Here is a 57,671-nt window from a genome sequence, read left to right as displayed (position 1 = left end):
ATAAATATCCTGACTTACATCCTTTATCTATCGAATGGCCCGTTGAGTTACTAAGAAAAAATGAATTAAAGGTCACAGTTCTCTCCGATACTTGGGAGGAAAAATTAATACAATGCGAATTAATATTGATAGACAAGACTAACATTGATAATAAATCAATGACAATAGGAATAAAAACTCAGCATGGTACTAACTTAATAACAGCAAAAATACATAAAAAAGGTGAGGTTATATTCCACTCCACAGAAAACATAAAAATAAACTTAGGTGATAGCATCATTAATATCACTGATTATTTTAATGAAAACCCACCAACAATTTTCATGTCAGACACTTCTGTAGTTGATGGAGGCCTAAGGTATTATCCCAATGAAAAATACGCTTACCTTTACGACAAAAACAATGTTGAGGATTGGGAATGGGCTGGTGTAGACATATCTATTGAATCTCAAACAGAATCAAAAATAAAAAATTCAATTCAATACTATACAATCCAAAGATTATTAAATCACTATGACATAGTATTTGATGATGATGGTGCAGGTGAAGTAGCCGACATAGTAGCAATAAAAAACATTGATAATAGAGAACTTGTAATCGATCTATTTCACTGCAAATATTGTACAAGATCCAATGGTATAGCAAAACCTGGAGCAAGGGTTGATGATGTATATCAAGTTGCGGGACAAGCAGAAAAAAGTGTCAAGTGGCTTGGTGACAAAGAGAATCTAATTTTACGTTTGATGCAACGTGAACGTAGTCGCTTAAAAAATGGCAGAACATCAAGAATAGAAAAGGGCCAGTTTGAAGATTTAGTACAATTAGCAAAAATCGCTAGATATGCATCTTTTAAATGTGGAATCTCTGTTGTTCAACCTGCAATATCAAAAAGGATAATATCTGACGATCAGTTGACAGTATTAGGTGCCACTGCAGCTTATATAGATGAAATAAGTGGTATAAAACTGAGAGTAATTACAAACATTTAGCACTGCGTTTAATATTTTAAAGTCAAACCTAAATAAAAACCGCAGCCTTGAGCTGCGGTTTTTATTTCTATTCCCCAAACACTTTTTCACTCAAGCCAAAGCCCTATTTCCCCAACCCCTTGCACTGCTCTCCCCCTGCGGCGGGATAGGCGGTGAGCGTCTCATAGAGGGCGGCGCGCAGGCTGCCGGATTGGCAGAAGTCGCAGCTGCCGCCAGCGTCGATATCGGTGATGCGAGCTCCTTGCGGCCCCTCCTTCACCAGATAGGTGCTGACAAAACGGTAGGTGCCGCTGGGGGCGTCGAGCGGGGTGCCCGGCTCGCCAAAGGTGAAGCGCACCTTGACCTCGCTGCGCTCCCGGCTGCCGGCGATGACGCGAGACGAGAGGATCTCCGAGCCCAGCAGGTTATCCCAGGCGTTGGGCAGGAAGGGGTTGCCCTCGACGAAGGGGGGCTTCTCGTCTGGGGCTCCGCGAGTGGCTATCTCCCGCGCCTTGGAGGCGGCATTGAGCAGGCAGAGCAGCTCGGGGGAGACGATGTTGGGCAACGCACCGCCCAGGTCTGCCTGATAGAGGCCGCTCGGTTTGACTTGGCGCTCCCAGTCGAGAAACTCGGCCACCTTGGCGCGTACTTGGGCCTGCATATCGGGGGCAGTGGCGGCCACAGACAGCCCGGACGCCAGCAGAGGCAGGGCCAGAAACGGCATCCAGTTCAACTTCATGACGTCATCTCCTTGTTATTCTTGAAAAACAGAGCCTCCATCGGGCCGGTTTATGCCGTATATTGGCCCTCTCCCTACCACAAAGGAACTGCCTCTTGAGACCCTATCCCGCCCTGTTGCTCTTGCTGGCAACCACTGCCGTTCAGGCCGAACAGGATTGTACTGCGCCGGTGACACAAACCGACATGAACATCTGTGCGTTTCAGGATTACTAGCGAGCCGATGCCAAGCTCAATGCCGCCTATAAAAAGCGGGTTGCCCCCCTGGAGAAGGCACAGCTGGAGAGGCTGAGAACTGCGCAACGGGCCTGGATCACCTTTCGCGATGCCCAGTGCCGTTACGAGGCCGGCGTCTATGAAGGGGGATCAATGGCGCCCATGGTCCACAGCAGTTGTCTCACCCAGTTGACCGAGGCGCGCACCAAAGACCTGAGCACACTGCCGGACCAGCCATGATCAGAGGCGCCAACCAGGTCAAGTAGGAACTGGGGGCAAGTAACAGACGGCTTGCAGGCACTCCGGTGAGTAATGATGCGAGCCCCCTCACCCTGACCCTCTCGCCAAAGGGGCGAGGGGATCAGACCGCAGGATGCCGAGGCTTCGGCAGGCCACAAACAAAAACCGCAGCCCAAGGACTGCGGTTTTTTTATTGGCTCAACCGGTTTGCCTAGGCGCCAACAAGGCCAACCGGCCTTAGGCACGGCGCCAGCTGGTTTTGCCAGCGCTGTCTTCCAGCACGATACCCATCTCGGTGAGGCGGTTACGGGCGGCATCCGCCGCGGCCCAGTTCTTGTCGGCGCGGGCCTGATTGCGCTCGGCGATCAGGCGCTCGATTTCGGCGACCTCTTCGTCCGCCTCAATACCCTTCAAGAAAGCATCCGGATCCTGTTGCAGGATGCCGAGCACGGCGCCCAGCTCCCGCAGACGGGCACCGAGGCCGGCGGCGACAGCGATGTCTTCGGCCTTCTGGCGGTTGATCTCGCGCACCAGGTCGAACAGGGCAGAGTAGGCTTCCGGGGTGTTGAAGTCATCGTCCATGGCATCTTTGAAGCGAGCCACCTGCTCGTCACCACCGGCAGCAGCGGCCAGCGGCAGATCGCGCAGAGCGGTGTACATGCGCTCCAGGGCGGCGCGGGCTTGCTTCAAGTTATCTTCCGAGTAGTTGAGCTGGCTGCGGTAGTGACCGGACATCAGGAAGTAACGGACGGTTTCGGCGTCATAGTGGGCCAGCACGTCACGGATAGTGAAGAAGTTGCCAAGGGATTTGGACATCTTCTCTTTATCCACCATCACCATGCCGCTGTGCATCCAGGTGTTGACGTAGTCGCCGCCGTGGGCGCAGCAGGACTGGGCAATCTCGTTCTCGTGGTGCGGGAACTGCAGATCGGAGCCGCCACCGTGGATGTCGAAATGGTTGCCAAGGTGCTTGGAGTTCATGGCGGAGCACTCGATGTGCCAGCCAGGGCGACCCGGGCCCCAGGGGCTGTCCCAGGTCGGCTCGCCCGGCTTGGACATCTTCCACAGCACGAAGTCGAGCGGATTGCGCTTGGCATCCACCACGTCGACCCGGGCGCCGGCCTGCAGCTGCTCCAGATCCTGGCCCGAGAGCTTGCCGTAGTCGGCGTAGGACTCGACGATGAACATCACATCGCCGTTGTCCGCCACGTAGGCGTGCCCTTTTTCCAGCAGAGTTTCAACCAGGGCGATGATCTCGCCGATGTGCTGGGTGGCGCGGGGTTCGATGTCCGGACGCACCATACCGAGGGCGTCGAAATCCTGGTGCATGTCGCCGATGAGGCGCTCGGTGAGATCGTCACAGGTCACGTGCGTTTCGGCGGCGCGCTTGATGATCTTGTCGTCCACGTCGGTGACGTTGCGCACATAGGTGAGGTCGTATCCTGCATAACGCAGGTAGCGAGCGACGACGTCGAAGGCGACGAAGGTACGGCCATGGCCGATATGACAGTGATCATAGATAGTGACGCCACACACATACATGCCCACCTTGCCCGGGTGGATAGGTTTGAATTCTTCTTTTTGACGAGTGAGTGTGTTGTATATCTTCAGCATCTTATGACCACTGCCTGTGAGTAAAATGGCCTGCCATTCTAACCGCATCCGGTATAGAAAACGAGGCAGAAAAAGCCCCCTCTCCCCCCTGCCATCTATGCCGCAGGGCCTTGATGGGCTAGAATTGCCACCACTTTATGCCATACACCTGCGGGCACTTTGCTGCCCGCGTCAAAATGAAAGGACAACTCATGGTTACTCTGCACACCAACCACGGCGACATCACCCTGACCCTGAACGCGGAAAAAGCCCCGGAGACCGTGGCCAACTTCCTGCAATACTGCCGTGACGGTCACTACGACAACACCATCTTCCACCGCGTCATCGACGGCTTCATGATCCAGGGCGGCGGCTATGCCCCGGGCTTCGAAGAGAAAGAGACCCGCGCTCCCATCAAGAACGAGGCGGCCAACGGTCTGTCCAACAAGGTCGGCACCATCGCCATGGCCCGCACCATGGAGCCGCACTCCGCCAGCGCCCAGTTCTTCATCAACGTGAACAACAACGACTTCCTGGACTTCAAGTCCGCCACCACCCAGGGCTTCGGCTACTGCGTGTTCGGTGAAGTGACCGCCGGCATGGACGTGGTCAACAAGATCAAGGGCGTGAAGACCGGCAACTACGGCCGCATGCACCAGGACGTTCCGACCGAAGACGTCGTCATCACCAAGGTGACCCTTGCCGAGTAATCCCTGCCGGCCAGGCTCTGATACCACTGCGGCCCCGGCCGCAGTTTTTCCATCTGCCGCCCCCAACTGGCGCCGCCTCGACTATCTGGCCCAGGGCAACGAACGTCAGCGCTCGGCCCACGCCCTGCTGAGCGGCGGCCTGTGGGATGAGCTTGGCCCCCTGTGCAACGATCTGGCCTTGGTGAGCACGATCGCCATCGGGCTGGATAGGCCCGGCAGCGATCTCGACATCCTCTGCCAGCATCCGGATCCGGCCTTCCTTGCCGCGACACTGGCAGCACAAGGCTGGCAGGTGCGAAGCAAGGGCGAACAGGTCTGGATCGCCGAGCAGCGACGCCACGGGCCAGATGGCCAGTGCTGGCCAGTCGAGCTCTACCTCACCCCAGATCCCCTCGAGGCGTGTCATGGCTGGCGCCACCTCAGCCTGATGGCCGCCCTGCTTGAGCGCTTTGGCGCCCCCTTCCACCGGGAGGTGCTGCGCCTGCGTTTTGATGAAGGGCTCAAGGGGGAAGCGGCCATGTGCCGCCTGCTGGGTCTGTCCGGCGACCCTTACGAGGCGTTGCTGACCCTGGAGGGCGTCAACCTTGCGGGGCTCTGCTGCCCTTCCCTCCCCCACCCGCTCGACGAGCAAGGTCACAGGCCTTGTCCGCCCCCAGGCGGGACTCTCTTACCATGATGCCCAGGAACTCATGAGCACCCTCTTTATCAGTGACATTCACCTCAGCCAAGGCAGGCCCGACATGACGGCGGCCCTGGTGCGCTTTCTGGCCGAAGACGCGCCCGGGGCCGACGCCCTCTATGTGCTGGGGGATCTGTTCGAATTCTGGATTGGGGACGACGACCCCAACCCGCTCCACCGCGAGGTGGCCGCTGCCTTTCTCGCCCTAAGCCAGCAAGGGGTGCCCCTCTATTTCATTCACGGCAACCGCGACTTCCTCTTGGGGCGCCAGTTTGCCAAGCGGGCCGGCATGACCCTGCTCGGCGACCCCTGCGTCATCGAGCTGTACGGCGAGCGGGTGCTGCTGAGCCACGGGGATCTGCTCTGCACCCGGGACGAGGGCTACCAGAAGTTTCGCCGCATCACACAACTCAAGTGGCTGCGCTGGCTCTTCCTGCGCCTGCCGCTCTCGCGCCGCCAGGCCATCGCCCACAAGATGCGCGGCCAAAGCCAGATGGAGAATGCCCACAAGAGCCAGATCATCATGGACGTGACCCCGGAGGCGGTGGACGAGATGCTGCGCCAGCACGGCTGCCGCCTGATGATCCACGGTCACACCCACAGGCCCGCCATCCACGACTTCACCCTGGATGGGCGTGCGGCGCGGCGCATCGTGCTGGGGGACTGGTTCGAGCAGGGGTCGGTGCTGGTGTGCTCCCCCGCCGGGCAGCGCCTCGACACCCGCGCGCTCGGCTGAGGCCCTCTGCCTGCCATGGTCATGAGCGAGTCTCATATGACCGTTTCTGACTCACGCCGTGCTGCCGTGGGATACAAGCAGGATCCCTGCATATACTCTGGTTCTCTGCACACAACGAGGAGATGACCATGGGATTTCTTACTTGGGTGGTACTGGGGCTGATCGTCGGCATCCTGGCCAAATGGATCATGCCGGGCAAGGATGGCGGCGGTTTCTTCATGACGGTGATCCTGGGGGTGGTCGGCGCTATGGTAGGGGGCTATGTCAGCACCCTGCTCGGGATGGGAACGGTCACCGGCTTCAACCTGCCGAGCATCATCATCGCCACCGTTGGCGCCCTGATCGTGCTGTTTGTCTACAACAAGCTGCGCAGCTGAGACGCAGCCACCCATCGATGCGAGGGCGCCACTGGCGCCCTCGCTGTTTTCAGCCCCGCTGGCGCCAGCTTGTCTCGACTACCCGATCTCATCCACTCGTTTCGTCCCTTCGGTGCCGCGCTTGCATTATTTCTAGTTGAGGCGTCTAATAAGCCCCATGCAAGCCAATGACCCCCTGCCCCGCCGCCCTCGCGGCCGCCCTGCCCAGCACGGGCACACCTATGCCGATACCCGGGATCTGTTGATCCGCCGGGGCATGGAGCTGCTGACCGAGCAGGGCATCGCCGCCACCTCCATCGAGCGGGTGTTGCAGTCGACCGGGATCCCCAAGGGCTCCTTCTATCACTACTTCGCCACCAAGCACGACTTCACTCTGGCGGTCATGGATGCCTATCACCACTACTTCTGCCGCAAGCTGACGCGCTATCTGGAGGATGAGAGCCTGCCCCCCCTGGCCCGTCTTGTTGCCTTCGTCGACAGCGCCTGCCGGGGCATGACCCGGTTTGCGTTCCAGCGGGGCTGCCTCGTGGGCAATCTGGGTCAGGAGGTGGTGCAACTGTCCCCCGAGCTGCGCCTGCGCCTTGAGCAGATCCTCCTCGACTGGGAGGCGCTGCTCGCCCGCTGCCTGAGGGACGCGGTGACGGCGGGCGAGCTGCCCCCTGATTGCGACTGCCCCGCCCTCGCCCATCAGTTCTGGATCGGCTGGGAAGGGGCCGTACTGCGCGCACGCCTGGTGGGCGATACCGAGCCCATGCTCTCTTTTCTCAATTTTTTCATGAAGTTAGCAAAGTGATTTTTTTACGAAGATTAATAGTCAGTCAGTCCAATTAATGGGAGTAGACAAGATGTTCAACGGTATTCTGATCGAGAAAGACGAGGCGGGTTATCGCGCCAGCTACCAGAGCCTCTCCGAGGAGATATTGCCTGCCGGGGATGTGACCGTGGCGGTACAGTGGTCTTCCCTCAACTACAAGGATGGCCTGGCCCTCACCGGCGCCTCCCCCGTGGTACGCCGCTTCCCTCTGATCCCCGGCATCGACTTTGCCGGTACCGTGCTGGAGAGCCAGCATCCCGACTGGCACCCCGGAGACAAGGTGGTGCTAAACGGATGGGGCGTGGGCGAGACCCACAGTGGCGGGCTGGCAGAGCGGGCACGGGTCCGGGGCGACTGGCTGGTCGCCCTGCCTGAGCGCTTCCAGCCCCGGGACGCCATGGCCATCGGCACCGCAGGGTACACCGCCATGCTCTGCGTGATGGCGTTGGAGAAACACGGCATCACCCCCGGTGACGGTGACATTCTGGTGACGGGCGCCAACGGCGGTGTGGGCAGCGTGGCGATCACCCTCCTGGCCAAGCTCGGCTATCGGGTCGTGGCCGCCACCGGGCGGCTGCACGAGGCCGACTATCTGACGTCCCTCGGCGCCGCCGAGGTGATCGATCGCGCCGAACTGGCCGCGCCGGGACGCCCGCTGGGCAAGGAACGCTGGGCCGGCGTCATCGACACCGTCGGCAGCCACACCCTGGCCAATGCCTGCGCCACTACCCGCTACGGCGGCGCCGTGGCCGCCTGCGGTCTGGCGGGAGGGATGGACTTCCCCTCCACCGTCATGCCCTTCATCCTGCGCGGCGTCACCCTCTATGGCATCGACAGCGTGATGGCACCGCGCCCGCTGCGCCAGCAGGCCTGGGCCCGACTGGCCGAGGATCTCGACCTGACCCGCCTCCATCTCCTCACCCGGGAAGTACCCCTCTCCCAGGTCGTGACCCTGGGGGATGCCTTCCTGGCAGGCCAGGTGCGCGGCCGGATCCTGGTCAATGTCCAGGGGTGATGACTGACGCGATATGAGCCGGCTCGCCTGACCAGGTCAGGCGAGCCTCTCCAGGGCATTTCGCAGCCACACGGAGCGTCACCCCCCTTCCCATCGTCCATGACAATGGACAACAGATGCGTTCAAACACTCAAGTGCAGGTTTCCCGGACAGAGGGACCGAGACATCTCTATAGGCAGCACCTTCCCGCTGCGCACCCTCCCCCATCGATGCAGACAACCGTCACTCCTCACCGACAAGCCCCTGCCCTGGATACCCGTATTCGCCGAAATGAGGTCCTGTTCGCCCACGACTGCGAACCATTGTCTTGCCCACTGACAGACCCCCGTTAAACAATCGATGCATCGAACAAATAATTCAGAATAGGAATACGTTTTATTTATCACCGCATATAAAAAGGGCGCATCACCTTGTATTAAACCTGTTTTTTGTATGGAAAAGCCCGAATCAAATGACAGGGGTGCATTACACTCAAAACGACGCTTCATACCCAGAAAGTGTGAAGGGTTCGTCAACGAAGAGATGTCGGATGATTCTATTTTCTTGGCTGGGGTGTGCTTATGTTCGACTCGAAACTTAAAAAAGAGCTGGCAGCAGAACGAGAGAGGGCCTTGAAAAGCGAGGCACTGGATCATGCCATGCACGATCATCTTCCCATGATTGAATTCACCACCGATGGTTATATTCTCGATGCCAGCCCGCTTTTTCTTCATTCCGTCGGCTACTCCCTCAATGAGATCGTGCAGCAGCATCACGCCATGTTCTGCATGAAAGAAGATACCGACTCTCCCTCCTATCGGGAATTCTGGCGAGATCTGGCAAATGGGCACAGCCAGCATGGCACCTTCCACCGGGTTGGCAAACAAGGCAAGGAAATATGGCTGGAAGCCACCTATTTCCCCGTCAGCCAGGGCGGAAAAATAATCAAGATCATCAAAATAGCGTCAGATGTGACAGTGCAACATGATCTGCTCATGACTCAAAAAGCAATATTTGAGGCGCTGGATCGCTCCCTTGCCGTCATCGAGTTTGAACCGACTGGTGTTGTTATTTCCGCCAACCGTAATTTCCTGGATACCATGGGCTATCGACTCGATGAAATTAAAGGCCATCAACATCGCATGTTTTGTGATGAGCTGTTTTATCGGGAACATCCCGATTTCTGGCAGGAGCTGGCTCAGGGGACGTTCAAATCGGGGCGCTTTCAGCGATTTGATAAAAAAGGCCATGAAGTCTGGCTGGAGGCAACCTACAACGCTGTGCGAGGCAGCCATGGCAAGGTGATCAAGGTCATCAAGTTTGCCTCCAATATCACCCCGCAGATCAGCAAAGATCAGGCCGTACAACATGTGGCCAAGGTGGCAAATGAAACATCTGTCACAACCAAATCCTCCGCCATCAAAGGAGAGGAGATGTTGACCACCGTCGTCTCCACTTCGGACAATATTGTCAGGCAGATGGAACATGCCAGCACCTTGATGAGCAAGCTCCACGCTCAATCCCAGAATATCACCGCCATCGTATCCACCATCAGCAGCATTGCAGACCAGACCAACCTGCTCGCGCTCAATGCCGCCATCGAAGCGGCGAGAGCCGGCGAACAAGGCAGGGGCTTTGCCGTCGTGGCCGATGAAGTTCGTCAACTGGCGGCAAGAACCTCCCTATCGACCAACGAAATAGCCAATGTCGTCAGCCAGAATCAGCAGCTCACCAGGCAGGTCAGCGAGCAGATCCAGTCCGCGGCAGACGGCGCCATCCACGGGCAAAAGCAGATCGATGACGTTGCAAAAGTGATGGAGGAGATAAGACACGGAGCAGAAGAGGTGTCGACCATCATCTCGGAACTCTAGATAATTCTGGGAAGCACTCAGGAGCCTGCCATCGAGCAGGCTCTTTGATGTTCACACCAGGGTGTCGTAGCTTGGCACGTGCAGATTCAAGAGATGAACCGGCTCTTCAGGTCGCTGCCATTCTGGCAGTCAATTAGCTAGAAACAAAAAGGCCACTATTGCTAGTGGCCTTAGTAACTCTTTGATTTTAATGGTGCCCGAGGCCGGAATCGAACCGGCACGACGCGAACGTCGAGGGATTTTAAATCAAAGGGCCTCGTTTGCATCTTATTGCATGAAATAGCAAGTAGATGGAGCGAGTGACACCGCTAATTCACAACGAATGGCACCACGTCATAGGGCATCGCATATCGCTTATCACAGAATTCGCAAAGATGAGGGGAATCACCCCCGTCGATACAATCTTTGCAGACCCCTTTCAGGTTCCTTCTGTAACAGTCAAAGTAAACTCAAGCGCAATGAATCCTCTTTGCGCATAAAAGAAAAATATAACATCTTGTTTTTCATAACAAAAACTACAAGGTGTAAGAATCCCATTGGGGATAGAAACTACTGTGTTACTTGCTCTACATTCTTATGGATAGACTCTTACAGGTCAGCTAACCAGTCCTCATCACATCCGCAAAAAACGCACGAAATGGAATTCTCGTCGCTCGCGGTATCTGACCACTACCTCCGGTACTTAGCCAAAGCGGCATAATTTCTACATGCGGATCCAGCTAAGCATGGGGTGATTACCATCGTGATTGACCCTATATATTGTCATCAAGCGTACCTAATTAGATGGCAATCCAAGCTTGTCAAAGAACGCACGGTTACGTTCCTTGGCCGCCTTTACTAACTGATCGAAACTAATCACTTCTATATATGCATGAGATGGCTCGTTATACCCAAAATAACCCATCCCATCAGATGTTATTCGCAAATTGGCTCTACGGCAGCGACGATGCATGGATTCAGTGAGGTCACAAAGCACATAGCAATACCCGGGGATATCCTTGTTCCCGGGTATCGGGCGACCGGATTTTGTCGTTACTTTACCCTCTCGTATTCGCTCTAAATAACCAAGCGCTTGATCAATCGGGTCTTTATCTTCACCTTCACGCATATCGTTGCGCATTGGACGTTTGATTTCGACCACGGTGATAGATGCTAAGGGAAAGCTATTTTGATCATTAACAAGCAGCGGGTTATCAAACACTCTTAGGCTGAGTAAATCTGGTTCCTTTGTCGAATCATTACCAGTAATCGGCATCGCATTCAGAGTTTTGTCGGAAGCCAAATAGTTGTGAAATGCTAAACGTTCGTCGATCAACCATAGATTACAAGAATCCAGTAAAACCTCGCTAGAATCTTTGCGCATTGGCATGATTAGCTCATGAATTATGTCTTCTCGGGCATACTTGCCATCATCCAGTCGCTCGATGGATTTTTGCAGTAGATCAATAATGACCTTTCGATGTGATACGTAATTGGCGAGGTCTGATTTTTTCAGATCTTCAGCTTTTCGCAGATACTGGCTTAGCCGTTCCTTGTATTCCTCTACATGCTCCTCATTTTGAGGTTGCATGATGCCATGACCCTCGCTTATTAACTGTCGCTCGACCTCATACCACTGAGCATGTAGATGTAACTCTAAGTCTTTGTCCGATTTTTCTGGGTCAACAATGAGCTGTTCTTCTGCTACATAGTGAGCAATAGGCCGGTATCGCGGTGCATGATAGTCAATAAAATCATCGACTCGCTTGCGACCCGCCGAGACATTTTCAGCCAAAACATCTTGCAGATATTCTTTAGTGCGTGCGAGCACTGCATCGCGAATATCTTTAAAGCTTACTTCGTTGAGCATGTCCTCTACATTTTCAGTAATATAAAAAGAGGTGCGCTCGCTGCGTACTCGCTCATCGAGGTAGCCTGAAGATACGTAACAGGTATAGGTAAATTCCCCTGATGCATCAGATATTTTGCCGTATAAGCCGGGAATTTTTCCTTGAATAGATTCTTCTTTAACTAATCGATTAGCGGCACACAAGGCTAACTGATGCTTTTTATTTACCGATGCACGAAACTTGATGTGAGTTAGGTCGAACGAATAATCGCGGAGCTTAATGGTTTCGAGAAATGCACTGGCGTGCATATGTTCTTCGAGCAAGAAATCCAGTTCGAAAATCTCACCAGCGTCTTCGACTTGTACATTGGGTGCACTGCCTGGACGAACAAAGTACCAGAGCACATGTTCAAGTAGCTGATTAGCTACTGTTAGCCCTTTGGTTGGTACCTGCTTTCGATAACTTTCATCAAATCCCACCAGTGTGATTTGAGTACCTGACTGCTTCTGGGTAGCTACTTGAACATTTTCACCGTGGACACCTGATTTATCATTAAAGCGAAATACACGTTTTTTAAGCTGGCCATCAACATCGACAAAATGGCTTTCTACTTCGACTAGATCAAACACCTTCAACCACATCAAGCGGCCGACACCTCGGCAGCCTTTGTCAATTTTATGGTCGGAATCCAGTGTTTCAAATGACTTAAAGTTGGTTTCATCAAAACCACAACCATTGTCAGTGATGGTGAAACCTAAAATAGGTGGTAGCGATTTGGCGTCGAAATCTAGACTCCCCTGCGTAGCACGATTGATGCGAAGAACAACCTGACCATTATCGCTACTACCTTTTTCTTCAATCGAGTGAATAGAGTTTACAACCGCCTCAAACACTGGCATCAGGCCGTGGCTCTTTGGTAAAAACGTATTGCGTAAGCGACCTTTGAGATTGGTTTGTAAACTCATATGCCCTCCTTAGAGCTCACCTTTAAAGGCAGAATTGAGAATTGATGCTTTGAGTTGGCACAAAGTCGCAATTTCTGCTGTTACTTCAGCTTCCAAATCACGGCTTTTACTTACTAATTGCCCAACTTTATCAACAATATTATTCTGCATGTTTTTACTTGGAACAGGGATAAGGTATTTTTCCAGCGCTTTCTTGTTTACCCCTGACTGTCCAGCAGCCCGTTGAGAAATACCAATAACATAGTTTTGTATTGACGGTGACTGAAGGAACCAGAATAGGTAGTCCTTTGTCAAAAAAGCTTCGTTAGGTACTGCTTTCATCAAGGCAACGTTATAAGCACCATCAAGCCCTCTCAGTATCTGAAACACTGGCGGCCCATAGCGACCAATCATCACATCATCTTTCGTACAAAATTTCTTCGTTGATGCACTATCTACATAGACAATATAATTGTCGCTTTTATAATCACGAATCTGAATTAGCCGAACATAGCCTTCTTTCTGAACATCAGAAAACTGTGATTTTGGCGGCTGAGATCCACCGATAAAATCAACCACCTCCGTAAGTGGCACAGAGTCGCAATCTGACAGTTTAAAAAACTCATCCAATACGCTGTCAAACAGTTGTTTGGATAAAGCTAGCTTGCTATACAAAAGCTCGATGGATGTATCGATGCGAGAGAGCAGAGCGTCAAGCTTTTCGACAATGCGTTTCTGTTCTTCGATACTCGGAATCGGGATTCGAGCCTTTTTAAGGTTTCCATCAGTAATAGCGGGATATGAAGCACCACCGACATAGGGTTCAATTTGCGCTTGCACAAAATCTGTTGTGACATAATAAAATAAATAAGAAGGTAAAACCTTTTCATTCGCTCTGAGAACACAGAATCCTGTCGATGCTACTGGTGAGCTATATTCATCCCGAACCAACGCTATATTTTTCAAGTTGGGTCGTGTTGTGGCAAATATCACGTCATTTAGCTGTATATGCTTTTTCGCTCGTGATGGAGCATCTTTTCCTAAGATTTCTTTTGGGGCTGTAATCGTAAACCGATCACGATCCACTGAGGATATGTCAATATACGTCCATAGCTGATTCGCACTTTTTAATGGGTTCAAGTTTTCCGTTTTAACAACAACATCTGCTAATTGTTGCCACTCCCACCCATCTGGCAACTGATATAAAACCTGCTCCATTGTTATCTCTCCGCCAAAAGGTCTGCAATTTCATCCAAGAGGCTAGATACCAACTTTTCTTTGATTCGGATCTGTTTGAGAACATCACTTGGTGATAAATGTTCGGCATCTTTTTGCTTGGTCGGGTTTTTTGCCGATAGATCATAGTCTTCAGCCAGCTTACTGGCAGAGATAGTCCACGAACGTTCGGTCGTTTCACGGCTGTTATACAGCTCAACAAACTCTTTTAGGTGTTCGTCGGTAATTGGTTTATTTTTAGTGAGCTTTTGCTCAGGCTCACATTCGTAGTACCACACATCACTGGTGCCGCCACTGCGCTCAAAAAACAGTACGTTGGTTTTAACGCCCGAATATGGCAAAAATACCCCAGAGGGTAGGCTTAAAATGGTATGCAGGTTAAAATTTTCCAGCAGTTCCTGTTTGACTTGTTTAAACGCACTGTTGGTTTGGAACAGCACGCCTTCTGGCACTACGATGGCTGCCTTGCCGCCACTTTTTAAGGTTTTCATAAAGTGCTGCAAAAATAGCAATTCAGTCGCATTACTCTGGATAGGAAAGTTTTGCTGAATTTGTGACTTCTCTTTTCCACCAAATGGTGGATTGGCCAGAATAATGTCGTAACGATCTTTTTCCTGAATATCACGGATATTCTGGGTTAAGGTATTACCCCGGAATAGATTAGGTGATTCGATGCCATGCAAAATCATGTTCATCATACCCATCACGTAAGCCAGTGAGGTTTTTTCAAAGCCAAAGAAGGTATCGCGCTGGATAAAGTCCCATTGCTCGGTAGAAAGCGCACTTTTTTTGGCTTTTAAGTGGTCAAAGGCTTCAACTAAAAATCCGCACGAGCCCGCGGCTGCATCGTAAATGGTTTGCCCAGCTTGTGGATCAATGACCTTGATCATAGCGCGTACAACTGGGCGCGGCGTGTAAAATTCACCCGCATAACCACCGGCATCGCCCATATTTTGCAATAAGCCTTCATAGACTAACGAGAGCTCAAACATTTCATCACTGGACTGGAAATTAAGCGTGTCGATAATATCCAGCACTTCACGCAAGGTATGGCCAGAAGCAACTTTGTTGTCTAAATACTGGAAGATAGCACCAATTTTATAGGCGAAGGATTTTGAGTCTGAACCAGAAACAGTCGAATTGGCAAAACCTTTTAAGTAAGGAAATAACTCATTATTAACGTAATCGGTTAAGTCATCACCCGTGCGAACTTTATTGATGTCTAGCTTGCCATCAGCATTTTTCGGGCATGCCCAATTTGACCAACGGTGCTCTTCGTCCAATACCGGTTGATAATATTTACCTGACAGTACTGCTTCATCTTCTTTTTCAGACTCGTAATCGTCCAAAAACTTTAAAAACAGCACCCAAGATGTTTGCTCGGTATAGTGCATGGCACCACTGATGCCATCATCGCGGCGCAGTATGTCGGTAATTCTGTCAATTTTTTGTTGTAATGACATGACTTATAGTTTTCCGATAATAAAATTGTACATATTGGTAATGTCCCCGCTGATTTCTTCTGGCGGAATCAGGTCGATATAGGCTTGGAGTTTGTTAATGTCGAGTCCTATACCCTCGGTATTGATCAGAGGATCAATAACATTTTTGGCATTCAATCGACGGATATCGTCGTTATCACCTGGATTATTTGGCTGTAAATGATTTCGCTGTGCAATATCAGGGTTGTTGATTGCAGCGAGCACGTTGTAATGCGACAGTGCTGTATGCGAAAGCAAGTAATTTTTTATTTCGCGGCGTTTCCACGCAAGTAAATAGGGTGTTACCCTCATACCTTGAGGCCAGTGAATAGTATTCAGCAAGTCACGGTACACTTGCCCGTTCACTTGAACGCCATTGGCAGCATTCCAGTCCAATGCTGCCTCATCCCGATCACAAATCATAAAAATGTGGGTTGTAATCAAAGGGGATTCGATTTTACTAAGGCCGTGTAGCCAATCAATCTTGCCTTTGCCAAAGGTTTCGTTGGCAGTAGCGTAGCTGGATGACTTTTTCATGGCATGCACAGTGGCTAGTCGGTTTACGTCTAACCCCGCACGTGATGCGAGTTTAGTAAAGATAATCCAGTCGTTATAGTCATCTAGTAAGGCAATGTTTGGCAACTTGCCACACACTTCAAATTCAACGGATTTGGCACGAGAAAGTACACTGAGTCGGCTGATCAGTTGCTTGATTTTGTTGTCTTCATTGATGCGTCCACGTTCCACGACTTTCAGGTGCTCGATGCGGTTTTCTTTTGCTGAAATGGAGTCCAATAAATGTGTAGTGGTAATAGCATTGCCTTGTATGCCGTGTAGCAACGACCATAGCTTTTCTACATTTTTGTAATGCAAGTGTGAGTCTGCTTCATCAAACAGAAATAGTGTATTCGGCGCATCAAATAGGTCTATCAACGCGTATAAAAAGAGCAACTGGTATTCACCATCGCTTAACTTGTCAAGCTCTATTCCATCTTTAAAAACGAGCTTGTAGCCTTGTTTATCAATGAAGTAATCATTGTCAGCTGCTTGGGTAAAAAAACTCACTTCAGGATCAAAAGCCGTATTTTGAGCCTGAGCATTTGCCTCACCGGCTTCTATACCTTCTTCACCTGCTTGTGCTTGTCTTGCATAATCGAACGAGACATCGATGAGTCGGCTTGCAGGTATTTCAATAATTCGCTTACGCAGTGGTTGCTCAAACTCATAGTCTCTAGAGTGAAAAGTGCTAATAAAGCTGTCTAACGAACGGAAATATGGCGTATTTCGTAGTGTATCAACTTCGCCATTTTCTTCACGCCTCAGGGCGTCCTGAACTCGTTTGACGTAGTTTTTATCAATTTTGAATGCGCATTTTAAGCAAGTAGATTGGTCATCACCTCCAAGCGCCGATTCAGTAACATAGCCTCGTTCGCGCAAAAATGAACGAACTTTGCCACTACGCTTGGTCGCCGTTGCAAGGAAAATGAGTAATTTAGACCAAGGCTTGTCAAAGTACAGGCATTCCAACCCCAACCCTCTACCCGCTTGACGTTCGCGTTTTAAGTAAATACCAAACTTTTCAGAGTAGTTCTCATTCTGCCCTGAAGAAAAGCACACCACATTTAGGTGGTGATGTGCGCGCTTGTTTAACCGTTCTTCAAATACTGACTGCAAGATGCTGGATTTACCGCTGCCATTTTCACCAATTAAAGTAGCAACCTTATTGATGTTTAAGGTTTGTGGCTGGTCGTGCAGCGGGTTAGGTGCGAGTGTTAATTCCATTTCAATTCACATGATAAAGCTGTTGTTGTAATTTTTTAAAAGCCGCCAGTAAATAGGCCGGCTTTCCACCGAATGCTGTTGAAGCGTCTTTCACTGTGCCCAACCCTGATAGCTCGATGAGAGCAGGTAAGCGTTCGCGTGATAACTCCGTGCTGCCGGTTTGCTCATAACGATTGAGTACAAAGTGCAAAAACTGCTGTGCCTTTTCTTGCTGATATTGTTTAAAGAAAGAGCTGTTAGTACGAACTTGCTCAGCGCGAGCTTTACGGGTTGCCATGGGCTGTTCAAAGGCTAAAAAAGCCAGCAGATCGAAGATATCACACTCTTCTGCTTCAAACATGCGTCGCAGTATGGCGAGTTGCTCTTTATCAAAGCCTGCTTGAACGAGTTTGCCGAGCAAGATTTCGCGCTCGTCGGGGTCTGACCATATCTGCCGCAATTCCTCAATCGATTTAAACAACCCTGGCAATTGGGTGATCAAGCGCTCAACAAATTCTTGCACCGTTAGAGGTTTGCCGTTTTCATCGATATAACGGGTTTCTACATCAATGACTTTCAGTTCACGGTGTTTGCCTAGCTTTACTTTCAATCGAGGTTTTGACTCGCACGGTTCAGGCTCTGGGCCATCTGTTCCTCCGGGTGGCTCTGGTGTGTAAGGTGGTGTTGTTGGCTCACCAATGCCACCTGGCTCTGGTACTTCAGGCTCTCCATCCCAATCTTTGTCATAAAATTTATTGGTTGCACCACGAAAATCAACAATCGTGAAATAGTCTTTGCCATCAAAAACACGGGTGCCGCGACCGATGATTTGTTTAAACTCCACCATTGAGCCGATGGTTCTGTCCAGCACTACGTTACGCACGTTGCGGGCATCTACTCCAGTGGTTAGCATTTGCGATGAGGTAATGATGGTAGGGATGTCTTTGTCGTTATCCTGAAACTTTTCCAGAAGATCGCGGCCAACTTTGCCTTCATCACTGGTTACACGCACACAGTAATGTGGGTCTTTCAGCTTTTTGTGTTTGTTGATCATGTCACGCATGGTAAGTGCATGATTTTGGTTTTCGCAAAAGACGATAGTCTTTTCTAGTGGATTGATATTGTCCAAAATAGCTTTTGCGACCAGTTCGGTACGTTCATCTACGACGATTTTTTTGTCGTAATCTGCAACCTGATAGACATCTTGCCCTGACTCACCTTCGATCACTTGGTCATCTTTGGTTAGCACCAGCTCATCTAAGTTGGTGCGTACGCGTTTGACACGATATGGCGTTAAGAAACCATCGTTGATGCCATCTTTTAATGAGTATTCAAAAGCGGGGGAGCCAAAGTAGTCGTAGGTATCCACGTTAGCTTCACGTTTTGGTGTAGCTGTTAGGCCGACATGTACCGCACTGCCAAAATGATCAAGTATGACTCGCCAAGAACCTGTCTCATTGGCACTGCCACGGTGACACTCGTCAATCATTACAAGGTCAAAAAAATCACTTGGATACGCTTTGTAATAGCCTTCAATATTCTCTCGCTCAGCAATGGCTTGGTAGATAGCAAAAAAGATATGCGCATTGGTTGGCACGACTCCGCCACGCTTGCGTACCTCCTCACCATTTATTTTGATGAGATCTTTTTCGTATGGGTTGAAAGTGTTAATGGCTTGATCGGCCAAAATATTGCGATCCGCTAAAAACAAAATTCTAGGCCTACGTGTACCCGGAGATTCTTTGTTCCAACGTGACTGGAACAATTTATGGACGATTTGAAAGGCAATAAACGTTTTACCTGTACCGGTCGCCAGCGTTAACAGCACTCGTGGCTTACCTTTACCAATAGCATCTGTGGCGGCATGGACCGCTAATTCTTGGTAATAACGCGGCTGCATTGCGCCTTCTAAATGAAAGGGCACATTACGAAGTTGCTGGCCTAGATCCGAATTAACACCCGCGTAGCGGTTTTCAAGCTCTTGTGGTGTTGGATAAAACTCGATGTAGTCGCCTTTGCCAGTTTCTAAGTCGAACTCATAGGTTTGTTTGCCATTGCTTGAATAGACAAAGCGAACGAGTAGCTTCTTGGCATAGTCGATGGCTTGTTGAAGGCCTTTGGTTGGGTGCTCAGATTTTTTTTTTGCTTCAACAACTGCAAGGTAACGATTGTCTTTGTGGAGCAGATAATCGACAAAACAACGGCGACCACGGGCTCCAGCGGCAAGCTTGCGACCATCGGTAAAGTAGTGCTCCCGAATGATGTTGCCTGGATGCCAATGTGCGGCTTTTAATGCTGGATCGATGTAGTTTGCTCTGGTATCTGCTTCTGACGACATATCGTCACTCCTTTATGCTTTTTAGCTTTGGCTATCGCTTGGCACTTTTTCCAATATGTCGTTCAATGGGCAGTTAAACAAATCGCATAATTTATCTAATGCCTCTAAATCCACCTTGAGCGCGGTTTCTTTGTACAGTAGCGTGATAGTGGTACGGCTTATGCCGGTTTCTCGCATCACGTCGCTAATGCGCATTTTTCGTTCGCCCATTAAACGGGCAAGGTGGCAGCGGATCATGCTCTCTCCACGGTCGTATACATCACATTTGCGTTTTATTGCATTGGAAAATTCAAAGCCAACGTATTGATTGGTGTTTGATTTTTAATCGTTAATGCTACGAGTAATCACTGTTGCCAACAGTATCACGATTAGGGTTTTTATCAACTTATTTGAGTTGAAGCGTAATTTTTTAGAGTGGTGAGGACAGATTATCAGTCTGAGGAAGCTAGGTTGCCGTGATCATGACAAAACGGTACGGTAGCATGGCTTGAAATTTATGCTCTATGCTACTGATATTTTTTGAGACCGCAGTAGTCAGATGCCATCCCCCCATAAGGACCTTGGTGCATAATTCCTAAGCAGAGCGGACTTTCTCCAAGCACCGGTTGTGCTCAGATGCTCTGCTGCCGAGCTGAGGACCGTCACCACTTCGTTTCGCGGCGCCCCCTCTCCCACTATGCCGCATTCTGATTGTGAGGCCACGCTAGAAGCCGTTTGAACCAACCACTTGGCAAACCGTCATGACTAGTTATGGTCGCACTTCCTGGCCCGCTCAACCGCTTCTCGCCGGTTGATAACAAAACCCCTCTACTGATGACAAAAGCCCATCGCCAATGATGGATCTTGCGAAAAACTGCCTACCAACCAATTCGTCACGCCGTGTCGCGGCCTGTTTGGATAATCCGCGACACGGTTATTTCCCTTCTGTGATGGTATGCACGAACACGACAAGATTGCTCAGCGCCTCGGTATGCTCCTCACCCGCCTGTACAGCGGTGAGAAGCTGCACCTGAGTGATCTGGCCACCGAGTACAACGTCACCGTGCGCACCCTGCAGAGGGATTTCAATCAACGCCTCAGTTATCTACCGATAGAGCATCGCAGCCAGCAATACTGGCTGGATCCTGGGTTTCTCAATCACAAGAGCGATGGAAAGCTGCGAAAGCTGGCCGAGCAGTTGGGTATCACCGACCTGTTCCCCCGCGCCAGTGAACATCGTCTGGGTCAGCTGCTGGACAGAGGCAATCCAAGCCTCTTCGCCATCAAGGGGTTCGATGGTCAATCAGCCGACTCACTCATTCACCAGATACCGGTATTAGAGCAGGCACTGACCCACCATCTGCAATGCTGGCTCATCACCAAAGACCAGCGCAAGCAACTGTTTAACCCCTATCAGCTCGTCAATTACAAGGGCACCTGGCACTTGGTCGGCGTCAGAGAGGGGCGGTTGCAAGCCTATCCGCTGAGCTCCATCGCACTGGTTGAGCTATCGCAACAGACCTTTACCCGCGATGCGCTCATTGCGCGACAAATCGATACCGACCCGACGCTCTGGCACTCCGGCATGATTGAGGTGCTGCTCAAGGCCAATGCCTCCATCGCCATCAACTTTCAGCATCGCCCGTTGCTGCCCGAGCAGGAGATTGTCAAAACCCTGGATGATGGTTCGCTGTTATTGAGCAGTCGTGTGCTCGATGCCAATCAAATTCTGCCCGTCATCAAATCCTGGATGCCGGGGCTCACCGTGATCTCGCCCGGTTTTATCCATGAGCAGATCGTCCGTGATTTACGCCATTTATTGGCCCTGATGAGTCAGGCTCCGCCCTGACCCATTTGTGACAAAGATCCCAGTTTATACATCTGGCGACAGCGCCTGACATGCCGCGACACCACCTGTCGCCGCTGTTTCACATTGTCGTCAACCATCCCGCAGTCGATATCCAAGGAGTAATGCATGAACACCATTAGCCTGCAAAAAGTGACCGACAACACTCTTTGCTCCACCAGTCCCTATGAGCAACTCTTCGATCATGTCGCCGCCCATTTGCAAGCTCAGGGCGGCACGTTAAAAACCATCGAGCGCACCCAAGGCAGGATCGAAGCCGCATGGAAATATGGCTTTAACCCTTTCGGGTTGCGCATCACCGTGAATTTCGCCTCCCAAGGTGATGAGACCATCCAGCTCACCCTCAATGGCTCGTTTGTCGATGCCATCGATACCTTCGGTGCCGCAAAGAAGAAAGCCCGAGCCATAACGGATGAGCTGTTGAAGCCTATCGATATCGCGGCATGGCCGATTAAAGAGGGGGCGGTATCCTCCCAGCAACCCTCTGCCACGACCACTCCCCCACAGGCACCGCTAAACGGCGCAAACGCCGTTGCGCACCGTGGCAAGCGCAAGGGGCTCACCGCTGTGCTCGCATTCTTGGGCGGCGGCATTGGTCTGCATAAGTTCTACACCGGGAACTGGGGCTGGGGGCTTATCTACTTAGCGCTCTGCACCACCGGCCTTCCCCTGGTCTTGTCCGTGATCGAGTTCATCCGTGTGTTGTGCCTGACACAGGAGGAGTTTGACCGTCGCTATAACTACCGCCCCATATCCGCGTTTTCATGGGTGTGGTGAGGAGCGCCTTGTATGAACATAAAAACTGCAGTCGGTTTACTGATGCTCTGCTCGACAGGGGCTCAGGCTGGCTTGCTCAGCCTGCTGGATGTGGCAACCCTCAAGGAAAGCGAGCTGGAGATGTGCCCGAACATCTCCGTCGAGAAGATGGTCAACAGCTTCTTCGAAGATCCCGAGTGGACTGGCGGGAAAGCGGCAGATGGTCGGAAGTTAGTGAATGTCAGCGGCACCATCACCTATGCCAGTCAGCCCGCACGGGCCATGGTGCAGGTCTGGATGCAAGACGATGGTTTTTCTGTGGAGGCGCTGGAGATTAACGGACGACCCCAGCCAGAGGGAATGCTGGATCTTCTGCTGGAGAAAATGTGCCAGAGCGCCAGAGGTGCTGACCATGCCGTGGATCCACAGCAGCAAGCCGTGGTGCTGCCGTTCACGGGAACCCGGTACTTCAACTTCGGGGGTGAAGGTGGGACTCAACAATCCATCACTATCGCCCCCAATGGACGCGTCACATTGAGATCCCATGGTGCGACCTCTGTCTCTGTCGATTATCAGGGCATGTATGAAAATCCCCTGCTGACCCCGGCGGGTAACTACCGCGTCCATGCCGACAAGATATATGTCACCGACGAAGGCGGAGACTTCCCCGATCCATCAGAGTGCGAGGTCATCGTGTGCGAGACAGAACTGTCTGCACCTTGATGTGCTGAGGCCGAAACACTGCGAAAATCGGACGGTACTCATAGCCTGGAATGTGGCACGGACGGCATAAACTGGGGGTCCTGTCAGTGATCCGGCACCATAGAGCAGAAAACGCAGAGGTCAGGGCCGGTCGGCACTGGCCTCTTTTTCACACAGCTTAGCTAAAACTGAGCAATCCTGACTAATGGCCGAGTCGCATCCCCTGATCCAGCTTCAATCGTCCATATGAAAAACCATCATCCTGCACAACACGCGTGAAATGCGCATTGCCGATTGTTCGTAACCATCTGATTTATTGACGAAGAAGTAATAGGTGTAACAGCGCCATTGGGGGTACACATAGTGTACTGGTCCAAGGCAGGAGCTGGAGAAGTGATGACCTGAGGGGAGGGATGATTTAGGAAGCAACGACATGGCAACCCACCGTAGTTGCTTGCTCTTCAATGCTATACCAGCACTTGAAGCGAGTTAAGGATCATGGATAATCAGGAAAAATACTATTAGAAGCTGTTATTCTCACCTTAGGATTTTTTATGCAGCACAAATGTCTAATTGATGATAACGACCCAGATATCGCATACGTTCTTGAAAATCACCCTGATTATTCCCCTGATCTCGTATTTGACGTCACTGGCGATAAAGTTACGTTAAAGAAGCAGTCCATAAAAATTTACGATGCAAGTAAAACTTCTCGCCTAGAGCAATACTACAACTTAGAGTTACTTAGTAAATATCTGCACTACCTTCATGCCGAAAGTGTTAAAAAGTCTAATGTACAGGGGGAAACCCCAAAAACCTTAATTTCTTTTTGCTTAAGCCTTTTTGGGGAAACTGACGTAAGAGAAAGTTTAACTGGAGAAACTAAACGCTTGTATGTAGCACTATTAGATGAGTTTGAAAAGTGCGACCAAATCTATAAATCAACAATGGATGCCTATTATTATCCTGAGGACAATGAACTCACTGAATACGCAACAAACCTTTCCACCCTGCTGATATCATTCTTAGATAGAGTAGACATCCCCTCGTATATTAAAGTTAATAGAATGAAAATAAAAGCGCACTTCGCCCGAGGTCTGTTTATTGAGCATGCGATTCGTGTGCTAGCTAAGATAGATGTAAACACTTCCACAGCCTACGCAATTGATAAAGCAGGGTTTATAGGAACTGTTTTTAGCATCGCAGCTTTCCAAGTTCTGGCAAAAATCGTCGACGAAGGGGAACAAGAAGACCACAGGTCTTGGATTAAATCTCCTGATGCATATGCAATTTTAAACATGAAGAACGCGCGATTCCAAGGAACAACAATAACTAACAGTGCAGTACGGAAGCTCACAAGAAACCTATACATCAAGTTAGTCATATATTATTTAGAAAGAAATTGGGATCACGTCTCCGCACTATACAGTACGCCAGGGAAGCCCTTTACATACACTATAAACAACCTATTGCTTATTTTGATAAGTATTTGTGATGATGTTTTTACTTGTAATAGTAAGACTCCAATCGACCCCTCTACTGGGCCGAAACTAGACAGTCTTACAACCCGGCATGAAAAAAGAGTGATGCTACGCACCCTTAATACGATTATCGGAAAATATGGACCACTCCTGCCTGAGCCCACAAATAATGAGAATGCCATTTAACAAAATGGCATTTCCTGAATGCATGTGATGTCAATGATGTAACCACCCCAGATGACCTAGCATCCTCCTTTTTCTGAAGGAGGATCTATGTCCATTACTAATCTGAAACTGACAAAACGAGCACTTGAGACCTTACCACCGCCAGCCAATGGCAAGCAGCAGGTATATCGTGATGCTGACGTAAGGCAGCTATACGTGTATCGGTACGCTCTATCTACGTCTTTCGTCTTCGACACAACCCATCGTTACAAACGGGTCTTCGAGACCATTGGCACCTATCCGCAGCTCTCCATACAAGAGGCCAGGGACGAGGTGCATGCGAGGCTCCATAAACTTGCCCGCAATACGTATCCCCTGGGACAAAACAAAACCCTCCAAGAGATCTTTGAAACCGCCTATCTCGACGATATGCAGTTGCATAAGCGCAATACGCAGTCAGAGCTGTCCAAGGTCAGAAAACACATCCTGCCGGAGTTTGGAAGCTGTCGTCTAAAAACACTGGATCGCCAAACCATTTTGGCCTTCCAAAGGCGACTTGCTGAACACCTCAAGCCTGCCACTGTGAACAAGATCTTGTCTGCCCTGTCAAGGATGCTGACCTTGGCCGTGGAGCACGGATACCTCTCTGTCTCACCGATGAATGGGTTACGGCAACTCAAGGAAAATAATGAACGCAAGCGGATCCTGAGCCTTGATGAACGGTCACGTTTTATCGATGCATGTTATGCCCAAAACTCGGAAGCAAGTCGGTCGCTATTACTGTCTCTCTATACAGGGATGCGAATTGGGGAGGTGTGCTCCATAGAACAAGCCCACTTGCGCCTCGATGAGGCTTACCTGATCCTGCCTACGACCAAGAATGGATTACCTCACCAAGTGGCCCTGACGTCTCATGCCATCAGGCTCATCGAAACACAGCAACTACTGGTCAACAAACAGAGGTTCCTTTTCCCCTCCTCCCAATCCTCTTCGGGGTACATGAGCTACCCACGGCATGCCTTTCAGCGGATTTGTGCTGCAGCAGGGATCAGTGACCTTTGCATTCATGATCTCCGCCGAACCTTTGCCACGGAACTGATGCTACAGACGGGTGACATTGCCATGGTTGCACAGGCCCTGAACCACTCATCACTACAGATGGCGATGCGATATCAGCAACGCACCACAACCCACTTACTCCCTCATATCAATGCCGCTCAACAGCAATGGCTCTCTGAAGACATACCACTGCCCACAGCGTGTTGCAGTTGAGTTGCGCGGAATATCACCAAGACCCATTCGCAGCCAAAATGCACAAAATTCCGCAATGCATGTGTTGTCAATGCTTTGGGGGGCCAACTTCTGAATACTGCAATCCAGTCGAACGAACGGCACAAACGAGAGGTTGCGATGGGCGATGTACATATGTTGACACGAAGCGAACTAGCTATGCGGTGGCGCGTCAGTAAAAGCACCATCGATAAGCAGATGATCATCGCCCCTGAGAAGCTCCCCCCGTTTGTAACCATCGGTCGGCAAACCCGGTTCCCACTAAGTGAAGTGGAGAAGTGGGAACGTAAACAACTGCAAAACCTAAATTAACAACCCTAACTACAGGAGGCTCTCATGAGCACAAATAACACCCAACATGCTGCTGTCTACCAAATCGTAGGTGCATTCATCAAAGTAAACGGTCGCTTCACGCACCTCGACACGATAAGCCGCGTTGTTCAAATTCAACTAAATGACCCAGAACAGCCACATGCGCTGATGGCATGGTCCGACAGTAGTCTTTTCCCGGCCATTATGCACAAAAGTCGTGACCCTGAAGAGATAGCAGAACGCTTCAAACAGGTGTCCAGCCTTGTGCTCAAGCAAAAGAAGCACAAATTCATCCACGTCGACAAGCTGTTGTTTGCTAAAGATATTATTGCCAACATTTCGTCTGTTGTTGATGAAGAGCGCGTATTGCTCAGCATCACTCCGCAGATAGTGGATGCCAAAGCGACCTGGATCACCTACGACACGGAAGAAGAGCTCGATGAGGCCCTAGCAAAGATCGAACAGCAGTTAGCTAACTAACTGACCCCATTCAACCAAGGGCCTCTAAAGAGGCCCTTTTTTATGGAAAAACAACCATGAGTATTCACAACCAACCGCCACTACAGAGCGGAACTGCAGTTGCTATAGATTGTCCCATCAACGACAGCCTCTTTGCATTCCCAGAACCGGACGCAATGACCGTCAACGAGGATTATGCACAGCCTGACATCGGTTACGAGCAATTAGAATTGGCTCGTTCTATACAGCTTGCGCTTGATCCCAGCACCTACATCCTGGACTCAAGAAACGCCGTAGATCCCATAATGCGCGGGCAGAGTGCGTCCGCCGAAGAAGATCTGTTGCTGAAAAAAGCATTGACCCGATTGCGAGCGGGGGAAACGGTCACCCTAGCAAAGGGGGAACCCATCCACATCGGTATTGATAGCGAATATGTCTACGACCCCAAGACCAAGCGCAATGTCATCCTGTCATATCAATTCCACGTGATAACTGAGTTAGGGTCCCACTCGGGAATCATCTATCCCAAATCCGGGAAAGTGAGTGATCGGTTAGAGTTTGACCCGTTCATAGCCCGCATCGTCATCATGTGTAAAGAAAAAGGGATCATCACGAAATGGCCCAAAAAGATCTATGTCTATGCCCATTTCCTTCGCGCTGACCTGGCGTCCTTTAGTGATTTCTTCCGCAAGAAAACGAAGGTCAGCGGTATCCGCAAGACCGTGACGACAATGACAGAAACCTACGGTGTAGATATCAAAGCATTGCTGGCACGCAGGGCTCAACCTGAGCCGATGATCTTGAAAGATTCACAACGCAAGAAACACATGACTCTGATTGCCTTTGTCGACACGATGCTACATACCCCCGGTGGAACAGGGTTGGCAACGGTAGGCGAGATGATCGGAATCCCCAAACTCTCCATCCCAGATGGGTATTCCATTGAACGCATGGATGAACTCTTGGCCGGGGACAAATCGGCCTTTGAAGCCTATGCGCTTCGAGATGCAGAGATTGCGGTTAAGTACGGGCTACGCTTGCATGAATTCATTAAACAGCACGGCCTCACTCGACTACCAGCGTCCCTTGGGAGTCTGAGCTGCAGTATGTTTCTAAAGTTCCTCCGAGATCAGGAATATGACCAGCACCAATTGCTCGGAACAGAAGTGGTTGAACGCTCACGGTGGAATGATAAAGAAAGTCGACTAACCTCCCAAAAGCTGCGTCAAATGATGTCGCTTGCTAGGACTTTTGAGCCATTAGCTATCGATTGTTACCACGGTGGCCGTAATGAGAGCTATTGGAATGGGCCGACGCCGGTTTCCAGCTTCTATGATTTTGACTTGAGTGGTGCCTACACCACAGCCCTCGTTGATCTGTTCCCACTAGATTATGGAAATGCTCGACTAACTAGTAACCCAGAAGATTTTCGAGGTCATGTCCTCGGGCTAGCGCGTGTCAGATTCTCCTTTCCCACTGGATTACGCTTCCCCTGCTTACCGGTCTTTGATGAGAAATATGGTTTGCTCTACCCCCTCAGTGGTGAGTCAAACTGCACTGCACCTGAAATCGAGGTTGCTCTCAACATGGGATGCCAAATCGATATCATTCAGGGGATCATTATCCCTTGGTGTGACGTGGAAGTTAGTCCGTTTGAATCTTTCGTGTCCTTTGTCCGAAAGATGCGTAAATCCTACACAAAGAAATCATGTGACGAGCTGTTGTGGAAAGAGATAGGCAATTCTGTCTATGGCAAGCTAGCACAAGGGTTACAAGGTAAAACCGCCTTCGATACAACAACCGGGTTGAGCAAGAAAATTGACCGTTCTGCCATTACTAATGCGTATTTTGCCGCTCATACAACGGGCATAGTCCGTGCGGTGTTGAGCGAGATCCTGGCCGCAATCCCGGCTAATAAAACCGTCATTAGCGCGACCACCGACGGGCTCCTTACAGATGCGACGTATGAAGAATTAGATCTGAGTGGACCGCTATGCCGTCGATTTCAGGCGCTTGGTGAACGGCTTGATGGCGACAGTTTTCGGATGCTAGAGCTCAAACACGGGGCTAACCAGCTGATTGCCATGAAAACACGTGGGCAACTGACGGCTATCCCTATGGAGGGTCAGCCGGATATCTTGGCTAAGGCCGGAGTCAAGCCTCCCTGCTCCAAAGATCAGCACCAAAACTACATGTTAGACCTCTATTTGAACCGTACACCTGGTCAAAAAGTAGATAGTGAACAGTTAGTCAGCATTTCAGAGATGTGGATCAATGAGTGTGATCTTGTCTCGATGACCAAGACCAAGACACTGAATCTTGAATTTGACTTCAAACGGAAACCTATGCAGCCATCCATGCAGAGCGTGTTAGGCAGTGAGCATATCTGCTTTGAGACGCAACCTTGGCCGACAGCCCAAGCCGCTATTGAAGAGCGCATTATCTTCGACAGCTGGCGCAAGAATCACTGTCTCAAAACACTCGAGGACTGGGGGAACTGGGAAGATTACTTAACCTGCAAGGGCTCGATGAAAAGCAACGTGATGCGTATGACGGATGAGGGTTCGCTTGGCATCCTCAAGCGGGTTTTCCTGCGTGCTTATACCCAGTCCGCCTTCGGTATGACGAAAACAATGGGCTACAGCGAGCTGGCCGAATGGCTGACGGTCAATGGCTGCCCAACCAGCGTGGATGACTGCAAGTCCGCCAAACGCGCCAAGCTGGTCGGGCAGTGTGTGCCGGTGACGACGCGCACCGTCCGCCTGATGCGGGTGATCCTGCAAGAGTGTCCAGGGATAGATCTGGGGGCGCTGTTCAAGCCCGAGGACATGCCTCAACTTCAAGGCCGGTTGAGCAACTCCAAGACCGAGATGGCGCAAATCGCGCTGGATGCGCCGAGCACGTGTGAGATAACAGACTGATTGATATAGCAATATCTGGTTGGTGTAATAAGGCGATTGGGGAAACAACTATTATGTTGCTTCCCCTTCTCTTTTTACTGGCAATGTGATGATGACGATGCGCGCCAGAACACGAATCACCAGAGCCGTTTTATACGACCAGTAGCCGGTCAGTATGACCCGTGGGCATGAATGGCAGCAACGCAAGGTAAAATAGCGGGATGGGTGATTAAAATCGCTTCTCGTGGAAATATCCTGCCGTCTGAGTACAACTGCCCCCCCGGCTTACCACAGGGTGAGAGCACACTAACCTAAAAAAAAATGAGCAGACAAAACAACATCAATCGGTATAAACGTTGCTGACTCCGCGGAGTAAAATCGAGTGCTATCTACTCTTGGCTTGTGTGTTCAATGAGCAACAATCGAGCTTATTACTTGATTTAACAAAGTGTGCTCCCTCCAGGGCTTGCCACGGCACAGTTACGCCGCCACTGCACCAGGTATCATAGACAGCAGTAATAGATGGCTGAGCACTAAATACTACTGCGCCTACAAGCAGCTCAATGAGCACAGAAGCAACGACCCGAAGCCTTACTCAACCATTCAGATTTATGATTCCTTCCCTGCGGCCTAACGGCTGACCAGTAAACAGTTTGCCACCAACTTATTTTGTTAATTTATAACTAAGGTTGAATGGCAAATCTGTTTTGAATGGTTGGTTAGGTATGGCAATCGAGATACACTCTAGCCGACTTGTGTTTCTGCAAATTTATTCTTAATATTCGCATGAAAAAATTTCCCCTTAGACTCATTCCCTTGGAATTCATACCAAAGACTTTCAGGAACATCGAAGTAATTCCAAATTACGCCGGATGAAAACTCAATTTCGAGAGTTGATGATGAATTATCATAGCCAATACTTTTTATCATAGATGAATTTACAAATTCTCTATCCATTGTTAGTCTCCTACATTCGTTGTTGACGGATTTTTGTTGCGACTGTTTTATAGTTTTCGTCAGACTGAGGGAATGAACTACTCCATGCTTCAATGAGTTTCGGGTCATCACTGGTTGGTCTAGGGGTATTTAGTTTAATCCGAACACGTGAAGGAATTCTTATCGCTTCGCCAACAACGACTGCCTCACCAATTCGAAGAGATGGCAGTAACGCCATTAAGCTATTCAAATTATCTGGTGCAGCAGAGGTAATTATTGATTGATCAGAAGAATTTGTAGACCTTAGAGCAATTATTGTACCCACTTGAGCCAGTATTGTGTCTGATATTTCAGATGGCCTCTGTGAAATAACCAATGCGCCTACTCCAAATTTCCTACCTTCTTTAAATATGCGTTCGACTGCAACCTTAGAGTAACTAGATGATTCATTTTTATTTAAATATGTGTGTGCTTCTTCATATGCCAGAAGGATAGGCCGTTGTTTACCGGTATATGCCTCGTTTCTTCCCCAAAACATACTGTCATAAATAACACGCGAAATCATTCCCACGGTTAAGTCTAGAATTTCAAAAGGAACCCCGCTTAAATCAATTATAGCAAGACGGCTATCACCTCCGATCCACTCGGCTAAAAGATTGTGAAGGTCCTTTGCTGAGTCACGAGTTTTATAGTCACCCGGATTAAACATGAAATCATAACGTGTGTCTTTTAACCTTGAGAACAGTTTCTTTTCATATGCATAAAACCCCATTCGCTTTGACTTGTATGGGGCTCCATTACCCATAGCATACGGAGTAAATGTAGCTGCGCATAACGTTTCAGGATTGCCTGGTGTCAGTATTGCTGCATTAGTTTTTGTTTGCTTATCCTCAGCTGTCTCAGAAAATGTTGCATTTAGCCACCAATTCATTTCGTGCCAAAGTAGACGTAAATCAAACGGGATCGGAGAATCTGCAGTCACAAAATTCGCATTTATATCACCCGCCTTTAGAGAGACATTCTTTTTTTTCTCTTCTGTTATCATTTCACGAAATTGTCGATACTCAGGTCGTTGATCATCGCTGGGTTTAGCGCCGACAAGAAAATATGACAGTTCATCAAAATTCATTAACCAAAAAGGTATATAGAGAGGATTAGTAGTATCATTTATTTTGAAAACCTTGGCATCAGGAAATGCAGAACTATACTCACCGTGTGGATCGATAAGAATTGTTCGTGATCCTTGGAAGTCATTTAAGATTGCTTTGAGAACGCTCACTGTGGCATTTGATTTCCCACTGCCTGTTGACCCTAAAATTGCTGAATGCCTTAGTACAAATTTGTGAAGGTTTACGTACACACTTAAATTATCAGAGGATGAATGTTTTCCAATTTCAATTGACCCATCATCCTTACTCCCATATATGGAATGTAAATCTTCTTCAACCACGAGATGAACTTCATCGTTTATGGTAGGATAAGTTCCAATTCCTTTCTCAAATTCTTCGTCGCCGATTTTCTCGCCTACAAGTTGTATACTTAAAAATCGAGAACCAAATCTTTCGCGAGTTAAATTCATGTCTCCATTACTTGGTGAATTACTCACGGACGCGACAATGCCATAAATTGAGATATTGCCGATGAGTATTTTTATAAATGTTCCAATCTGACCGATTTTATAAAGTCGACCATTAATAATAGGAGCCGCAGATGGAATTTTGTCAGAAATTTCGACTTCCACATTGCCTGAGTCAACACGGATTACTTTCCCCAAATAAGTGATATCATTTTCCATTGGCTACAACCTCGATACTCTCTCGCCGTCCTGAAGAACTAACCAAAAACTCTACTAATGAGTTAAAATCGCCAAGTGAACAGTATGCAGAAGGTACAACCCAATATTCTGCAGATGACTCTTTCGGTTTTAATTGTGTTGAATCGAAACTCCAGTCCAATAGAGCACCCGAAATAACACCTTTTTTAGGCCCAATGACTGTTAAATTAAAATAAGATGATGCTTGCGTGTAAATTCGTTCAACTTCGGCATCGGAGTACATAAAAACAATCATTGATAGCCTTAGGTTTTGTCTCAGTGCCCCAAATAGCACTTCATTTATATGCTCATCAAGAAAAGAATAACCAGATACAATATAAAGAAGCTCTCCACCATTCAAGAATGACTTTAGTTTATCAAAGTATGCAATAAATGGTTGTTTTCTTGAAGACATATATTTTTCACGTGAAGGATAGATAACTAATTCATCTTTGATTTTATCAATATCCTCAACTTTCCCGGTTCTAACAACTCTTTGCGGCTTACCATCAGGCGTGTTTTTCCAAAACCAGCTTAATGAACCATGAAGCTTCCACACTCTTATCCAATTACGAGTTAAATCTGAACCAGAAATTTGAGCATCTACACTCTCTTGTGAAAAAAAGGGCTCATACCCACCGACAAATCCATCAAAGTATGGTATTTCATTATCTTCTAGTGACTTTTCAATAATGAGATCATAATTAGGTGTAAATATCTCTTTAGAAAAATCTTTACTTTGAATATTTAGCCACGCTATGAATTTTTTCATGGCTTTACGATTTGCAGTTTCCTCATAATGACTAATAATTTTATAAATAGATTTACAGACTGCAACATCGAATTCCTTAGCAATTACGCCACTAATGCCTAAGTATTCTTTTTTTTCATCTTCATCTGTAATTGATCTTATTTGACGTATACGATTAAGAATGTTTTCTATCGTAGGATCGGGGATATTTGTTTTTAGGTCTGTAATTAAGTTATCAAATACTTCTTTGTAGATTGATTCAGTGTCTGCTTTAACGAGATCTGTCAATGTTTTAATGTTCGGGACATTAAGGGCACAGGATGTGCCTGCTCCGAAGAAGAAACCAAAGTTTTTAGCGTAAGCTAATTGCATTTTGATTTCGCGAATCTCTTTTACAATGTCATGGTTGCTCATATTACCTCGGAGAAAAAGTATGGATACTGACACCAACCCCACTTTACCGTATATCTGCGTTGGTGGATGCCGCCTAGCATGAGCATCCCACATTCGACTTCATATCCATAAATCACGCATTATCAATGCATTAAACGAGTTCGTCGCTCTAACCGAACTGACAATCACGGCAGGTTTCCTTCCCCTCCAACCTTGGGACCTGTTCGACTCGCAACACGCTACCTCCCCAGGCTGTCGCTACCAGATTGCTCAGACCTCCAGTTGTGGACAACACTAACTAATGGTGCATAAGAGTCCTACCTTATCACCTCATTGAGCTGATGGACATTTGCGGCCATCACACAATGAGAAGATGCTCGAACTTTCTTTGTTGTCGATGTTCAATGGACAGAGACGCTTTGGGACAGACTGCGCAACCACCTCCTGTTGCATAAGAGGATAACCACATAACCAACTGATAATTAATGCAAATCATGCTTGGTGGAATAACGCTATTGGGGATACACATATATCTGTCTTTCTCCCTCCCCGCCGATGACAAAAAAACAAGCTTCCCAACCTCGGGCTGGGGATACTTGTTTTGGGGGTGGTGGCTGAGAGGGACACCTGAAACAGACGAGGGATGGACTAACCTACTGAGCCGCTGACCGGTTTTGAGTTGGGTTAGTCCATGGCTCCTTGCCCTGCATGGAAAGGTAAACTCCACAGCACCACTGCCAGTGCCGAACCGCCGCGGGTTCCTGTTCCTCTCCTGTCCGGTGCGACGGTTACGCAGCCACTGAGACGGTAAACACGCCCATCTGGTAGTAACTGACGAAGTTCGACTCCCACATCGTATAGAGCTCCCTGGCCGACGCTGGTCCCATCTGGCCGTAACGGAGCAGGTAGTATTCTTCGCTCAAAAAGTTGAAGTCGATCTCTTTGACCAACTCCGCCATATCATCCGGCCCCTGATAGCTAAAGTCTGTCACGTAATCGAACTGCCACTGGTCTCTACGCTTTAGCAGCCGTATTTCTACCGGATGAAAGCCGCCACGAACCGGGCCGTAATCCGGGTCTCGGAAGTTGAAGACCAGACTGGATTTTCCCTTCAGCACCATTCCAGATCTAACCAGTTCCAGATCCAGAATACTCATCAATGCCTGACTGACAGGCAGGGCAAAATCGCCCGCAAATGGGATCGTCATAATCACCTCAGATTGGTTGTTTGGGGGGGCTCACCCTTGGACAGGTGAGCACTATGCAGGGGTTATTCGATGGTAGAAGTTACGGTACAGAGCTCATTGGTTAGCGACCCCCAGCGCTCAAGGTAATCAGGCACCAGTTCGTGCAGCATCGGATTGCCGTCTGCCTTCTGGACCAACTTCAGCCCATCCGAACGCAGAATGGCTGATAAGAATCCGGCGTTATTGGCGCTGCCCCCTTTAAACAGTCGCTTCATGACGCTGGATTTGAACGGCTTGTCTGCGGGCAAAGAGCGCAACACATCGTCAATCGCCGACAGCGCAATCCACTCCTTGCTATGCAAACCCCCACCCTGATTGCCGGTGATTTTCAGGAACAGCTCGCCACTCTCTTCATGACGACCGATGGCATAGAAAATCAAACCTTCTGATCGGGCACTGAGTTTCTCGGCGGTATGGTTGAGCAAGGTGTGTATGGGTACAGGGCCGCCGGGCACGGAGTCTGCAGTGTCGCCGGGGCCAGGCCTGGCCTTGTCGGCGTCAGCCGCAAGGGCTGGCGAGAGGGGGTCGGCGCAGCCGCTTGCTCCGGATGTGAGTGGGGGCTCTGTGGTTGGCGCGGTGTCGGGGGTGTTTGATGCTGCTGCCGTGTTACTGACAGGTTTAGGGGTCTCTTCAACGCGGTTTTTACGGGGTCTTGTCATGATAGTTTCCTTACAACGTCATTAGATAACCGGAGATTGCGATCTCCAGTTCATCGCTAGATGGGTCATAGATAAAGGGTCATAGAAAACGCGATAGCGTGACAGGACCGGCTCCATCACTGTCACAGTGATCTCATTCGGTCTTTCGCGGATTGACGGTGGTGTGACTTAACCGGCAGTGCGGCTAATGCCGAGGTGATGACCGATAAATCATCCAGATAACCGGCAAATGGAATGGGATCTGGTACCACGTCGAACGGATTTACCAGATAAGCCAGCGCACCGATGATGAGCGCATAGCACCAGACCGGCAGATCGCCATCCGTGAGCAGGACATACAAGAGCACGGCCTTTTCCAACAGCTCCTTAATCCCCTTGATCTCTTTTAACTTGCGCATGATGTCGCTATGGCTGGGATTACTCATGGTTCATCGCCTCCAGGGTGGTGTTCAGCGGTGCATCTGAGTGGATCAGCAGGTAAATCCCCGCCCCCTCATCGTTGAGGATGGCCAGCAGCAGACGCCAATCTTCGGATATGGAGAGTTCTTGCTCCGGGTAACGCAAACCGAACATCACCTGATTCTGGGTATGCTGCGGTAAAACCTGAAATTCGCTGACCGAATCCCCCTGCTCGATAATGACCAGACTGCACCCGGTCTCGACCCAGAATGCCCTCGCCTCCTCTACTGATGAAAAGGGCTCGATAATTTGCTCCATGACCGAGACATGGAGTGCCGGGTAGGCCGCGAGCAATGCATCCTCCGGCCATTCCATACAAGTTTTCATCGTGTTTCTCTCCAATAAAAAGGCCCTTAAGCTCAGATGAACTTAAGGGCCTGGGAACTGTGAAATGTGGACCAACAGCCTATGTAACAGCGCTGTCTGGTTATTAATATCTGTTTATAAACAATACCTTTTCGGTCACTCCGCCTGGATCATAGACGAGAGACCTTCGCTGATATTGCGACTGCGCTCAGAAGTCAGCTTTGCATACCGCTGGGAGGATTGAATGCTGGCGTGGGCCAGTTGCGCCTTGACGTCATACAGGCTGTATTGACCGGAAGAGACCAAGGCACTGGCGACAGAATGGCGAGCCGTATGGAAGCAAACCTCATCGCGGTCTTCGATACCCGCTTTCTGCAACACCCGTTCATAGGCACATCTGGGTTCACCAATGGGCTTGCCCTGACATCGAATATGCTGGCTCGCGAACACATAGGGATTACCGGCTATTCTGGGGAGCTTCTCCAGAATATCGATAGCCAATGTGCTCAGGTAAATGATCCGGCTCTTGCCATTCTTGGTCAGGGGTACGAACAGTGTCTTATCCTCCCAGTTCACATGCTCCCATTTAGCGAGTAACACCTCTGATTTTCTTGCCCCCGTCAGATAGAGCATCGCGATGAAACTGCCTGCGGCTTGATTGCGGTCCTGCAATGCCACCTCAATGACCCGTTTCATCTCTTCAATTGATAGGAAACGCGTCCTGGCATTGTCCTCCTTCAACAGCTTGATCTTGGCCGCCTCGTTGGTGTCCAGAATGCCCCAGCGCACCGCATAGCTGCCCATGGTCTTTAACTGGGCCAGCACACGGTTGGCAGTACTCGGTGCGTAGGCCGTCTGCTGAGGGTTGTTAGGGTGAACCATCTCCGATTGCAACTGCAGGACATCCATCGCCTTGAGTTGCCGGTAACGCATGGCACCAAAGCGTGGTTCGATATTGTGTTTAAACCGCTGAATGTCGCTGCTGATCGACCGTTTACCAATGGTCTTGAGGTGCGGCAAAAAGGTCTGCCAGAAGAACTCCGACAGGGTGGGCTCTGTTTTGTAGCTGTCGCGTTCTGCTACCGGGTCGATGCCTTCTGCCAGCATCGCCTTGTACTTGCGGGCAATGGTCCTGGCTTGGCTCACATCGATATCACCGAATCGTCCCAAAGCGATGCTGCGCTTCTTGCCCTGGAGGGTATAGCGCAGTAGGAAACGCTTACTGCCCTGGCTTTTTCCTGACAAGAGTTTTAAGCCGATGACCTCTGTATCGGAGAACTCCAGTTCAGTAGCGCCAGCCTCTCGTTGTTGTGCGGGCAAAGCCTTGATGGCTGCATTGGTAAAGCGAAATTTGGTCTGCATAGATACCTCCGATGATGGGTTAGATCATGGGATTAATATCTGTTTCAAAGAGGATTCAATGCGGGTTTGGGAGGGGTGAAGACGAAGGGGTAACGGTGAGCGGCACTTGCTTCAGCACCAGAAACAGACCCCGGAAAAGTCCGGAGCAGTAGCCTACCAAACGTCCTTGGCTATGTTGGAAGACTGAGCAGGTTGTTCGCAACGAATTGCAGGAAGTAGTAAGTCGCTTAGACAAGAAATGGACAAGAAAGGAAAACTGACAGAGGGAAAACGCTGGGGAGCAGAAACAAAAACGACGCAATGAAGCGTCGTATCTGTTTAATCTGTAAGGCTTTTTTCTTCAATTTTAATGGTGCCCGAGGCCGGAATCGAACCGGCACGACGCGAACGTCGAGGGATTTTAAATCCCTTGTGTCTACCGATTTCACCACTCGGGCACCGCAATCGGTATCAAGCTCGCGTGGCGGGCTTGTCAATATGGAGGCACGTTCCGGAGTCGAACCGGACTAAACGGATTTGCAATCCGCTGCATAACCGCTTTGCTAACGCGCCATGCAAAAGAGAGGAACTCTCTATTGTCTGAATTTGGAGCGGGAAACGAGACTCGAACTCGCGACCCCGACCTTGGCAAGGTCGTGCTCTACCAACTGAGCTATTCCCGCATCGGTCTGGCTGACTGCCTGACTGTGAGAACGCATTCTAGCGATGTTCCCCGCCCAGTCAACCAAAAACATTTAATACGCTGATCGTTCGGGTGTTTTTTACCCTTGTCCCACACTTTTGGCGCTCATGGCCGTTTCTCGGCGCCAGTGGCAGAGAAACGGCCATCTTCCCGTCGGGACTAGAACCGGGAGTGGTAGCTGAGATCGCCCCAGGCGGCCTTCATGTACTGGAACATGGACCAGAAGGTGAGCACGGTGGCCACGTAGAGCAGCACATAGGCGAGCCACACCATCCAGATGTCGTATTGCCAGATGAGGCCGGTGAGCGACACCATCTGGATCATGGTCTTCCATTTGCCAATCCAGCTGACCGCCACCGAGGAGCGCTTGCCAAGCTCGGCCATCCATTCACGCAGGGCGGAGATGATGATCTCCCGGCCAATCATGGTCATGGCGGGGATGGTGACCCAGACGGTGTTGTAGTGCTCGACGATGACCACCAGGGCCGCCGCCACCATGATCTTGTCGGCCACCGGATCGAGGAAGGCGCCAAAGGCGGTGGACTGGTTCAGCTTGCGGGCAAGATAGCCGTCAAACCAGTCGGTTGCGGCCGCCAGGATAAAGACGATGGCCGCCGCCATGTAGGACCACTGATAGGGAAGGTAGAACAGGATGACGAAGACGGGGATGAGCAAAATCCGAAAGAACGTCAGCAGGTTAGGAATATTTGTCATTATTTTCAGCCACTTCTTGTATGCCGCTACATGGTAGCCCCAAGCCGATCGCGGATGCAACCGAACTGGCGCCCGCCTTGGTCCATTAATCCATCAATAACCTCAGGATGCCGGTCATTATGGCATTTGGGAGCCCCCTGCGTCACGGCTCTTGTGCGCAGGCGGCAAGCCCTGATGCCCCCTGGCGTGACCTCCTTCACACCAAAGGCAGCGCTAGAGCGAGTGCAATGCGTCGTGGATGGACTGGGCCAGCTCCTGGCTGATGCCGGGCACCTTGGCGAGCTCGTCCACCCCGGCTTTTTTCACCTCCTGCAAACCCCCCAGGTATTTGAGCAGCGCCTGCCGCCGTTTCGGCCCCACCCCGGGAATCTCTTCCAGGGTACTGGTGGTGCGGGCCTTTGCCCGCCTGGCCCGGTGGCCCGTGATGGCAAAGCGGTGGGATTCGTCGCGAATGTGCTGGATGAGGTGCAAGGCGGGCATGTCCGCCGGCAGGTGCAGCTCTTCGTGGCTGTCCCCCAGGATCAGGGTCTCCAACCCCGCCTTGCGGGTCACCCCCTTGGCGATGCCCACCAGCAGCGGATATTTGCCGCCGAGAAACTCCAGCTGGCGCACCAGGATCTCCTCCGCGCGGCGCAACTGGCCGAGACCGCCGTCGATGAACAGCACATCCGGCACCTTGTCCGGCTCCTGCTGCTTGCCAAAACGCCGCTCCAGCGCCTGCTCCATGGCGGCATAGTCATCCCCGCCGGTGATACCGTCGATGTTGAAGCGGCGGTATTCCGAGGAGAGCGGGCCCTCCCGGTTGAACACCACGCAGGAGGCCACGGTGCGCTCCCCCATGGTGTGAGAGATATCGAAGCACTCCATGCGAGCGATGGGGCTCTCGAGCTCCAGCAGCTCCTCCAGCTGATCGTAACGGGCGGTGATGGTGCTCTTGTGGGCGAGGCGCGAGCGCAGCGCGGTCTGAGCGTTGATGGAGGCGAGCTTGATGAAGCGGGCCCGTTCGCTGCGCGTCCGGCTCACCACCCGCACCTTGTAGCCGGCGGTCTGGCTCAGGGTGTCGGCGATGACGCTCTCATCCTCCAGCGCCACGTCCAGCAGCACCTCGCTCGGGATCTGCCGTCCCCCCTGCCCCGACAGATAGAACTGCAGCAGGAAGGATTGCACCACCTCGTCAAGCGGGGTATCGGCCGGCACTTTCGGGAAGTAACTGCGCGATCCCAGCACCTTGCCCTGGCGGATGAAGAGCACGTGGATGCAGGCGGTCCCCTGCTCGAAGGCCACCCCCACTACGTCGAGCTCGTCCAGCACGTTGCCGCTCACCGACTGCTGCTCGGTGACCCGGCGCAGGGCCTGGATCTGATCCCGGTAGCGGGCCGCCTCCTCGAAGCGCAGATCGCCGCTGGCGGACTCCATCTTGCCCACCAGTTCGCCGATCACCTGCTGGTTCTTGCCCGCGAGGAACAGCTTGGCCAGCGCCACCTGCTGAGCATACTCGGCCTCGCTCACCAGCCCCGCCACGCAGGGGCCGGCGCAGCGCTTGAGCTGGTAGAGCAGGCAGGGGCGGGTACGGTTGGCATAGACGGCATCCTCGCACTGACGCACCGGGAAGATCTTCTGCATCAGGTGCAGGCTCTCGCGTACCGCGCCACCGGAGGGGTAAGGGCCGAAATACTCCCCCTTCACCTTGCGGGCGCCGCGATGGACGCCGATGCGCGGGTGCCGATGGTCGGTGATGATGATCCAGGGGTAGGACTTGTCATCCCGCAGCAGCACGTTGTAGCGGGGCTGGTACTGCTTGATGAGGTTGTGCTCGAGGATCAGCGCCTCGGTCTCGGTGTGAGTGACCGTTACCTGCACATCGGCAATCTGGCGCACCAGGGTGCGGGTCTTGATGCTGTCGACATTGGCCCGAAAGTAGGAGGCGAGCCGTTTCTTGAGATCCTTGGCCTTGCCCACGTAGATGACGGTACCGCCGCTGTCGTACATGCGGTAGACACCGCTCTGGTGGGTGACGGCGCTCAGAAACGCCTTGCTGTCAAAATGGGGCTCGGGGGAGAGGGTCATCGGCAACTCGACTCAACGGATGAATGCAAAAAGACGGGGGAGAGCATACTGCCCACAGCCTGCAAAAAGCAAAAGGCGGCCGGTGCCGCCTTTGGTGTCCACACGCCCCCGTTACAGGGTATCGGCATCCAGCATGCCATAACGAATGGCCAGATGGGTCAGCTCAACGTCACCGTTGATCCCCAGCTTGCTGAACAGGCGGTAGCGGTAGCTGTTGACCGTCTTCGGGCTCAGGTTGAGCTGCTCGGAGATGTCGGTCACCTTCTGCCCCTTGGTGATCATCATCATGATCTGCAGCTCCCGCTCGGAGAGGGACTTGAAGGGGTTCTCGTCGGCGGAGGCGAACTGGCTCAGGGCCATCTGCTGGGCGATCTCCGGGGAGATGTAGCGCTGACCGGAGTGAACCAGGCGAATGGCGTGGATCATCTCGTCCGGCGCGGCCCCCTTGGTGAGGTACCCGGCGGCGCCCGCCTGCATCACCTTGGTAGGGAACGGATTTTCTGAATGAATGGTCAGCACTATGATGCGTACATCGGGGCGGATCCGCAGGATCTTGCGGGTCGCTTCCAGACCGCCGATGCCCGGCATGTTCATGTCCATCAGGATCACATCGGGGTGATGTTGCCGACAGAAGGCCACCGCGGTTTCCCCGCTCTGCGCCTCGCCCACCACCTTGATCCCGCGGACGTCTTCCAAAATGCGTCTTATCCCTGTACGCACCAACTCATGATCATCGACCAGGAATACATTAATCACCCAAACACCCCGTTTTTTATCTCGTTATATGCCAGTTAGGGTTAACACGGCGTCTTGCATCATAACCAAACTCGATGATTTGGCAAACCATGGGCGGGAAAAGTTTGAAATTGCTCGTAAAATCCGTTTTAAATCAAATTATTATACAAAGAATCAATTAAAAAACGGCGCCCTGGGGCGCCGTATTGCATCAAAGCCGTTCCGCCAGCCTCAACCGGCCAGCAGCGCACGTACCTTGTCGAGATCGGCCTGGGTGTCCACCCCCACCGGCGGGGCTTGCAGCGCCTGGGCCACGTGGATCTTCTCCCCGTACCAGAGCACCCGCAGCTGCTCCAGGGCTTCGACCTGCTCGAGCACGCTCGGCGCCCAGTCCACGTAACGCTGGATGAAGCCGGCGCGATAGGCGTAGATGCCGATGTGGCGCTGGTAGTGATCGCCAATCTGCTCGCGGCTCTGGGCAAAGCGGTCCCGATCCCAGGGGATGCTGGCGCGACTGAAATAGAGGGCATACCCCTCCCGGTCGGTCACCACCTTGACGGCATTGGGATTGAACGCCTCTTCGGCATCCCTGATCGGCACCGACAGCGTCGCCATTGGCGCGCTGGCCGCGGCCAGGTTGTCCGCCACCTGGCGGATGATGACGGGGGGAATGAGGGGCTCGTCCCCCTGCACGTTGACGATGATGGTGTCGGCGGCAAAGCCGTAGTGACGGCACACCTCGGCCAGACGCTCGGTGCCGGACTGGTGATCCGGTGAGGTCATGCACACCTCGAACCCGGCAGCGGCGGCAAAGGGAGCCAGAGCCTGCTGCACCCGCTCGTCATCGGTGGCGACGATCACCCGATCGGCGCCCGATTGCAGGGCCTTCTCCACCACGTGCTGCACCATGGGCTTGCCGTGAATGTCGGCCAGCGGCTTGCCCGGCAGCCGGGTGGAGGCGTAACGGGCAGGAATGACGACGACGAAACTCATGGCTTCAGCTCTTCCAGCGCCAGGTGACGGGCCCGGTTCTCCAGCAGCACCGGGATCCCCTCCTCCAGGGGATAGGCCAGTCTGTCGAAGCGGCAGATGAGCTCCTGAGGGCCCTCGGCGTGCGCTTGATAGTGCAGTTTCCCCTTGCAGACCGGGCAGGCGATGATGTCGAGCAGTTTAATATCCAGTGCCACAACGAAACTCCTTTAACGATTTCCCACAGGCGATCTTGCCTGGCATGTCAATGTGCAGGGCCAGCCCCCGAGTCCGGGCGCTGGCCGTCTGTTCCAATCCGGTGGCGCCCGGTCAGGGCGCCTGGCGCCCGTCCCCTCTTCCGGGCTGCGGGCCCAGGGTGCGCAGCAGCGCCTCCCCCAGGGCATCGGGCAGCTCGGCGCTCACCGGCAGATACCACCAGTTGTCCGGGGCGAAGGGGCGGCACTTGACCGCATCCTTCTCGGTCATCAGCAAGGGGCGCTGGCCGAAGCGGGCCAGCAGCTCGGCGACGTCGAACGCCTGGTGATCCCCGTAGCCGACGCTCTGCACCAGCTCGTAACCAAGGGCGGTCAGGGTGGCGAAGAAACGGGGGGGATGGCCGATGCCCGCCAGGGCATCCACCGGCCCCGAGAGGGGGGCAGTGAGAGGCGCATCGTCGCACACCCGGCGCAGGGTATCCGGCACCAGGCGCATGGCGTACTCGCCACGGGCGGGTTCACCGCCGTTGCAGATGATGGCGTCTACCCGCTTGAGGCGGGTCGTGGGCTCGCGCAGCGGCCCCATGGGCAGCAGACAGCCATTGCCAAAGCGCCGCGCCCCGTCCACCACCACCAGTTCGATGTCACGGGCCAGGGCATAGTGCTGCAGGCCGTCGTCGGTGACGATGATGTCCACCTCACCGCTTTGCTCCAGCAACCGCACAGCATCGGCCCGTCTGGGGGCCACCGCCACGGGGCAGCCGCAGCGCCTTGCGATGAGCACGGGCTCATCCCCGGCCTCGGCCGGGGTGCTGCTTTCATCCAGTCGATAGGGGTAATGGGGCGCCTTGCCGCCATAGCCGCGGCTGACCACGCCCGGGCGCCAGCCCCGGGCCTGGAGTTGTTCCACCAGCCAGACCACCACCGGGGTCTTGCCGTTGCCCCCCACCGAGAGATTGCCCACCACCACCACCGGCAGGGTGGCCCGATAGGCGCTGAACCAGCCCCGGCGATACCCCAGACGGCGGACGCCGCTGACCAGGGCAAACAGCAGGGCGAAGGGGGCCAGCCCCCAGCGCCAGAGGCTGTTCCCGTACCAGAGTCTGGCCAGCATCAGCCCTTGTTACCCGTGGCTGTATTACCAAACTGAATGGCCCGCAGCTGGGCATAAGTACCATGCATGTCCATCAGGGTTTGGTGGTTGCCGCGCTCGACGATGTGTCCTTCGTCGATCACCAGGATCTCGTCCGCCTTCTCGATGGTGGAGAGGCGGTGGGCGATCACGAGGGAAGTGCGCGCCTTGCACAGCTCGTCGATGGCCGCCTGGATGTGGCGCTCGGACTCGGTGTCCAGGGCCGAGGTGGCTTCGTCCAGCAACAGCACCGGGGAGTCCCGCAGCAGGGCGCGGGCGATGGCGATGCGCTGGCGCTGGCCGCCGGAGAGGGAGGCGCCGTTCTCGCCGATGACGGTGTCATAGCCTTCCGGCATCTTGCTGACGAAGTCGTCCGCATGGGCGATGCGGGCCGCCTGCTGGATCTCGTCGCGGCTGTACTTCTCTTCCGCCGCGTAGGCGATGTTGTTGGCCACGGAGTCGTTGAAGAGGTGCACGTGCTGGGAGACCAGGGCGTACTGCTTGCGCAGCTCGCTCAGGCGGTATTCGCGGATGTTGACGCCATCCAGCAGAATTTCCCCCTCTTCGATGTCATAGAAGCGGGTCAGGAGGCTCGCGATGGTGCTCTTGCCGGAGCCGGAACGACCCACCAGGGCCACCGATTTGCCCGCCTCCACCTTGAAGCTGATGTTGCGCAGCGCCGGTGTCTCCTTGGTCGGGTAGGTGAAGGTGACGTTGCGAAACTCGATTTCACCTCGGGCACGTTCCAGGGTACGGGTGCCGGTGTCCTGCTCCGGGGTGGAGTCCAGCAGACCGAACAGGCTCTGGCAGGCGGTGATGCCGCGCTGGAACTGGTTGTTCACGTCGGTCAGGCTTTTCAGCGGCTTGAGCAGCATCATCATGGAGGTGACCATGACGGTGAAGGTGCCCGCGGTCAGGGTCGCCTTGACGCTGTCGATGGTGGCGACATAGAGGAAGACCGCAAGGGCCACGGAGGCCACCATCTGGACGATGGGGCTGCCGATGGCGTCGGCGGCGACCATCTTCATGGTCTGCTGGCGCATCCGGTTGCTCACCTGGTAGAAGCGCTTGTCCTCCACCTCCTGGCCACCGAACATCAGCACCTCTTTGTGCCCCTTGAGCATCTGCTCGGTGGAGGTGGTGATGTCACCCACCGCCTGCTGGATGTGGCGGCTTATCTTGCGAAAACGTCGGCTGATGATGCTGATGAGGATCCCGACCAGGGGCCCCACCACCAGGAAGATCACCGACAACTGCCAGGAGTGCCAGAACATCAGGCCCAGCAGGCCGATGACGGTGGCCCCTTCCCGCACCAGGGAGACCAGGGTCGAGCTCGCGGCGGACGACACCTGACCGGCGTCATAGGTCACCTTGGAGAGCAGGTTGCCGGTGTTCTGGCGGTCGAAGAAGCTCATGGGCATGGCCATCAGGTGGCTGAACACCTGCTGCTGCAGGCGCATCACCACGTGGTTGCCGACCCAGGCCATGCAGTAGTTGGAGAGGAAGGCGGCGCAGCCGCGCAGAGCCACGATGCCGAGGACGAAGAAGGGCATCCACTTGAGCACGCTGCTGTCGTTGCCGTTGAGCCCCTGATCGATGAGCGGTTTGATGGAGTAGACGAAGGTGGTATCCACGGCCGCGTAACCCAGCATGCCAATGATGCCGCCCACCAGACCCAGCTTGCGATCCCGGACATAACCGAGCAGGCGCTTGAAGACGGTCCAGCTCTCTTGTGAGGTTTCTTGTTGCATGAATAGCCGTTAATAAGGGAAATGACGGGCTATTCTAGCCAAACCTTGGAGCTACACCAAGCGCCGCTGGCGCGATGGCTACAACCCGGGTCACAAATGAAGGCCGCCCCTTGCCGGGCTGGCTCATTGGATCCTCACTCCCTTCCCCATACCTGCGACTGCCACCAGGGGCCGCCACGCCTGTACCAGGGCCCCTGCTCCCGCTCGGCCCGGATCCTGAGGCCCGCGTCCCCCGGCTCGATCAGGATGGCGCCCGCCTCCCCCGTGACCCACTGCCGCGCCCCCTGGTATCGCGCCACCACCTCGGGGCGGGGAAAGCCCCACTGGTTCATGAAGCCTGCGCTGTGCACCACGAAGGCAGGTTGCACCGCCGCCACGAAGGGGGCCGTGGAGGAGGTGCGACTGCCATGATGCGGGCTCACCAGCAGGGTGCTGGCCAGCCCCGCGCCCTCACCCTCCTCCAGCGCCAGTGCCAGCAGGCGGCGCTCCGCCTGCCGCTCGATGTCACCGCTCAGCAGCAGCCGATGACGCCCGTCGTCCAGCTGCACCACGCAACTGTCGTTGTTGCGCCCCGCCCCGGCTGCCAGGGGCCAGAGCACCCGCACATCCAGTCCCTGCCAATGCCACTGCTGACCTCGGCGGCAGGCCTGGGTAGCCGGTGTAAAGGGAAAGGAGGAGAGCTCCCGGCGCACCGCCATGCTCTGCAGCAGAGCCTGCCGGTTGCCCGCGTGATCCCTGTCTCTGTGGCTGATGATCAGGGTGTCGATCACCCGGATGCCGAGCCGGTTGAGCAGGGGCAGGATGGCCGCATCCGCCATGTTGTAGCCCCCGGGGTAGCGATCCCCGGTATCAAACAGGATGGCCCGATCCCCCCGGGTGACGAGCACCGAGAGCCCCTGCCCCACGTCCAGCACCCGCACCTGCCAGGAAACGGGAGCAGGCCAGAGGGCGAGCAGCAGGGCCGCCGCCACCGGCCCCCCCAGGGCGCGCCCTCCCGGCAGGTGCCATCCCGTCCACAGCAGGATCAGCAGGGCGCTGGCGGGCATCAGCCAGCCGGGCACCGGCCACCAGAGCTGCAGGCGATCCCCCAGCTGCGTGAGCCCCCACAGCACCCACTCCAGACCGAAGGCGGAGACCCAGAGCAGGTCGTGGGCCAGCAACGTGGAGAGGGGCGCCACCAGCACGCCGATGAGCGCCAGGGGAATGATGACAAGGCAGAACAGCGGCAGTGCCAGCAGATTGAGCAGAAACGCCAGGGGCGCCATCCCCTCGAACAGCAGCAGTTGCAGGGGCAGCAATCCGAGCAGCAGCAGAAGTTGCAGCCGCACCAGGCCGGGGCGATCGTGCAGCAGGCTCGCCAGCAACAGCAGGGCCACCGCCAGAAAAGAGAGCCAGAACCCCGCCGAATAGAGGGCAAAAGGGTCCCACAATGTCAGCACCACAAAGGCCCACAGCCAGATCCGGTGGCTCGGCCAGTCCCGCTTTAGCCAGCGCAGCAGGCTCCACACCAGCACCATGATGAGGGCACGCTCGGTGGCCACCGCAAACCCCGCCAGCCAGCTGTAGGTGGCCGCAAACAGGAGTGACACGCAGATAGCCCCGCGCAGCCCGAACAGCCGCCCGAGCCACCAGCCGAGCACCGCTACCAGAGCGATATGCTGGCCCGAGATGGCGATGATGTGGGTCAGGCCGCTGCCGCGAAAGAGTTCCCACTGGGCATCCGTGATCCCTCCCTGTTCCCCGAAGGTGAGGGCCGCCAGCAGGGGGGCCTGCGCCATCCCCTCCCAGGCGCGACTCGCCGCCGCCAGCCAGCGATCGCGCACACCCGGGGGCACGGCATCCAGGGCGATGACCCGACGCAGGTTGCCGGTGGCGGTGATTCCCTTGCCAAGGAGCAGGCGCCGCCCATCCATCCCCGCTTCGTTGGCCAGGCCATGGGCCGGCTTGAGAGAGGTCACCAGGGTGACGCGGCTGCCGGCAGGCAACGGCGGCAACACCTGATAGGCATTGACCCGCACCAGGGGTGGCACGATGAGGGGGCGATCGTCCAGGGTGTCGAGGCGCAGCAGCAGGCGCGCAAATTTATCCCCCTCTTTCTCTCCCGAAGACTCCGTACTTTGCACGTGTGCGGTTATGATGTGGCTCGTTTTTTTGCCAAGCTGATCCAGCCAGGCAAGCCGGTAGTGCAAATTCACCTGCATCCAGAGGATGCCGAGCAGCAGAAACAGCAGCCGCCAGCAACGACCACCGGCGAGGGGGAGCGCGAGCAGCAGCATCAGGCCACCCCATTCCCATGAAGGCAGCCATGGCCAAAGCAGTGAGGAGCTTGCCCCCAGGGCAAACGACAACAGACGCAGATCCATGGAGCAAGTATTTAGCAAGGTTCAGAACATGCCCAAACGAATCATACAGCGCTGGCTACCCGACCCGGCGACCCTCAAGGAACACAAGCACTTGCGACTCTTTGGCAAGCTGCTGCTGGATGCCAACCTCTGGCATCTCAACCGGCGCTCCGCCGCCGGTGCCTGTGCGGTCGGCCTCTTCATGGCCTGGGTGCCCCTCCCCTGCCAGATGCTGCTGGCCGCTGGCGGCGCCATCGCCTGCCGGGTCAACCTGCCCCTCTCGGTGGCCCTGGTCTGGCTCTCCAACCCCCTGACCATGCCACCGCTGTTTTATGGCGCCTATCTGGTGGGCTGCCAGTTGCTGGGGCAACCCTCCCAGCACATCGAGATCACCTTCACCTGGGCCTGGCTGGTGTCGGTGTTCGAGACGGTGGCCCCGCCGCTCTTGCTGGGCTCCCTGGTGCTTGCCCTGCTGAGCGCCCTCGTCGGCTATGTCCTGGTTCGCGCGGGCTGGCGCCTGAGCACGGTGCGCCAGTGGCAAAAACGCAAGGTGGCGCGCCCATGCTGAACCGCTGGTTGGCCCGCTTCAAGATTGACCCCGATACCCTGCGCCAACAGAAGTGGTTCGCCCTCTTTGGCGAGCGACTGATGACACCCGCCCTCTGGCAAGGGGGAACGCGGGCCCTCTGTGGCGCCGTGGCGGCCGGGCTGTTCGCCAGCTGGGTCCCCATGCCCATGCACTCCCTGGTGGCCGTCGCCCTGGTGCTGGCGTTCAGCTTCAACCTGCCGCTGGCCCTCTTGGCGGTCTGGTTCAACAACCCGCTGACGCTCCCCTTCATGTACCTCTACGCCTATCGTACCGGTTGCCTGGTGCTGAACGAGACGCCAGCCCCCTTCCATCTCACCTGGTCCCTGCACTGGCTGGAGCAGGAAGCGGCTATCCTGGTGCCCCCCTTCCTGCTCGGCAGCCTGCTGCTGGCGGTGCTGAGCGCTGCCGCTGGCGCCTTGCTCACCCTGCTGCTGTTGCAACTGGGCAAACTGACCCGCCCCCGCTAGGTTGCCAGCACGCCGTCCTTGTCTCGGGCGGCGTGCCTTGCCATCGTCTGCCTCTGCCACCACACTCCTTGTAACCCGTTGTTTTTCGACCCCCATTCGAAACAAGGAGCCCACCATGGCCGAACCGCTCACGCTGGCCCATGCCAATGGCAACCCCCTCTCCCTGCTCCCCGCCATGGCCAATCGCCACGGCCTCATCACCGGGGCCACCGGCACCGGCAAGACAGTCACCCTGCAGGTGCTGGCGGAGGGGTTTTCCCGCCTCGGCGTGCCGGTCTTTCTTGCCGACGTGAAGGGGGATCTGAGCGGCCTGGGCGCCGCCGGCACCCCCTCTGCCAAGCTGGATGCCCGTCTGGCCCAGCTCGGCCTTCAGGCACCCGACTTTGCCGCCAGCCCCACCCTGTTCTGGGATCTCTTCGCCGAAGAGGGCCACCCGGTGCGGGCCACCGTCTCCGACATGGGGCCTCTGTTGCTTGCACGCCTGCTCGGCCTCAACGACACCCAGAGCGGGGTGCTGGAGCTGGTGTTCAAGGTGGCGGACGACGAGGGGTTGCTGCTGCTCGATCTGAAAGACCTGCGGGCCATGGTGCAGTTTGCGGGGGAGCACGCCAAGACCCTCACCACCCGCTACGGCAATGTGTCGACCGCCTCCATCGGCGCCATCCTGCGCAACCTCCTCACCCTGGAGAGCGCGGGCGGCAATCACTTCTTCGGCGAGCCCATGCTGGACATCCAGGATCTGATGCAGACTGACGGGGCAGGCCACGGCCATATCAATGTGCTGGCCGCCGGCAAGCTCACCCAGTCCAGCCGCCTCTATGCCTGCTTCCTGCTCTGGCTGCTCTCCGAGCTGTTCGAACAGTTGCCCGAGATAGGGGATCCGGAAAAGCCCGTGCTGGTGTTCTTCTTCGACGAGGCCCACCTGCTGTTCAAGGATGCGCCCAGGGCACTGCTGGAGAAAATTGAGCTGGTGGTGCGCCTCATCCGCTCCAAGGGGGTGGGCGTCTATTTCGTGACCCAGAGTCCGGCCGACATCCCCGACAGCGTGCTGGGGCAGCTTGGCAACCGGGTGCAGCACGCCCTGCGCGCCTTCACTCCGAGCGATCAGAAGGCGGTACGCATCGCCGCCAACACCCTGCGGGCCAACCCTGCCTTCGACGCCGCCGGAGCCATCACTGAACTGGGGGTCGGGGAAGCGCTCATCTCCCTGCTCGACGAGAAGGGGCGGCCCAGCGTGGTGGAGCGCGCCTTCATCGCGCCCCCGGCCAGCCGCATCGGCCCCCTGAGCGCGGCCGAGCGCCAGGCGCTTATTCAGGGCTCATTGCTCTACGGCAGATACGACACCCAGGAGGACAGGGAGTCCGCGTTCGAGCGGCTTCAGGAGGCATCGCCCGCCGCCGATGACGAGACCGCTTCCCCACAGACCGACCAGGGCGGCGGTCTGCTGGATGCCTTGAATGGCATCCTGTTCGGTCGCACCGGCCCCCGTGGTGGCCAGCATGACGGGGTGGTGCAGACCGCCGCCAAGAGCGTGGCCCGCACCCTCGGCAACGAGGTGGGACGCCAGCTGATGCGCGGGGTGCTCGGCTCCCTGCTGGGGAGCAGCAAGCGGCGCCGCTGATGCCGGAAAATGAAAAAGCCCGCCGTGTCGGCGGGCTTTTTATGGCTGAAGCAAGGCGCTTGGCGCAGATGCGTCTCTCTTACAACACCTTGGCGATGGCGTCGCAGAGGGGATCAATGTTGGCGCGGGTGATGCCTGCCACGCTGATCCGGCCGGAGCCGACGATATAGATGGCGAATTCGCTCTTGAGGCGCTCCACCTGATCCTTGGAGAGACCGGAGAAGGAGAACATGCCGTTCTGTTCGCGGATGAAGCTGAAATCCTGGTTCACCCCCCGCTCGGCCAGCTTCTCCACCAGCAGCTCGCGCATCTCGCGAATGCGCACCCGCATGGCGGCCACTTCTTCCACCCACTCCGCATAGAGGGTCGGGTCGCTCACCACGGTGGTGACAACGGCGGCGCCGTGTGACGGCGGGTTGGAGTAGTTGGCACGAATGACGGTCTTCACCTGGGTGAAGGCGACGTCGGCCACCGCCTTGGTCGCGCAGACCAGGGTGAAGGCCCCGACCCGCTCGTTGTAGAGGCCGAAGTTCTTGGAGAAGGAGCTCGCCACCAGCAGCTCGTCGTGGCACTCGGCGAAGATGCGAAGGCCTTCGGCATCCTCTTCGATACCACGGGCAAAGCCCTGATAGGCAAAGTCAAAGAGCGGCAGCCAGCCGGCGGCGGCACTCTGCCTGGCCAGGGCGCGCCACTGCTCGGTGGTCGGGTCGATACCGGTCGGGTTGTGGCAGCAGCCGTGCAGCAGCACCAGATCCCCCGCCTGCGCGTCAGACAGGGAGGCCTGCATGGCGGCGAAGTCGAGTCCCTTGGTGGCGGCGTCGTAGTACTTGTACCACTTGACGGTCAAACCGGCCGCCTGGAACACGCTGACGTGGTTCGCCCAGGTGGGATCGGAGATCCAGATGGTCTTGGCGAGATTGTTGCGTACCACGAACTCGGCGGCGATGCGCAGGGCACCGGTACCGCCCGGCGCCTGCGCCGTCTTGGCGCGGCCGCTGGTCACCAGGGCGGCATCACGGCCGAACAGCAGTTGCTGCACGATGCGGCCGTATTCGATATTGCCTTCGATACCGAGGTAGTTCTTGGTCTTCTCGTCGGTCAAGAGCTTCTGCTCGGCTTGCTTGACGCAGTGAAGGATAGGAGTGGCACCGGTCTCATCCTTGTAGATACCGACCCCCAGATTGATCTTGTGGCTGCGAGTGTCGGCACGGAAGGCTTCGGTCAGGCCCAGGATCGGATCCGCTGGGGCGGCAACAACCTTTTCAAACATGGTATTCCCTGTAGTCCGTTGAGTTCGTTGGCTGGCAAAGTAGGTTGGCAAACAAAAGCGCCCGTCCAGGGAGCGCTTCGTCAGCTCTTTATACCACTGCCTTCCATAGGGGAAAACCGCTTTCTCTGCGCCGCCTCAACCAATCCCGTGCCAATCCGGTGCCAGGGCACACACCTCGACCGACAGACCCCGATTCGACTCCACCAGATCATTGCACTGTGCCAGCAGCGCACGGGGGATACGGCTCGGCTCCCAGGGCCGACCATCCCCCAGGGGAGCCCCGTAGGCCGCCTTGATGGGCACCAGATCCCGGGGCAGCCACCAGCTCGCCGGTCTCCCCAACCGCTGGGCCAATGCCAGTACTCTGTCGACCCCGGCCGGATCCAGGGCTGTGAGGTGGCTCCAGAGGGTCTGGGGCGGCAAGGCGGCGATCAGGGGCTCCAGCGTGCCGGGATCCTCGGCGGGATACCAGACCAGCAGGGCGTCGGCGGGCAGTGGCAACTCGGCGAAGGCGCCGACGGCATCGGTCGTGATCACCCGCTGTATCTCCCCCTCTCCCCAGAGGATCTTGCCAAGCTGCGCCAGGGTGCGGGCTGGCAGCGCCACCTCCCCCAGGGTCTGGAGCCAGGGGGCGGCATCCAGCAGGGTGCCGCCGCTGAGAAACAGGCTGAACGGCCGTGTGGCCCGCAGACGAAGGGGCAGATCACTGCAAAGCCGGATCCCCTTGTCTTCGAAGTCGATCTGCTCGATGGGGCTGAAATGACCCTCCCCCTTGCGATACAGGGCCGCCAGCACCCGCTCGTTGACCCTCTCCCCCAGTTGCCAACCGTGGGATTGCAGCCACTCCTCGGGTTCCGGCGGGGCACTGGCCATCTTCGCCAGCATCAGCTCCCGAGTCAGATAGCGGTGCCCGGCAGGGGTGAGCTCATAGTGGTGATTGCCAAGGGCCAGCAGCAACTGGTTGTCCCGAAGCATGCCGATGAGCGGCTGCCATTGACGACCGCGAACAGCCTGGGGGCTGCCGCTCAGCAACTGCTGTGCCAGCGCGCGCCACTCGGGGTGGGTGAAATCGATCAAAGACATCCTTCCCTGTCGGCAAACCATCCTTCAACGAATTGAATAATCTAGCGATTTACGACGAAGGAGCCAAGGGCGGAAAAGAGACAACGTGACCTGGCGCAGCACCGGACGTCGAAAGGAAGCGAAAGAGGTGAAAGGCAGATAAAACAAAACGGCCAAGCAAGCTTGGCCGTTTCATCAACTCTTTCACGATTCCCTATGAGAGGGAGCCTTGATTAGAAGTTGTATTGCATACCAACAGTCCACTCGTCATCTTGCTGACTCAGGCCTTGGATTTTGTATTCGGTGTAAGCTTTCAGCTTGGAGTTGAAGGCGTATTCAACACCCATGGAGGTGAAATCTACGGTGTCTTCGTAAGAAGTTACACCTTCCACTTTCGCTTCAGCGAAGTTGTAGCCAGCCAGGAAGGTCCAGGCGTCTACGTTGTAGGAAGCAGCCAGCTCGTAGCCACGCGCCTTGGCATCGTTGAAGCCGTCGAACTTGTAGGTGGATTCGTTATACAGGGCAGCGAAGTAGAAACCCTGATAGGTGTAGCTTGCGGCAACAGCCCAGTCATTCTTGTCGGTCAGATCAGCGCGACTGAAAGTACCGTTTTCGGAAGTGATGGTGAGGCTGGAGGCATCTTCGAAGCTCTTGGACTCGTAACCTGCGGCCAGACCCAGACCAAAGTCGAAGTCATAGGTTGCGCCCAGGGTGTAGCCGTGGTCCATTTTACCTTCAACACCAGACCAGCCAGCGTAGTTCGCATCATAGCTGCCGTTGTTGGTGATGTAGCCACCTTTCAGGCCAAAACCGTTCCACTGACCGTTATAGATAGCCTGACCTTCTTGACGACCATCATAGACGTTGGCCATGTCACCGTAGTCGTTGAAGATATCGGTCTTGGCGACGGTTGCATTGTAGAAAGCAGTTTCTGTCTGACCAAACAGGAACTGGCCATACTGGGAACCATCGAAGCCAGCATAGATGTGACGAACCTTCAGCTCACGCTTGTCGCTGTCATAGGAGTTTTCGGAGGCCAGTTGCCACTCAGTTTTGGCAACGCCAGACCAGGTGTCATTCAGAGCCATTTTACCGGACCAGCCCAGACGGGCATAGGTGGTCAGCTCACCATCATTCTTGGAGTAAGAATCTGCGTCTGCATCGTAGGAGTCGTACTCGCCGAAGTACTGGGCATGTACACGACCGTAGATGTCGAAGGTGGTACCGTCTTTGTCATAGATGACGGCAGCGTTAGCTGCGGATGCAAACAGAGCCGGGATAGCAATAGCCAGAATTGTCTTTTTCATAGTTTCCAATGCCTACTGTAATTAAACACTAAGTCCTTGTTATTCCCTGTGTTAGCGATGTTCTTTGCATCACTATGGCGCCGAGACTATCACCGGGTTTTCGAATCCGCAATGAAAAAACTTGGAACTTTTTATGAAAACCATAGTCACAGGGAAAAATTTGTGAGCTGAATCTCACAATGTTTGCCCCATCAGGGAAAACGTTTACAGCGATACTCTCTGCCTGAATCCCTCTTTTTTGGTGGTTTATTGCAACCCCCTGTTCCCTCATAACATATGTGCAAAGCCGGGGCTGACCCGACTGCTTCTCCCCTGCCTCGACCCGGGCCGCCTGTTGCGGGTATCCTGTTGCCATCCACACCGACACGGCCACACCTTCTTTATGCTATCGACTCGCCTCAAAGCCACCATCCGCAATACCTATCGCCAGATTGCCGATGGTTTACCCGGTTTTGTGCCGCGCAAGGAGCAGAATTTCCTGGTTGCCGAAATCGCCAAGACCCTGACGGGAGAATATGACAGGAGTCGCCGCATCCTGGTGGCCGAGGCTGGCACCGGCATCGGCAAGTCCCTCTCTTATGCCCAGGGGGCCATACCAGTGGCACGGCTGACCCAGAAGAAGCTGGTGATCTCCACCGCCACCGTGGCCCTGCAGGAGCAGCTCATCCACAAGGATCTTCCCTTTTATCACCGTCACAGCGAGCTGCCGTTTCGTTTCATGCTGGTCAAGGGGCGCCAGCGCTACTGCTGCGAGCACCTGCTGGAGCAGGCGGCAAACGGCAGCGAGATGGCCAATTTCGAACTCGACTTCGGCGCATTGAGCAAACACAAGCCATCGGACGCTGACAAAGCGTGCTACCAGGGGCTGTGGCAGGCCTACACAGAAGGCAAGTGGGACGGGGATCGGGACAACTGGCCCAAACCCATTCCGGACCCTTGCTGGGATCGCATCGCCGCCGACCGTCACACCTGCAACAAGGCCCTGAGCCACCATCAGCACTGCCCCTTCCATCGGGCCCGCAACGACATGGACGCGGCAGACGTGCTGGTGGTCAACCACGCCCTGCTGCTCTCCGACCTCACCATGGGGGGCGGCATCATATTACCGCCGCCGGACGAGTGCATCTATGTGCTGGACGAAGCCCACCACCTGCCCACCATCGCCCGGGATCACGGCGCCGCCAGCGCCAGCATCAAGGGATCCCGCCGCTGGCTGGAAAAGCTGGTGCAAAGCGCGGGCAAGCTGGCCAGGACGCTGAACAAGGAGAGCCTGCTCGACCCCCAGCTCAAACTGCAGGATGCCCTGGCCTCTCTCCAGCCGGATCTCAAGGCACTCGAGCAGTGGCTCGCCAGCAATGATCACCTCTTTGGCGGCGAGCCCCACCACAGATTCGCCGATGGGGTACTGCCGGATCCCCTGCCCATGCTGGCGGAAAACCTCAAGGAGGCGAGCAAGAAGGCACTGAGGGCGCTGGACAGAATGCAGGGGGCCATCGGCGAGGCGCTCAAGGATGGCGACATCCGTCGCAAGGAGGCCGAGCCTCTGCTGGCGGAGAGCGGTTTTCACCTGCAGCGGCTCGAGAGCTTCTGCGCCCTCTGGGAGATGCTGAGCCGCCATGTTCCCACCGGCAAGACCCCCCTCGCCCGCTGGATGGCCAGAAGCGAGGACGGGGACATCTGGTTGCACGCCTCCCCCATCGAGGTGGGGTATCTGCTGGAGGAGTGGCTCTGGTCCCGCTGTCTCGGGGCCGTGCTGGTGTCGGCGACCCTCACCGCCCTCTCCTCCTTCAGTTATTTTCGCCACCAGGTGGGGCTCAAGGAGCATGACGGCACCCGCTATCTGCGGCTGCGCTCCCCCTTCGACTACCACAAGGCCGAACTCTATCTGCCCAAGATGGCCCATGAGCCCAGTGCCCCCGCCTTCACCCAGGAGTTGATCGATACCCTGCCCCGTCTGCTGGCAGGCAAGGAGGCCAGCCTGGTGCTCTTCTCCTCCTATCGCCAGATGAACGAGGTGGCGGTGGGGCTGCGGGCCAAGGGGATGTCGCTCCTGGTACAGGGGGAAGCGTCCCGCAGCGCCCTGCTCCTCCTGCACAAACAAAAGTGCGACGGCGGCCAGGCCAGCATCCTCTTTGGCACCGGCAGCTTCTCGGAAGGGCTGGATCTGCCCGGCCACTACCTCACCAACCTGGTGATCACCAAGCTCCCCTTCGCGGTGCCCAACTCCCCCGTGGAAGAGGCGACCGCTGAGTGGATAGAGCAGCGCGGCGGCAACCCCTTCCTGCAACTGACGGTGCCGGAGGCGTCGCGCAAGCTCATCCAGGCCTGTGGCCGCCTCATCCGAAAAGAGGCGGATCGGGGGCGGGTCACCATCCTGGACCGGCGCCTGCTGACCAAGCGCTACGGCAAGGGGCTGCTGGACGCCCTCCCCCCCTTCACCCGACGCATCGAGTGACACGGCTGACGCCCGCCATGCGATCCCCTGTCTCTCATGTCAGGAGGGGGCAGGAAGATAGAAGAGCACGCTGCCCGCAGGACTCGGGGCAGCGGGATCCACACCCCGCACACCGGAAGGCGCCATAAACGGCTATTGCCGCTGTGGGGCAAACCTGTAAAAATGACCCCCTATTTTTCAGTGGGCAATTGCCTGACTGTTCAAGGAGATGAAATGAAACTGACTGTTCTGGTACCGGCCCTGGCTGGTCTGTTGTGGGCAGGTAGCGCCCTGGCCGCTAGCCAACTGGAAATTACGAATCCCTATGTCATCCAGCTGCTCGATGGCGAACCCGTCAACCCCCAGCTGCTCGACAAAGCCACCGTCTTCTCCCTGGAGCCCGGCAGGCACCAGGTCGTGGTCGCCTTCGAGGGCAACTACTCCAGCCGCAGTGAAACCAAGCTGGTCACCGCCGAGCCCCTGGTGATCAACTTCACCGCCGCCGACAACCAGCAACTCTTCCTCGACTTCAAGAAGCCCCGCAAGGAAGAAGAAGCCAAGCGTTTCGTCAAGGAACAGAACGTCGTTCTGAAAGACAAATCCACCGGCCAGGTCCTGAAATCCGAGCAGTTCGTCATGCCGACCGTGGGTGGCTTCCAGCTGACCCGTGACTATCAGCAGGAGCTGCTGAAGATGGGCAAGGCCTTCAACCAGCCCAAGACCGTTTCCGTCTCCACCGCCGCCGTGATGGCTGCCGCCAGCGCACCGGTGGAAGTGGCCCCGAGCAAGGCCATGAGCAACCCGGAAGCCCTGACCCAGCTGCAGAGCTGGTACAACAAGGCCGATGCGGAGACCCGCAAAGCCTTCCAGATCTGGGTGATCCAGCAGCAGTAAGGCGCATCGCACGCCTGCATCGAGGGGAGCCTGGCTCCCCTTTTTCATACCCGTTCAT

The 57,671-nt window shown here is 54.3% G+C and carries 47 protein-coding genes, 3 tRNA genes and 1 pseudogene (1 of these 51 only partly in view); 21 read left to right on the top strand and 30 right to left on the bottom strand.

Features of this window, described 5'->3' with window-relative positions; genetic code table 11:
* On the top strand, positions 1-989 hold the 3' end of the coding sequence (locus PG879_RS04995; RefSeq protein WP_270829865.1) for a DEAD/DEAH box helicase. Its footprint begins 1,663 nt before the window's first position; the window shows 989 of its 2,652 coding nt (coding positions 1,664-2,652); the start codon falls outside the window, past its left edge; the stop codon is at positions 987-989.
* 103 nt (positions 990-1,092) lie between these two features.
* On the opposite strand, the gene PG879_RS04990 is transcribed toward PG879_RS04995, so the two are convergent.
* Positions 1,093-1,707, bottom strand: coding sequence for a hypothetical protein (locus PG879_RS04990; RefSeq protein ID WP_270829864.1), 615 nt, complete (start codon positions 1,705-1,707; stop codon positions 1,093-1,095).
* 230 nt (positions 1,708-1,937) lie between these two features.
* Here PG879_RS04990 and PG879_RS04985 point away from each other — a divergent pair.
* Positions 1,938-2,162 (top strand): annotated as a pseudogene (locus tag PG879_RS04985) (lysozyme inhibitor LprI family protein); the annotation flags it as partial.
* A gap of 237 nt (positions 2,163-2,399) precedes the next feature.
* Here PG879_RS04985 and cysS read toward each other — a convergent pair.
* Entirely contained in the window at positions 2,400-3,776 is a 1,377-nt protein-coding gene (gene cysS, locus PG879_RS04980) for a cysteine--tRNA ligase (RefSeq protein WP_048207952.1), read from the bottom strand.
* A gap of 191 nt (positions 3,777-3,967) precedes the next feature.
* Here cysS and PG879_RS04975 point away from each other — a divergent pair, with 191 nt between their 5' ends.
* From PG879_RS04975 to PG879_RS04945, 7 genes are all read left to right on the top strand, one after another.
* On the top strand, positions 3,968-4,465 hold the full coding sequence (locus PG879_RS04975) for a peptidylprolyl isomerase (protein WP_010675220.1): 498 nt from the start codon (positions 3,968-3,970) through the stop codon (positions 4,463-4,465).
* Positions 4,455-5,141 carry a DUF4269 domain-containing protein gene (locus tag PG879_RS04970; protein ID WP_210599808.1) on the top strand — a complete coding sequence of 229 codons (687 nt, stop codon included), beginning with the start codon at positions 4,455-4,457 and terminating at the stop codon, positions 5,139-5,141. The genes PG879_RS04975 and PG879_RS04970 overlap by 11 nt, the downstream gene beginning before the upstream one ends.
* 13 nt (positions 5,142-5,154) lie before the next feature.
* Positions 5,155-5,880: a UDP-2,3-diacylglucosamine diphosphatase gene (gene lpxH, locus PG879_RS04965; RefSeq protein ID WP_210599809.1), complete on the top strand. Its 726-nt coding sequence runs from the start codon at positions 5,155-5,157 to the stop codon at positions 5,878-5,880.
* Positions 5,881-6,008: 128 nt separating this feature from the next.
* Positions 6,009-6,257 (top strand): GlsB/YeaQ/YmgE family stress response membrane protein, encoded by a 249-nt coding sequence (locus PG879_RS04960; protein WP_010675223.1) that lies wholly within the window; start codon positions 6,009-6,011, stop codon positions 6,255-6,257.
* A gap of 157 nt (positions 6,258-6,414) precedes the next feature.
* Positions 6,415-7,050: an acrylate utilization transcriptional regulator AcuR gene (gene acuR / locus PG879_RS04955; RefSeq protein WP_039041196.1), complete on the top strand. Its 636-nt coding sequence runs from the start codon at positions 6,415-6,417 to the stop codon at positions 7,048-7,050.
* 52 nt (positions 7,051-7,102) lie between these two features.
* Positions 7,103-8,086, top strand: a complete 984-nt coding sequence (acuI, locus tag PG879_RS04950) for an acrylyl-CoA reductase (NADPH) (protein ID WP_210599810.1) — start codon at positions 7,103-7,105, stop codon at positions 8,084-8,086.
* A 560-nt stretch (positions 8,087-8,646) separates the two neighbouring features.
* Positions 8,647-9,936, top strand: a complete 1,290-nt coding sequence (locus PG879_RS04945; RefSeq protein ID WP_048207956.1) for a methyl-accepting chemotaxis protein — start codon at positions 8,647-8,649, stop codon at positions 9,934-9,936.
* Between the two features lie 775 nt (positions 9,937-10,711).
* Here PG879_RS04945 and PG879_RS04940 read toward each other — a convergent pair.
* From PG879_RS04940 to PG879_RS04915, 6 genes are read right to left on the bottom strand one after another with little or no spacing between them, the layout of a single operon-like run.
* Positions 10,712-12,730, bottom strand: a complete 2,019-nt coding sequence (locus PG879_RS04940; protein WP_270829863.1) for a hypothetical protein — start codon at positions 12,728-12,730, stop codon at positions 10,712-10,714.
* A 9-nt stretch (positions 12,731-12,739) separates the two neighbouring features.
* Positions 12,740-13,927: a restriction endonuclease subunit S gene (locus PG879_RS04935; RefSeq protein ID WP_270829861.1), complete on the bottom strand. Its 1,188-nt coding sequence runs from the start codon at positions 13,925-13,927 to the stop codon at positions 12,740-12,742.
* A 2-nt stretch (positions 13,928-13,929) separates the two neighbouring features.
* Complete coding sequence (locus PG879_RS04930; protein ID WP_270829860.1) at positions 13,930-15,408, bottom strand: class I SAM-dependent DNA methyltransferase; 1,479 nt, start codon at positions 15,406-15,408, stop codon at positions 13,930-13,932.
* Between the two features lie 3 nt (positions 15,409-15,411).
* Positions 15,412-17,208: an AAA family ATPase gene (locus tag PG879_RS04925; RefSeq protein ID WP_270829858.1), complete on the bottom strand. Its 1,797-nt coding sequence runs from the start codon at positions 17,206-17,208 to the stop codon at positions 15,412-15,414.
* A gap of 1 nt (position 17,209) precedes the next feature.
* On the bottom strand, positions 17,210-19,525 hold the full coding sequence (hsdR, locus tag PG879_RS04920) for an EcoAI/FtnUII family type I restriction enzme subunit R (protein ID WP_270829856.1): 2,316 nt from the start codon (positions 19,523-19,525) through the stop codon (positions 17,210-17,212).
* Between the two features lie 21 nt (positions 19,526-19,546).
* Complete coding sequence (locus PG879_RS04915) at positions 19,547-19,762, bottom strand: helix-turn-helix domain-containing protein (protein WP_270820984.1); 216 nt, start codon at positions 19,760-19,762, stop codon at positions 19,547-19,549.
* A gap of 697 nt (positions 19,763-20,459) precedes the next feature.
* Between PG879_RS04915 and PG879_RS04910 the strand changes: the two genes are divergently transcribed.
* From PG879_RS04910 to PG879_RS04880, 7 genes are all read left to right on the top strand, one after another.
* Positions 20,460-21,353, top strand: a complete 894-nt coding sequence (locus PG879_RS04910; RefSeq protein ID WP_270829855.1) for a helix-turn-helix transcriptional regulator — start codon at positions 20,460-20,462, stop codon at positions 21,351-21,353.
* 126 nt (positions 21,354-21,479) lie between these two features.
* Positions 21,480-22,148 carry a TM2 domain-containing protein gene (locus PG879_RS04905; protein ID WP_270829853.1) on the top strand — a complete coding sequence of 223 codons (669 nt, stop codon included), beginning with the start codon at positions 21,480-21,482 and terminating at the stop codon, positions 22,146-22,148.
* A 12-nt stretch (positions 22,149-22,160) separates the two neighbouring features.
* Entirely contained in the window at positions 22,161-22,850 is a 690-nt protein-coding gene (locus PG879_RS04900) for a hypothetical protein (RefSeq protein WP_270829852.1), read from the top strand.
* A 533-nt stretch (positions 22,851-23,383) separates the two neighbouring features.
* A complete protein-coding gene (locus PG879_RS04895) occupies positions 23,384-24,496 on the top strand; it encodes a hypothetical protein (RefSeq protein ID WP_270829850.1) in 1,113 nt (370 codons plus the stop codon).
* 87 nt (positions 24,497-24,583) lie between these two features.
* A complete protein-coding gene (locus PG879_RS04890) occupies positions 24,584-25,747 on the top strand; it encodes a site-specific integrase (RefSeq protein WP_215269477.1) in 1,164 nt (387 codons plus the stop codon).
* A gap of 354 nt (positions 25,748-26,101) precedes the next feature.
* On the top strand, positions 26,102-26,557 hold the full coding sequence (locus tag PG879_RS04885; protein WP_270829849.1) for a hypothetical protein: 456 nt from the start codon (positions 26,102-26,104) through the stop codon (positions 26,555-26,557).
* 56 nt (positions 26,558-26,613) lie between these two features.
* Positions 26,614-29,457 carry a hypothetical protein gene (locus PG879_RS04880; RefSeq protein WP_270829848.1) on the top strand — a complete coding sequence of 948 codons (2,844 nt, stop codon included), beginning with the start codon at positions 26,614-26,616 and terminating at the stop codon, positions 29,455-29,457.
* Positions 29,458-30,180: 723 nt separating this feature from the next.
* Here PG879_RS04880 and PG879_RS04875 read toward each other — a convergent pair.
* The 19 genes from PG879_RS04875 to PG879_RS04785 form a co-directional block, all read right to left on the bottom strand.
* Positions 30,181-30,393 (bottom strand): KTSC domain-containing protein, encoded by a 213-nt coding sequence (locus PG879_RS04875; protein ID WP_125729343.1) that lies wholly within the window; start codon positions 30,391-30,393, stop codon positions 30,181-30,183.
* A gap of 10 nt (positions 30,394-30,403) precedes the next feature.
* Complete coding sequence (locus PG879_RS04870) at positions 30,404-32,167, bottom strand: ATP-binding protein (RefSeq protein ID WP_270829847.1); 1,764 nt, start codon at positions 32,165-32,167, stop codon at positions 30,404-30,406.
* Positions 32,157-33,350 (bottom strand): SIR2 family protein, encoded by a 1,194-nt coding sequence (locus tag PG879_RS04865; protein ID WP_270829845.1) that lies wholly within the window; start codon positions 33,348-33,350, stop codon positions 32,157-32,159. Before PG879_RS04865 ends, PG879_RS04870 begins: the two co-directional genes overlap by 11 nt.
* A 767-nt stretch (positions 33,351-34,117) precedes the next feature.
* Positions 34,118-34,537, bottom strand: a complete 420-nt coding sequence (locus PG879_RS04860) for a DUF2787 family protein (RefSeq protein ID WP_244054252.1) — start codon at positions 34,535-34,537, stop codon at positions 34,118-34,120.
* A 62-nt stretch (positions 34,538-34,599) separates the two neighbouring features.
* Positions 34,600-35,235 carry a hypothetical protein gene (locus PG879_RS04855; RefSeq protein WP_270829843.1) on the bottom strand — a complete coding sequence of 212 codons (636 nt, stop codon included), beginning with the start codon at positions 35,233-35,235 and terminating at the stop codon, positions 34,600-34,602.
* Positions 35,236-35,357: 122 nt separating this feature from the next.
* Positions 35,358-35,660 carry a YkvA family protein gene (locus PG879_RS04850; protein ID WP_025201450.1) on the bottom strand — a complete coding sequence of 101 codons (303 nt, stop codon included), beginning with the start codon at positions 35,658-35,660 and terminating at the stop codon, positions 35,358-35,360.
* Entirely contained in the window at positions 35,653-36,009 is a 357-nt protein-coding gene (locus tag PG879_RS04845; RefSeq protein WP_252410793.1) for a hypothetical protein, read from the bottom strand. Before PG879_RS04845 ends, PG879_RS04850 begins: the two co-directional genes overlap by 8 nt.
* Before the next feature lie 147 nt (positions 36,010-36,156).
* Positions 36,157-37,362, bottom strand: coding sequence for a tyrosine-type recombinase/integrase (locus tag PG879_RS04840; protein ID WP_257710040.1), 1,206 nt, complete (start codon positions 37,360-37,362; stop codon positions 36,157-36,159).
* Between the two features lie 350 nt (positions 37,363-37,712).
* Positions 37,713-37,799 (bottom strand) — tRNA-Leu (locus PG879_RS04835).
* Between the two features lie 41 nt (positions 37,800-37,840).
* Positions 37,841-37,914: transfer RNA gene (locus tag PG879_RS04830), tRNA-Cys, on the bottom strand.
* A gap of 34 nt (positions 37,915-37,948) precedes the next feature.
* Positions 37,949-38,024, bottom strand: a tRNA-Gly gene (locus PG879_RS04825).
* A gap of 179 nt (positions 38,025-38,203) precedes the next feature.
* Positions 38,204-38,758 carry a CDP-diacylglycerol--glycerol-3-phosphate 3-phosphatidyltransferase gene (gene pgsA, locus PG879_RS04820; RefSeq protein WP_010675229.1) on the bottom strand — a complete coding sequence of 185 codons (555 nt, stop codon included), beginning with the start codon at positions 38,756-38,758 and terminating at the stop codon, positions 38,204-38,206.
* Positions 38,759-38,971: 213 nt separating this feature from the next.
* Positions 38,972-40,825 carry an excinuclease ABC subunit UvrC gene (gene uvrC / locus PG879_RS04815; RefSeq protein ID WP_210599811.1) on the bottom strand — a complete coding sequence of 618 codons (1,854 nt, stop codon included), beginning with the start codon at positions 40,823-40,825 and terminating at the stop codon, positions 38,972-38,974.
* A gap of 111 nt (positions 40,826-40,936) precedes the next feature.
* Positions 40,937-41,581 carry a UvrY/SirA/GacA family response regulator transcription factor gene (uvrY, locus tag PG879_RS04810; protein WP_010675231.1) on the bottom strand — a complete coding sequence of 215 codons (645 nt, stop codon included), beginning with the start codon at positions 41,579-41,581 and terminating at the stop codon, positions 40,937-40,939.
* Positions 41,582-41,791: 210 nt separating this feature from the next.
* Positions 41,792-42,553 (bottom strand): 3-deoxy-manno-octulosonate cytidylyltransferase, encoded by a 762-nt coding sequence (kdsB, locus tag PG879_RS04805; RefSeq protein WP_039040278.1) that lies wholly within the window; start codon positions 42,551-42,553, stop codon positions 41,792-41,794.
* Positions 42,550-42,747, bottom strand: a complete 198-nt coding sequence (locus PG879_RS04800; RefSeq protein ID WP_010675233.1) for a Trm112 family protein — start codon at positions 42,745-42,747, stop codon at positions 42,550-42,552. Before PG879_RS04800 ends, kdsB begins: the two co-directional genes overlap by 4 nt.
* A 112-nt stretch (positions 42,748-42,859) precedes the next feature.
* The gene (lpxK, locus tag PG879_RS04795) at positions 42,860-43,858 is read right to left on the bottom strand and encodes a tetraacyldisaccharide 4'-kinase (protein ID WP_210599812.1); all 999 of its coding nucleotides are present in this window, start codon (positions 43,856-43,858) and stop codon (positions 42,860-42,862) included.
* Positions 43,858-45,627 (bottom strand): lipid A ABC transporter ATP-binding protein/permease MsbA, encoded by a 1,770-nt coding sequence (gene msbA / locus PG879_RS04790; protein WP_042014329.1) that lies wholly within the window; start codon positions 45,625-45,627, stop codon positions 43,858-43,860. Before msbA ends, lpxK begins: the two co-directional genes overlap by 1 nt.
* 134 nt (positions 45,628-45,761) lie before the next feature.
* Positions 45,762-47,990, bottom strand: coding sequence for a DNA internalization-related competence protein ComEC/Rec2 (locus tag PG879_RS04785; RefSeq protein ID WP_210599813.1), 2,229 nt, complete (start codon positions 47,988-47,990; stop codon positions 45,762-45,764).
* Positions 47,991-48,018: 28 nt separating this feature from the next.
* Between PG879_RS04785 and PG879_RS04780 the strand changes: the two genes are divergently transcribed.
* The 3 genes from PG879_RS04780 (at position 48,019) to PG879_RS04770 (ending at position 50,646) form a co-directional block, all read left to right on the top strand.
* Positions 48,019-48,537: a DUF2062 domain-containing protein gene (locus PG879_RS04780; RefSeq protein WP_010675237.1), complete on the top strand. Its 519-nt coding sequence runs from the start codon at positions 48,019-48,021 to the stop codon at positions 48,535-48,537.
* Positions 48,531-49,025 (top strand): DUF2062 domain-containing protein, encoded by a 495-nt coding sequence (locus PG879_RS04775; protein WP_210599814.1) that lies wholly within the window; start codon positions 48,531-48,533, stop codon positions 49,023-49,025. The genes PG879_RS04780 and PG879_RS04775 overlap by 7 nt, the downstream gene beginning before the upstream one ends.
* Before the next feature lie 115 nt (positions 49,026-49,140).
* A complete protein-coding gene (locus PG879_RS04770) occupies positions 49,141-50,646 on the top strand; it encodes a helicase HerA-like domain-containing protein (RefSeq protein WP_010675239.1) in 1,506 nt (501 codons plus the stop codon).
* Positions 50,647-50,725: 79 nt separating this feature from the next.
* Here the strand turns inward: PG879_RS04770 and PG879_RS04765 are convergent, their stop codons facing one another.
* From PG879_RS04765 to PG879_RS04755, 3 genes are all read right to left on the bottom strand, one after another.
* Entirely contained in the window at positions 50,726-51,916 is a 1,191-nt protein-coding gene (locus PG879_RS04765; RefSeq protein WP_111896752.1) for an amino acid aminotransferase, read from the bottom strand.
* 135 nt (positions 51,917-52,051) lie between these two features.
* Positions 52,052-52,993: a hypothetical protein gene (locus tag PG879_RS04760; protein WP_162726181.1), complete on the bottom strand. Its 942-nt coding sequence runs from the start codon at positions 52,991-52,993 to the stop codon at positions 52,052-52,054.
* Between the two features lie 218 nt (positions 52,994-53,211).
* Entirely contained in the window at positions 53,212-54,285 is a 1,074-nt protein-coding gene (locus PG879_RS04755; protein ID WP_113070051.1) for a porin, read from the bottom strand.
* Between the two features lie 382 nt (positions 54,286-54,667).
* Here PG879_RS04755 and dinG point away from each other — a divergent pair, with 382 nt between their 5' ends.
* Entirely contained in the window at positions 54,668-56,740 is a 2,073-nt protein-coding gene (gene dinG, locus PG879_RS04750) for an ATP-dependent DNA helicase DinG (RefSeq protein WP_043153863.1), read from the top strand.
* A 213-nt stretch (positions 56,741-56,953) separates the two neighbouring features.
* Positions 56,954-57,613 carry a YccT family protein gene (locus PG879_RS04745; RefSeq protein ID WP_039040268.1) on the top strand — a complete coding sequence of 220 codons (660 nt, stop codon included), beginning with the start codon at positions 56,954-56,956 and terminating at the stop codon, positions 57,611-57,613.
* Positions 57,614-57,671 lie beyond the last annotated feature (58 nt).

Source organism: Aeromonas sp. QDB63, assembly GCF_027707425.1.
In the GTDB taxonomy this organism is placed as follows: Bacteria; Pseudomonadota; Gammaproteobacteria; order Enterobacterales; family Aeromonadaceae; genus Aeromonas; species Aeromonas caviae.
This window is presented reverse-complemented; position numbering and strand designations above follow the sequence as displayed.

Bases quoted from the DNA above. Each gene is read 5' to 3' on its own strand.
- acuI (WP_210599810.1), top strand. From the start codon at position 7,103: ATGTTCAACGGTATTCTGATCGAGAAAGACGAGGCGGGTTATCGCGCC.
- PG879_RS04770 (WP_010675239.1), top strand. From the start codon at position 49,141: ATGGCCGAACCGCTCACGCTGGCCCATGCCAATGGCAACCCCCTCTCC.
- PG879_RS04925 (WP_270829858.1), bottom strand. From the start codon at position 17,208: ATGGAATTAACACTCGCACCTAACCCGCTGCACGACCAGCCACAAACC.
- PG879_RS04945 (WP_048207956.1), top strand. From the start codon at position 8,647: ATGTTCGACTCGAAACTTAAAAAAGAGCTGGCAGCAGAACGAGAGAGG.
- PG879_RS04915 (WP_270820984.1), bottom strand. From the start codon at position 19,762: ATGATCCGCTGCCACCTTGCCCGTTTAATGGGCGAACGAAAAATGCGC.
- PG879_RS04855 (WP_270829843.1), bottom strand. From the start codon at position 35,235: ATGACAAGACCCCGTAAAAACCGCGTTGAAGAGACCCCTAAACCTGTC.
- PG879_RS04755 (WP_113070051.1), bottom strand. From the start codon at position 54,285: ATGAAAAAGACAATTCTGGCTATTGCTATCCCGGCTCTGTTTGCATCC.
- acuR (WP_039041196.1), top strand. From the start codon at position 6,415: ATGCAAGCCAATGACCCCCTGCCCCGCCGCCCTCGCGGCCGCCCTGCC.
- PG879_RS04900 (WP_270829852.1), top strand. From the start codon at position 22,161: ATGAACATAAAAACTGCAGTCGGTTTACTGATGCTCTGCTCGACAGGG.
- PG879_RS04780 (WP_010675237.1), top strand. From the start codon at position 48,019: ATGCCCAAACGAATCATACAGCGCTGGCTACCCGACCCGGCGACCCTC.
- cysS (WP_048207952.1), bottom strand. From the start codon at position 3,776: ATGCTGAAGATATACAACACACTCACTCGTCAAAAAGAAGAATTCAAA.
- PG879_RS04885 (WP_270829849.1), top strand. From the start codon at position 26,102: ATGAGCACAAATAACACCCAACATGCTGCTGTCTACCAAATCGTAGGT.
- PG879_RS04860 (WP_244054252.1), bottom strand. From the start codon at position 34,537: ATGACGATCCCATTTGCGGGCGATTTTGCCCTGCCTGTCAGTCAGGCA.
- PG879_RS04865 (WP_270829845.1), bottom strand. From the start codon at position 33,350: ATGAGCAACCATGACATTGTAAAAGAGATTCGCGAAATCAAAATGCAA.
- PG879_RS04785 (WP_210599813.1), bottom strand. From the start codon at position 47,990: ATGGATCTGCGTCTGTTGTCGTTTGCCCTGGGGGCAAGCTCCTCACTG.
- PG879_RS04875 (WP_125729343.1), bottom strand. From the start codon at position 30,393: ATGGATAGAGAATTTGTAAATTCATCTATGATAAAAAGTATTGGCTAT.
- uvrC (WP_210599811.1), bottom strand. From the start codon at position 40,825: ATGACCCTCTCCCCCGAGCCCCATTTTGACAGCAAGGCGTTTCTGAGC.
- PG879_RS04935 (WP_270829861.1), bottom strand. From the start codon at position 13,927: ATGGAGCAGGTTTTATATCAGTTGCCAGATGGGTGGGAGTGGCAACAA.
- PG879_RS04845 (WP_252410793.1), bottom strand. From the start codon at position 36,009: ATGGAATGGCCGGAGGATGCATTGCTCGCGGCCTACCCGGCACTCCAT.
- PG879_RS04765 (WP_111896752.1), bottom strand. From the start codon at position 51,916: ATGTTTGAAAAGGTTGTTGCCGCCCCAGCGGATCCGATCCTGGGCCTG.
- lpxH (WP_210599809.1), top strand. From the start codon at position 5,155: ATGAGCACCCTCTTTATCAGTGACATTCACCTCAGCCAAGGCAGGCCC.
- PG879_RS04850 (WP_025201450.1), bottom strand. From the start codon at position 35,660: ATGAGTAATCCCAGCCATAGCGACATCATGCGCAAGTTAAAAGAGATC.
- PG879_RS04840 (WP_257710040.1), bottom strand. From the start codon at position 37,362: ATGCAGACCAAATTTCGCTTTACCAATGCAGCCATCAAGGCTTTGCCC.
- PG879_RS04975 (WP_010675220.1), top strand. From the start codon at position 3,968: ATGGTTACTCTGCACACCAACCACGGCGACATCACCCTGACCCTGAAC.
- PG879_RS04940 (WP_270829863.1), bottom strand. From the start codon at position 12,730: ATGAGTTTACAAACCAATCTCAAAGGTCGCTTACGCAATACGTTTTTA.
- lpxK (WP_210599812.1), bottom strand. From the start codon at position 43,858: ATGCTGGCCAGACTCTGGTACGGGAACAGCCTCTGGCGCTGGGGGCTG.
- dinG (WP_043153863.1), top strand. From the start codon at position 54,668: ATGCTATCGACTCGCCTCAAAGCCACCATCCGCAATACCTATCGCCAG.
- PG879_RS04890 (WP_215269477.1), top strand. From the start codon at position 24,584: ATGTCCATTACTAATCTGAAACTGACAAAACGAGCACTTGAGACCTTA.
- PG879_RS04910 (WP_270829855.1), top strand. From the start codon at position 20,460: ATGCACGAACACGACAAGATTGCTCAGCGCCTCGGTATGCTCCTCACC.
- kdsB (WP_039040278.1), bottom strand. From the start codon at position 42,553: ATGAGTTTCGTCGTCGTCATTCCTGCCCGTTACGCCTCCACCCGGCTG.
- PG879_RS04960 (WP_010675223.1), top strand. From the start codon at position 6,009: ATGGGATTTCTTACTTGGGTGGTACTGGGGCTGATCGTCGGCATCCTG.
- PG879_RS04775 (WP_210599814.1), top strand. From the start codon at position 48,531: ATGCTGAACCGCTGGTTGGCCCGCTTCAAGATTGACCCCGATACCCTG.
- PG879_RS04990 (WP_270829864.1), bottom strand. From the start codon at position 1,707: ATGAAGTTGAACTGGATGCCGTTTCTGGCCCTGCCTCTGCTGGCGTCC.
- PG879_RS04880 (WP_270829848.1), top strand. From the start codon at position 26,614: ATGAGTATTCACAACCAACCGCCACTACAGAGCGGAACTGCAGTTGCT.
- PG879_RS04930 (WP_270829860.1), bottom strand. From the start codon at position 15,408: ATGTCATTACAACAAAAAATTGACAGAATTACCGACATACTGCGCCGC.
- hsdR (WP_270829856.1), bottom strand. From the start codon at position 19,525: ATGTCGTCAGAAGCAGATACCAGAGCAAACTACATCGATCCAGCATTA.
- pgsA (WP_010675229.1), bottom strand. From the start codon at position 38,758: ATGACAAATATTCCTAACCTGCTGACGTTCTTTCGGATTTTGCTCATC.
- PG879_RS04870 (WP_270829847.1), bottom strand. From the start codon at position 32,167: ATGGAAAATGATATCACTTATTTGGGGAAAGTAATCCGTGTTGACTCA.
- msbA (WP_042014329.1), bottom strand. From the start codon at position 45,627: ATGCAACAAGAAACCTCACAAGAGAGCTGGACCGTCTTCAAGCGCCTG.
- PG879_RS04745 (WP_039040268.1), top strand. From the start codon at position 56,954: ATGAAACTGACTGTTCTGGTACCGGCCCTGGCTGGTCTGTTGTGGGCA.
- PG879_RS04895 (WP_270829850.1), top strand. From the start codon at position 23,384: ATGCAGCACAAATGTCTAATTGATGATAACGACCCAGATATCGCATAC.
- PG879_RS04905 (WP_270829853.1), top strand. From the start codon at position 21,480: ATGAACACCATTAGCCTGCAAAAAGTGACCGACAACACTCTTTGCTCC.